Raw genomic sequence first — 48,634 nt, forward strand, 5'->3', positions numbered from 1 at the left:
TGGGCGAATCGCCCGATGCGGCGCGGCCCAAGCGCGCGGCATTTTGGCGCAGCGGGCTGTCTACAAGCCTGTTGGCCGCGAACCTGGATGGCCTGAAGGCGTTCTACCAGGCTGGCGCCTACCCCTTGCCGGCGGGCGAGGAGTGGATGGACGGCTCGGTGCGCGGCGAATTGCAGGCCGCCGCGCAAACCGTGCAAGCCGTGCCGGCGCCGCTGGATGCGGCGCTGCAAGATGAAGAGGGCCGCCGTCTGTTGCTGTTGGCTTCCCTGACCATCAAGAACGCCAAGGACATCGTCGACCAGAATCTGGCGCCCGCCCTGGGCGTCACCATTGGATTCAATGCGCTTGATGGTGATTGACCGCCGCCGCTTCCTGTCTATGGCCGTGGCGCTGGGCTTGTCGCCCACCGCCGCGCGGGCCGCGTTGCCGGCCGACGGCGGCCCGCTTTACCTGAGCGCGCGCAAGCGCGGTGGGCGTGACGAAGCCGTGCTGCTGGACGAGGCCGGGCACGACCGTCTGGTGGTGCCGATGCCCGCGCGTGGCCACAGTTTTGCCATAGATGCCGCGAGCCAGCGCGCCGTGGCGTTCGGCCGCCAGCCGGGGTTTTTTGCCGTGGCGTTTTCGCTGCGCGAGGGCGGTGAACCCCAGGCGCTGCCGGTGCCAGACGAACGCCACTTCTTCGGCCACGGCGCGTTCGTGGAGGGCGGACGGCTGCTCATCTCCACGGAAAACGACTTCGAGGCCGGGCGCGGCGTGCTGGGCATCTACGATGCCTCGCCGGGCGGGGCGTGGCGGCGCGTCGGTGAATTCGATTCCGGCGGCATCGGCCCGCATGAAGTGGTGCTGATGCCCGATGGCAAGACGTTGTGCGTGGCCAACGGCGGCATCCTGACGCATCCCGACTACGGCAAGCTGGAACTCAATCTGGACACGATGCGGCCGTCGCTGGCCTACATCGATGCTGCCAGTGGCCAACTGCTGGAAAAGGTGGAGCTGGCGCCCGCGCTGCATCGCTTGTCGATCCGGCATCTGGCGCTGGCGGGCGACGGTTGTGTGTGGTTCGGCTGTCAATACATGGGGCCGGCCGCCGACCGGCCCGCGCTGGTGGGACGGCATCGCCGAGGCGCCCCGCTGGAACTGTTCGAAGGGCCGGCCGAGACGCTGCGCAACATGCGCAACTACGTGGGCTCGGTGTCGGTGGACGCGGGCGGTGGCATCGTCGCCACGTCCAGCCCGGTGGGCGGGCAGGTGATCTATTGGGACGCCGCCAGCGGCCGCTGCCTGGGCACCACGCAATTGGCCGACGGCTGCGGCGTGGCGCCGGCGCGCCAAGCCGGCTTCCTGGTCAGCAGTGGCTTGGGCGCCATGCTGCGCACCGACGCCGCGGGCCACGAAACGCCCGTGCTGCCGCCGTCGCGCGAGCTGTCCTGGGACAACCATTTCCGCATCGTTCCGGCTTGAAAACTAGCTGACAAACAAGCTGACAAATGGGCTGACAAACCCCCGCCGCATCGCTTACAAAGCTTGACATAGCCAGGCTGCGGCGCGCCCCTTTGCGTCTCCGCCATCTGATACAGTTTTCGGTTGTCATTTTTGCTGGAGATTCCATGGAAGACGCCTTGAACGAATTCAACGCCTGGGCCCCCAGGTTGGTGGAGATGGGCATCAATTTGCTGGTCGCCCTGTTGATCCTGATCATCGGCTGGTGGGTGTCGTCATTGCTGGGCAGTTGGGTTCGACGCGCCGCCACGCGCTCCAGCAAGATCGACCCGACCATCGTGCCGATGTTCTACAGCACGGTCGTCTGGGCGGTGCGTATCTTCACGGTGATCGCGGTGCTGGCGCGCTTTGGCGTGCAGACGGCCAGCCTGATCGCGGTGCTGGGCGCCGCCGGCTTGGCGGTTGGCTTGGCCTTGCAAGGCACGCTGCAAAATATCGCGGCCGGCATCATGCTGCTGATCTTGCGGCCCATCCGCGCGGGCGAATACGTGGCCCTGAGCTCGGGCTCCGATGGCACGGTGGAAGAGGTCGGCCTGTTCCTGACCCGTCTGGTGCAGGCGGATGGCATCCACCTGACGCTGCCCAACAGCACGGTGTGGAACGCCACCATCACCAACTACAGCCGCAATCAAACCCGCCGTCTGGATATCCCGGTGCCGGTGCGCTATGGCGATGATCTGGAAGCGGTGCTGGCCAAGCTGAACGAAATCGTGGCGGCGCGTCCGGACGCGCTGAAAGATCCCGAACCGCAGGTGAAGGTGTTTGAGTACAAGGAAAGCGGCGTCATCGTGAACGTGCGCGTGTGGGCTGAAACCAGCAAGTACTGGGACCTGCGCTGGGGCCTGTACCAGCAGATTCGCACGTCGCTGGAAGCGGCCGGCTTCCAGCCGCCGATTCCGCTGCGCGAAATCCAGAATCCCAAGACGGCGGGCAAGGCCGACGCGGCGGCCTGACCGCCAGCCTGCTCGCCAGCCTGGTCGGCAACGTTGTGTCTTCAATGCCAGCGGGCGCCTCGGTTCATCCGGGCGCCCGTTTTTTTATCTTGCTCGCGGTGGGCCGATCAGGCCTGCATGACCAGCCGCGCTAATTCCGCCTTGATCCAGCCCGCGATTTCACGCTGGCGCTGGGCCGGCATGCGGTCAATGATGGCCGTGACGCTGACGGCCAGCAGCGGCGCGCCGTGTGCGTCCAACAAGGCGCAGCCCACGCCCAGCGCACCGCGCACGGCGTGGTTGCCCACCACCGAATAGCCGCGCGCGCGCGTGTTGTCGATCAGCCGGTACATTTCCTGCGGCGTCATGCCGCCGTACTCGTCCAGCCGGCCCGAGTTGCGATCCACGATGCCGCGCGCAATGTCGTCCGGCAGCGCGGCCAGCAGGGCCATCCCCCCCGAACCCACGCCCAACGGCTGGCGCTTGCCGGCGTAGGTGGCCAGGATCTGCACCGGGTAGCTGCCGATCTCGCGATGCAGGCTGATGGAATCGTCGTCTTCGCGCACCACCAGGAACACGGCGTCGCCGGTGCGGTCGGCCAGGCGGCGCAGCACCGGCAGCAGTTGGCGCACGCGCGGATCGCGCGAGCGCGTGTCCGGGTCCACCGCCAATTGGGCGCGGTATTTCTTGGTGCCCGTTACGGGCAGCACCAGGCCGGCGTCAAGCAGGGCGGCCAGCAAACGATAAATGGTGGGGCGTTGTATGCCCGTCAAGCGGGCGATATCGGTCACGCTAAGGCCGTCGGGTCCCTGGTCGCGCAGGGCGGCCAGCACGGCCAGTCCGCGCCGCAAAGTCCGTGGGCCTGCCGCCGCGGCATCACTGTCTGGCATGCAAATCTCTGAAAAGTTAGGGTTATTCCGGAATAGTCAAGGGAAAACCATTGTCCGTAGCGTGGACTCTACCTTGATGCACCCGTCGTGTATAGATCAAAATGCGTCATCCAATAATTCAAATCGTCCATCTGATGGACAGCACCTGCACGGAGACACTATGACTACAGGTCAAAAGCCTGGCCTGCGGCGTTTCGCCGCCACCGTTCTGGCCACCGCCGCTAGCGCACTCGCCATGGGTACCGCCCATGCTGCATACCCTGACAAACCCGTCCGTATCGTGGTCGGTTTTTCGGCTGGCGGTACTACCGACGTGATCGCCCGCATCATGGCCAAGGAACTCACCGAGTCCCTGGGCCAATCGTTCGTGGTTGAAAACAAGCCGGGCGCCGGCAGCAACATTGCCACCGACTACGTGCAGCGCGCCACGCCTGATGGCTACACGCTGCTGTTCGTGGCCGTGACCAGCGCCATCAACCAGACGCTGTACAAGAACGTCAACTTTGATCTGACCAAGGATTTCGCGCCGGTGGCGCTCGGCGCCAAAGTGCCGAACATCCTGGTCGTGAACCCGCAAGTGCCGGTGAAGTCGGTCAAGGAACTGGTCGACTACGCAAAGAAGAACCCGGGCAAGCTGGCGTTCGCCTCGTCGGGTAGCGGCACGTCCATCCACATGGCGGGCGAGCTCTTCAAGATGAAGGCCGGTATCGACGTGTTGCACGTGCCGTACAAGGGCAGCGCACCGGCCATGACCGACCTGATCGGTGGCCAGGTGCAGTTCATGTTCGACAACATGCCGTCGGCCTGGCCGCACGCCCAGTCGGGCAAGCTGCGCGCCCTGGCCGTGACCACCAGCGAACGCTCCAAGAGCGCGCCGGACCTGCCCACGATGCAGGAATCGGGCTTTGCCGGCTTTGACGTGTCGTCGTGGTTTGGTCTGTTGGCCCCGGCCGGCACGCCGCCGGAAGTGATCACCAAGCTGAACGCCGCCATGCAGAAAGCCTTGGACAACCCCGCCGTGCAGACCAGCTATGACAAGCTGGGCGCCGTGGCCGTGAAGACCACGCCGGCCGAGTTCGGCGCGTTCATCAAGTCGGAAGTCGAAGGCTGGGCCCCGGTGGTCAAGGCCTCGGGCGCCAAGGTGGACTGATGCTTGGGCTGCCCCGGCAGGCTTGCCGCCGGGGCTGACCAGAAATAGGGATGGGCATTGCGCCCATCCCTATTTTTTTGCCTGGCCCTTTCGTGCCGTGGCCAGCATGGCGGTGCAGACGCCGCGCAGCATGTCCACTTCGTCGCGGGTCAGCGCGGGGCGGGAAAACAGGTGCCGCATGCGCGGCATCAGTTTCTTGGGATGGGCGGGGTCCAGGAACTGCACGCCGACCAGCGCTTCTTCCCAGTGCGCCAGAAACGCCTGCACGGCCTCGCCCGATGCCGGTTCGGCGCCGCGCGACGGTTCCTGCGCGGTCGAGGCGGGCAGCAGGGCGGCGCCCTGTTCCACCAGCAGCGCATAGCGCAATTCCCAGGCAGCCAGCTGTAGCGCCTGGGCCACGTTGAGCGAGCTGTATTCGGGATTGGCGGGAATGTGGCAGATGCGATGGCACAGCGCGATCTGCGCGTTGGTCAGCCCGGCACGTTCGGTGCCCAGCACCACGGCAGCTACCCCCTCGGCCGTGCTGGCCAGATGCGCGCGGGCCAGATCGGCCGCCTGGCGGATATCGCAGGGCGGGGGACCCAGGTCGCGCACGCGCGCGGTCAGCGCGAAGGCCATGGTCACCGGGGCCAGCGCTTCTTCCAATGAGGGGTAGATGCGTGCGTTTTCCAGCACGTCCAGCGCGCCGCTGGCCAAGGCCACGGCCTCCGGCTGGGTAGTTACATCTGGAAACTTAGGCTCCACCAAGACCAGTTCGGAGAAGCCCATTGTCTTGATGGCACGGGCCGCCGAACCCACGTTTCCGGGGTGGCTGGGGTTCACCATAATGAAGCGAACACGTGAAAATGCTTGAGTCATTTAAAATGGCGCGTTTGGCTTCACGCCTTCCTGGTTTTTTGGGTCGATTTCCCCGTTGGGGCGACGATGGATCCGGGGGGCGGCAAGTGGCCTATCATCACGCGAACCCACCGCATACGTACGGAATTTTATGCACCCGATGCTCAACATCGCCATCAAGGCGGCCCGGCGTGCCGGCACCATTATCAACCGTGCCAGCATGGATTTGGAACGACTCAGCGTGGCTCGCAAGGGGCCGCGCGATTATGTCACGGAAGTCGATCGCGCCGCCGAGGAGTCCATCGTCGAGACACTGCATGCCGCTTACCCGGACCATGCCGTGCTGGGCGAGGAATTCGGGCTGCAAGGTCCCGACCAGGCTGAATTCCAATGGATCATCGATCCCCTGGACGGCACCACGAACTTCATCCACGGCCTGCCCAACTACGCCGTGTCCATCGCGCTGACCCAGCGCGGCCAAGTGACGCAAGCGGTCATTTATGACCCCTCGCGCAACGAACTGTTCACGGCCAGCCGTGGCAGCGGCACCTTCCTGAACGACCGCCGCGTGCGCGTCTCGGGCCGCACCCGCTACCACGAAGCGCTGCTGGGCGCGCACTGGCCCAACGCTGGCGACCCCGAGCAAGGTTCGCAGCGTTTCCGCCATATGGCGGAAAACGTTACCGGCGTACGCCGCATGGGCTCCACCGTGCTGGACCTGGCCTACGTGGCCAGCGGCCGCCTGGATGGCTTCTGCGGTGTGGGCCTGAAGCCTTGGGACCTGGCTGCCGGCAGCTTGATGGTGCTGGAAGCCGGTGGCCTGATCGCCGACTTCGACGGTGAGCAAGGCTGGATGGACACCGGCAATGTGCTGGCCGCCACGCCCAAGATCTTCACGCAGATGCTGAGCTCGCTGAACCCGCCGTCGGCGGCCTGATCCCGGTGTAAAACCGGCTTCAAAAAGACTGGCCTTCGGGCCGGTTTTTTTTTGGCACGACGTGTGCGTGCAAGCCCTGCGCATGGCGCAAAGCCAATGGCCATCAGGCAAACGGAGGGGGGCGCGTCACCGGCATGTCATGAATTTTCCATGTACGATTACCGGTCGTGTAACTTCTGGAGCTCCTGATGGAGTGGCTGCTGGACCCCGCCGCGTGGGTCGGCTTGCTTACCCTGGTCGTCCTTGAGATCGTCCTGGGCATTGATAACCTGATATTCATCGCCATCCTGGCGGACAAGCTTCCCCCCGAGCAACGCGACCGCGCTCGCGTCCTGGGGTTGAGCCTTGCGCTGATCATGCGCCTGGGTTTGCTGTCCGTCATGTCGTGGCTGGTCACCTTGACCACGCCCTTGTTTTCGGTGGGTCCCTTGTCCCCGTCGGGTCGCGATCTGATCCTGATGGTGGGCGGCCTGTTCCTGCTGTTCAAGGGCACGATGGAACTGCATGAGCGCCTGGAAGGCGGGCATCAAAGTGGCTCGTCCGGGCCGCGCGTGTACGCCAGCTTCTGGGTGATCGTGACGCAGATCGTGGTGCTGGACGCGGTGTTCTCGCTGGACTCCGTCATCACGGCCGTGGGCATGGTGGACCATCTGGCCATCATGATGATCGCCGTCGTCATCGCCATCGGCATCATGCTGATCGCCTCCAAGCCGCTGACGCGCTTCGTCAACGCGCATCCCACCGTGGTGGTGCTGTGCCTGGGCTTCTTGCTGATGATCGGTTTCTCGCTGCTGGCCGAAGCGTTTGGCTTCAAGGTGCCCAAGGGCTATCTGTATGCCGCCATCGGCTTTTCGGTGGCCATTGAAGCGTTGAACCAGGTGGCGCGCCGCAACCTGCTCAAGCTGGATGCCCGCCGTCCGATGCGTGAGCGCACAGCGTCTGCCGTGCTGCGCATGCTGGGCAAGCGCCCGCCCGCCAGCGACGAGGCCGACCTGCCCAATATGGATGGCCCGGCCATGCCGGCCTTCGGTGTTGAGGAACGCAATATGGTCAGCGGGGTGTTGACCCTGGCCGAACGGTCCATCCGGTCCATCATGACGCCGCGCACGGATGTGTCCTGGATCAATATCGATGACGACCCGGAACTGATCCGCCGCCAATTGACCGAGGCGCCCCATAGCTTCTTCCCCGTCTGCCGGGGGTCGCTGGACGAGGTGCTGGGCATCGCGCGCGCCAAGGACCTGGTCGCGGACCTGATCACCGAAGGCCGCGTGCGCCGCAATCGCCTGCGCGACCCCATCATCGTGCATGAGTCCATCGGCATCCTGCGCTTGATGGATACGCTGAAGCGGTCGCGCGGCCAATTGGTGCTGGTGGCCGACGAGTTCGGCGCCATCGAAGGGCTGGTCACGCCGATTGACGTGTTCGAGGCCATCGCTGGCGAATTCCCCGACGAAGACGAACTGCCCGACATCGTGGCCGACGGCGACAACACCTGGAAGATCGATGGCGCAGCCGACCTGCACCATGTTGAACAGGTGCTGGAAACCGAGGGCCTGGTGGACGACGCGCAGGAGTTTTCGACCCTGGCGGGCTACCTGCTGTCGCGCTTCGGCCACCTGCCCAAGCCGGGCGATGTTTGCGAGTATGAAATCCACCATCAGCATTTCCGCTTCGAGGTGCTGGAAATGGACGGCCGCCGCATCGCGCTGGTGCGCGTTGAAAAGCGTCCGCAGGAAATGCTGTCGGACGAAGCCCCGCTGGCTAACGATTAACCGGACCCTTATCCAACGTGACTGATAACGCGCTCTACCTGATCAAGGCTTTCATCCTTGGCATTCTTGAAGGCCTGACCGAGTTCATCCCCGTGTCCAGCACCGGCCACCTTATCCTGGTGGGCGACTGGATCAATTTCCAGTCCAGCGATGGCAAGGTATTCGAGGTGGTGATCCAGTTGGGATCGATCCTGGCGGTGATGTGGGTGTTCCGCGCGCGGCTGCTCCAACTGATTCGCGGCACGCTCACGGGCGTGGCGAGTGAGGTCGCGTTCACCCGCAACCTGATCATCGCGTTTCTGCCGGCGGCGGTCATCGGCGCGATTTTCATCAAGACCATCAAGTCGGTGTTCTATCACCCGGGCGTGGTGGTGGTGACGTTGGTGGTGGGTGGCTTGATCATGCTGTATGTCGAACGCAAGACCCATCACACGCCGGGCGATGCACCGGGCGCGGCGGACGATACGGCATCGGATGAGCGGGCGTCAGCGCACACGCTGGAGCAGATCACCTGGAAACAGGCGCTGGGCGTGGGGGTGGCGCAATGTTTTGCGATGATTCCGGGTACGTCCCGGTCGGGTGCGACGATTATCGGCGGGATGATTGCAGGGATTCAGCGCAAGACGGCGACGGAGTTCTCGTTCTTCCTGGCCATGCCCACGATGCTGGGGGCGGCGGTTTTTGATATGTACAAGAACTTCGGCGTGTTGACCCAGCATGATCTGTCGGGCATCGCCGTGGGCTTCATCGCGGCATTCCTGAGCGCGATGGTGGTGGTGCGCGCAGTGCTGCGGTTTGTGGCGAACCATACGTATAGAGTGTTCGCGTGGTACCGAATTGTGTTCGGCGGGATTGTGGCGGCGTGGATATTTACGCGCTGAGGTGGTGTTGGCGCGGTAAGTAAACGTGCCTTTGCCAGGTTGCACCTGTTCTACGGTGGGGGCTGGTTGATGGGTTTGCGCGGTGGGTGTTGGGGTTCTTGTCCATGGCTTGCCGCGCGGCACCCATCCTACGGAGGGACGTTGCTTGATGGGTTTGCGCGGTGGGGGCTGGGGTTTTTATCCATGCCTTGCCGCGCTGCACCCATCCTACGGCTGCTGCGGGATGGGGGGGTTATCCGTGCCTTGCCGCGCCATACCCATCGTAGGATGGGTGTGGCGCGAGACGCTGCAGGCTAGGGCGAAGGCGGTACAACGCGCGAACCCATCAATCGGCATTCGCTACGGAAATCGTACGCTGCCTGATGGGTTTGCGCGGTGGGCATGCCTTGCCGCGCTACACCCATCCTACGTTTCCAGGTCGTAGAACTGTAAGCCGTCGCGGTCGATGGTGAGCCAGCCGCCTCGGGGGGGCGACACGTGGTCGCAGTCCCAGTCGGGCAGGACCCAGCGTTCGCATTTCTTGCCGTCGATGTCCAGCACGTGGCGCGCCGGGCGGTGCGTGTGCCCGTGTACCAGTACGCGCACGCCGGTGTCGCGGAAGATCGCGTCGATGGCCGCGCCATTGACGTCCATGATTTCCATGGACTTCGTCTGGTTGGCCGCCTGGCTTTCGCCACGGGCCTGCTGCGCCATCGCCAGGCGTTCAGGAATGCTCTTGGCCAGAAACTCGGCCTGCCATTGCGGATTGCGGACCATCTTGCGGAACTGCTGATACGCGGCGTCGTCCGTACAGAACTCGTCGCCGTGCGTCAGCAGCACCTGGCCAAAATCCGTTTCCAGCAGCGCCGGTTCGGGCAACAGCTTGGCACCCACGGCATTGGCCAGTTCTTCCCCAATGAGGAAGTCGCGGTTGCCGCGGCCCAGCCATACCGGAATGCGCGTGGCCGTCTCGCGCAGCGCCGTCAGCACCGTGGCAAGCCACGGTGGCGCGGCGCGGATCACGTCATCGCCGATCCAGGCGTCAAAGATGTCGCCCGGCAGCAGCAAGGCAGCGGCGTCTTCTTGCGCGGCTTCCAGAAATGCCAGGAATGCCTCTGAGGTGGCCGGCGTGGCCGGCCCCAGGTGCAGGTCGGACGCCAGCCAGATCGGGCCGGGCAGGGCAATCTTATTCAAGAATTTCGGCCTTCTCGATGATCACGTCTTCGTTGGGCACGTTCTGGTGGAAGCCCTTGTTGCCGGTCTTCACGCCCTTGATCTTTTCGACCACGTCGGTGCCTTCGGTGATGGTGCCGAACACGGCATAGCCCCAGCCGTTCGGCGTGGGAGACGTGAAGTTCAGGAAGTCGTTGTTGGACACGTTGATGAAGAACTGTGCCGTGGCCGAATGCGGGTCGCTGGTGCGAGCCATTGCCAGGGTGTACTTGTCGTTCTTCAAGCCGTTGTTGGCTTCGTTTTCGATGGGGGCATGCGTCTGCTTTTGCTTCATGCCGGGTTCAAAGCCGCCACCCTGGATCATGAAACCGTCGATCACGCGGTGGAACACCGTGCCGTTGTAGAAGCCTTCCTTGACGTAGGTCAGGAAATTCTCGACGGTCTTGGGGGCCTTGGCGGCATCCAGGGTGATGACCATATCGCCTTGGTTCGTGACGAGCTTGACGCGCGGATTGGTGCTCATGGCTTTTGTGCCTTCAGTAGTAGTGGTGGTGGAGGAGGCCGCTGGGGCGGCGCTGACAAGCGCTGGGGCAAATGCGGCCAGCGCGAACGAGCACGCCGTCAGGCGCAGCAGGTGAAAGGGGGAGTATCGGGACATCATTTGCCTTGTTTATCCTTCAGCATGGTTTCGACTTCACGGACCTTTTCCTGCATGCCCGGCACGCCATCGCTGGCGGCCTTCTTGTAAGTGCGCAAGGCCTGTAGAAGTTGCAGATCGCCCAGATTGGCTCGGGCGGCGGCATAGCCGGGGTCAGCGCGCAGCGCCATTTTCAAGGCGTCTTGCGCTCTTTCAAGTTCTCCCCGACTGGCATATAGAGCGGCCAGATTATTCCAAGGTTCCGGAAGCTCCGGGAAACGCGTGGTCATTTCGGTATAGATGTCGATGGCTTCGCCCGGACGGTTCAGGGCAGCCAAGGCGCGCGCGTGCTGGAACATCAGTTGCACATCGGTGCCGCGCTGGTCCTTGATTTCAGCCTGACGCTTTTCAATCATCGCCAGCGCTTCTTCGTTGTCGCCGCGGTTCAGCAGCGTTTCGATGCGGGTGGTGATCTGCGATGCAGAAGGCTGCAGCCGCGTATCGACACCGGGTTTCGCCGCTTCCAGCAATTTGGCCAGGCCGTCCCAGCCGCCTTCGGGCGGGATGGGGTCCAGCGTGGTGCGCGTGGCGTTGGGGTTGGCCCCGCTGCCGCCAGCCATCGACTGGGCAAGGGCGATTCCGGCCGGCGCGCCGGCGAGGGCCAGGGCGAGCAGGGCGACAAAAAAACGCGGCTTGATCGTCACGTGGGTATCCGTTAAAAGTCGTGGCCGGGCAGCACTTAGGCGTGCGACCGGGCCGCTTGCTATACTTGACGACCGCCATTTTAGCCCCGGTTGAGATTTTGGTTCGGCACGGGTCCGAGCTTGAGCTATATAGGGCCGGCACGCTGCGCGGGTATCGTCCCGCCCAAGCCACTTTTTCCGATTCCGCCGCGGAAATCAATCAATCAGACACGACACAAGCGCCATGCTGCAGATCTACAACACGTTATCGCGTACCAAAGAACCGTTCAAACCGGCCCAGGCTGGTCAGGTGCGCATGTACGTGTGTGGCATGACCGTGTACGACTTCTGCCATCTGGGCCATGCCCGCATGCTGGTCTCGTTCGACGTGGTGCAGCGTTGGCTGCGCGCCAGCGGCCTGGCTGTCGACTACGTGCGCAACATCACGGACATCGACGACAAGATCATCCGCCGCGCCGTTGAAACCGGCCGCCGCATCGGCGACGTCACCGAGTTCTACATTGCCGCCATGCATGCCGACGAGCAGGCGCTGGGCGTTGAACGGCCCGACCGCGAGCCGCGCGCCACGCAGTACGTGGGCGAGATGCTCGACATCATCGGCAAGCTGGAACAGAACGGCCTGGCCTACCAGGCTGATGACGGTGACGTGAACTACGCCGTGCGGGGGTTCCCCGGCTACGGCAAGCTGTCCGGCAAGACGCTGGACGACCTGCGCGCCGGCGAGCGCGTGGCGGTGGGCTCGGCCAAGCGCGACCCGCTGGACTTCGTGCTGTGGAAGTCGGCCAAGGCCGAAGAACCCGACGACACCAAGTGGGAATCGCCCTACGGCATGGGCCGCCCGGGCTGGCACATCGAATGCTCGGCCATGAGCAAATCGCTGTTGGGCTTGCCGCTGGATATCCACGGCGGTGGTCCCGACCTGAAATTCCCGCACCACGAAAACGAAATCGCGCAGACCGAAGGCGCGTTCGGCGGCACGCTGGCCAACGTCTGGATGCATTGCGGCCCGCTCATGGTTGATTCGGACAAGATGTCCAAGTCGCTGGGCAATTTCCGCACCATCCGCCAGACCATCGCCCAGGGCGACCCGGCCACCGACGCCGCCACTTACAGCGTGAACCCGCGCGAAGCCGAAATGGTGCGCTTCTTCATCGTGCGCAATCACTACCGCAGCTCGCAGAACTACACGCCCGACAACCTGATCGACGCGCAGAACGCACTGGACCGCCTGTACCAGGCCTTGCAGAACGTGCCCGCCGACGACCAAGGCATTGACTGGAACGAGCCGCAAGCCCAGGCCTTCAAGGCGGCCATGGACGACGACTTCAACAGCTCGGGCGCCGTCGCGGCGCTGTTCGAACTGGCTTCCGAAGCCAACCGTGGCAAAAGCGCTCGCAGCGCTGGCCAGTTGAAGGCGCTGGCATCGCTGCTGGGCCTGTTGCAGCAAGACCCGGCTACGTATTTCCAATCGCCCACCCGCTATTCGGCGGCCGCTATCGAGCAAGGCCAGCGCGCCACGCTGGACGCCACGGCCATCCAGGCCCTGATCGACGCCCGCGCCGCCGCCAAGGCCGCTCGCGACTTCGCCCAAGCGGATCGTATCCGCGCCGAATTGCGCGAGGCCGGCATCGAACTTGATGACAAGCCCGGTGGCTTGACGCAATGGCGACGGGCGTGAGCCCAGTGGATACGCCCGACATGTCCACCCCTGATCTCGACATTCCCAAGCCTGACTATTGGGAAGCCGCCGTTGCCCATCTGATGCGGCGCGATCGCATCTTGAAAAAGGTCATCCCCCAGCACCCCGAGGTCTGGCTGACCTCGCGCGGCACGCCGTTCGTGACCTTGGCGCGCGCCATCATCGGCCAGCAGGTCTCGGTCAAGGCGGCAGACGGCGTCTGGACCAAATTCATCGAAGCCGTGGGCAAGCGGCCTACGCCCGTCGCCGTGCTGCGCGTGGGCGTGGACGGCTTGCGCCGCGCCGGGCTGTCCCAGCGCAAGGCCGAATACGTGCTGGACCTGGCCGTGCACTTTGGCGAACGCCGCGTTCACCCTGAAAAATGGGCGGCGATGGACGACGAAGCCGTTATTTCCGAACTGGTCGCCATCCGGGGCATTGGGCGCTGGACGGCGGAGATGTTTTTGATTTTCAATCTACAGCGGCCTGACGTTCTGCCGCTGGATGATCCAGGGTTGCTCAAGGCAATCTCGCTACACTATTTCAGTGGCGAGCCTGTCTCGCGCTTCGAGGCTCGCGAAGTCTCGCTGGCGTGGCAACCCTGGCGTACCGTGGCAACCTGGTACCTATGGCGCAGTCTGGAACCGACACCGGTTCAATACTGATGCACACCAGGCAGCCCATCTACGGAACCACACTACATGCGCAATACATTTCTGGAATTTGAACAGCCGCTGGCCGAACTTGAAAACAAGATCGAACAGCTGCGCTATGTGCAGGCCGATTCGGCGGTAGACATCTCCGACGAAATCGGACGTCTGCAGCAAAAGAGCCAGACCTTGGCCAAGGAAATCTACGCCAAGCTCACGCCTTGGCAGACGGCCCTTGTCGCCCGCCATCCCCAGCGTCCCTACACGCTGGATTACGTGCGCGAAATGTTCACCGACTTCCACGAACTGCACGGCGACCGCATGTACGCCGACGACCAATCCATCATTGGTGGGTTGGCGCGGTTCAACGGCACGCCCTGCATGGTCATCGGCCATCAAAAAGGCCGCGACACCAAGGAACGTGCCGCCCGCAATTTCGGCATGCCGCGTCCCGAAGGCTATCGCAAGGCTCTGCGTCTGATGCGCCTGGCCGAGAAATTCGGCGTTCCCGTGTTCACCTTCGTGGACACCCCGGGCGCCTACCCCGGCATCGGCGCTGAAGAGCGCGGCCAGTCCGAAGCCATCGGCCACAATCTGTACGCCATGGCCGAACTCAAAGTCCCCATCATCTGCACGATCATCGGCGAAGGCGGCTCCGGCGGCGCGCTGGCGATTGCCGTGGGCAACGCCGTGTTGATGCTGCAATACGCCACCTATGCCGTGATTTCCCCCGAAGGCTGCGCGTCCATCTTGTGGCGCAGCGCCGACAAGGCGCCGGACGCCGCCGAAGCGCTTGCCATCATCGCGCCGCGCTTGAAGGATCTGGGCCTGGTTGACCGCGTGGTCAACGAACCGGTGGGCGGCGCCCATCGCGACCCCCGCGTCATGGCCCGCCTGTTGCGCCGCGCGCTGGGCGACGCCCTGCGCCAGTTGCAAGGCATGACGCCCGAGCAGCTTGTGGAACAGCGCGTGCAACGCCTGCTGTCCTACGGCGCCTATCAGGAAGTGCGCGCATAACGCAGGCAAAGGCGCTGGCCGCTGGGCCGGCGTCACGGCCGCGCCGCCCGCGCCTCGCATCATGAATACGCAACCCACGCCCGACACGCCCCTTGCGGCCGAGTCGGGCGTGTTGCATTGCGCGGCCGCCGTGCTGCCCTTGACGCCCGCGCTGCTGACGGCGTTGCGACTGGCCTTGCGCGCCTTGCCAGCGCAACCGGCACGCATCGGCGTGGCGCTTAGCGGCGGCGCCGACTCGGCCATGCTGGCCGTGCACGCGGCGGCGGTGGCGCGCGAACTGGGCATTGGTCTGGTGCTCTTGCATGTGCATCATGGCTTGCAGGCCGCCGCTGATGAATGGGGGCGGCAGGCCCATGCCTTGGGCGCCGTGCTGGGGTTACCCGTCCAGGAAGCCCGCGTGCAGGTGGAGCAGGGCGCAGGCAAAGGCATCGAGGCCGCCGCGCGTGACGCCCGCTATGCGGCGCTGGCGCAGCTTGCGCGGGCGCAGGGCATCACCCACGTGCTGCTGGCGCATCACCGCAATGATCAGGCCGAAACGGTATTGCTGCGTCTGTTGCGCGGCACGGGGGTGACGGGTATGGCGGCCATGTCCGAGGCATCCGTTCGTGATGGCATCACCTATTTGCGTCCTTGGCTGGGGCAGGACCGCGCCACGATCTTGCAGGCCGCGGCTGCCGTCGAAGGCGCGTGCGGCTGGCGTCCGGTAGAAGACCCCACCAATGCCGACCCGCGCTATACACGCGCCGCCGTGCGCGAATTGCTGGCGCCGGTGCTGGACAGCCGCTGGCCCGGCTGGCGCGCCATCGTGGCGCGGCACGCCGCCCACATGGCCGAAGCCGCCCAGATCCTGGACGAAGTGGCGCGCGAGGACTTCGCGCGGCTGGAACCGAATGAAGACGGCGCCAGCTTTTCATTGAAGGCCTGGCGCGAATTGTCGCCGGCGCGCCAGGCGCAGGTGCTGCGCTTCTGGCTGCAACAAAACGGCGCGCGCATGCCCACGGATGCACGCCTGCGCGACCTGCTGCGCCAATTGCGCGAGCTGCACAGCCTGGGCCACGACAGGCAGTTGCGGGTGGAGCAGGCCGGCCATGTCGTGCGCTGCCATCGGGGGCGGGTCTGGGTCGAACCGCGCGGATAGCGGCGAAAGTCGATCACGGTCTGACAAGAAATCCGAGCAAAAATAACCGCCCAATGAACGAAAATCCCGACAAATTGAGCAAATTTTTACCGCCGCGCTAGAATATATGGTTTTGCCCGTCACCACTTTGCGGCGGGTTTCCAGCCAGAGTACGAGATGTCCCTGATCGTTCACAAATATGGCGGTACTTCGATGGGCTCGGTCGAGCGCATCCGAAACGTGGCGCGTCGCGTCGCGAAGTGGCATGCCGCCGGCCACCAAGTTGTTGTTGTGCCGTCGGCAATGGCGGGCGAAACCAATCGCCTGCTGGGTCTGGCGCGCGAAATTTCGCCCCAGCCCGACGGCCGCGAACTCGATATGATCGCCGCCACCGGCGAGCAGGCCAGCAGCGGTTTGCTGGCCATTGCGTTGCAGGCCGAAGGCGTGCCCGCGCGCAGCTATGCCGGTTGGCAAGTGCCCGTGCGCACCGATTCGTCGTTCACCAAAGCCCGTATCAGCTCCATCGACGACGCGCGCGTGCGCGCTGATCTCGACGCGGGCCGCGTGGTGATCGTGACCGGCTTCCAGGGCATAGACCCCGAAGGCCACATCACGACGCTGGGCCGTGGTGGTTCGGACACCTCGGCCGTGGCCGTGGCAGCCGCCATCAAGGCCGACGAATGCCTGATCTACACCGACGTGGACGGCGTCTACACGACCGATCCGCGCGTGGTGCCCGAAGCGCGCCGCATGGCCGTCGTTTCCTTTGAGGAAATGCTGGAAATGGCGTCGCTGGGTTCCAAGGTGCTGCAGATCCGCTCGGTGGAATTCGCCGGCAAATACCGTGTACCGGTCCGGGTGCTGTCCTCGCTGACCGACCCGCTCATTCCGCTCGACGAAGAAATGGTCTCGGGCACGCTGATTACTTTTGAGGAAGACGAAAAAATGGAAGCCGCCGTAGTCTCCGGCATCGCCTTCAGCCGCGACGAAGCCAAAATCACCTTGCTGGCGGTGCCCGACAAACCGGGTATCGCTTTCTCCATCCTGGGTCCGGTCGCCGCCGCCAACATCGACGTCGACATGATCGTGCAGAACCAGTCCGTGGCTGGCACTACCGACTTCTCGTTCACCGTGAATCGCAACGAATTCGCGCGTGCCGTCGAACTGCTCAAGCGCGAAGTCATCCCCGCCGTGGGCGCGCGTGAACTGTCCACCGACGAGAAGGTCGCCAAGGTCTCGATCGTGGGCATCGGCATGCGTTCGCACGTGGGCGTGGCCAGCCTGATGTTCCAGACGCTTTCGCAAGAAGGCATCAACATCCAGATGATCAGCACCAGCGAAATCAAGACCTCGGTCATCATCGACGACAAGTACATGGAATTGGGCGTGCGCGCGCTGCACAAGGCGTTCGGCCTGGACCAGGCGCCGGGCGCCAAGGAATAAAGGCAGCGAGTCCGGCACGTTTTTTTTGAATGATGACCCCGTTTGCGGGCAACGGCCAAAAATTTCGTGCTAGAATCTCGTTCTCTTTTCGGAGACGTGCCCGAGAGGCTGAAGGGGCTCCCCTGCTAAGGGAGTATGTGGCTAAAAACTGCATCGTGGGTTCGAATCCCACCGTCTCCGCCAGATAAGCTTCGGCGCTGGCTTAGTACAGCGTTGAAGATAAAAACCCCGCAATCGCGTAAGTGATTGCGGGGTTTTTTCATGTCGTTCTTATCTGCATCGCCTGCGTCTGCATCGCCGCCAACAGCGCGCGCGCCTGTTCCACCACATCCGCATCGTTCGGCCTGAACCTCATCTGCATGGCTTGCGGCAACTGCGTGTAGTGCGCGTGGCCGCTGCGGGCATACGCGGGGTCGTAGTGGCGCTTGATCAGGTCGCTTGCCAGATCCAGGCGGCGGCCTTCGTCCACCATCTGTAGCCAGCCGTTGATGACGTCGCGGCTGTGCAGGCCAAGCAGGCGTTGCAACTGTTCCTTGAGCCAATCGGCGTTGTCGAATAGTTGCGCGTAGTCTTGCTGCAGAAACGCCGCGCGGTCTTCGGGGGTGCAGACCACTTCGATGCACTCGCCCTGATGCATGGCTTGCAGCAGGGCAGGCGGTAAAGCCACGGCGCCGATCTTGCGGCTTTCCGCTTCAACGAACACGGGTCGCGTGGTGTCCAGGGCACGCAGCCGCGCGGCGAGCAGCGTGTCGAAACGTTTTTGCGAAGGTTGCGCAATGCCAGGCACGGCGCCCAGCAGCGAGCCGCGATGTGATGCCAGGTGCTCAAGGTCCAGCGTCTGCGCGCCGGCCGATTCAAGTGCGTGCAGCAGGCGCGTCTTGCCGCTGCCCGTGGGGCCGACGAGCACCACGCAGCGCAGCGTGGTGGGCAGGGTGTCCAGGGCAAGCAGCGTGGCCCCTCGGTAGCGTTTGTAGCCGCCGTTCAATTGCCTGGCGCGCCACCCGATCATGTTGAACATCACCGTCATCGAACCCGAACGCTTGCCGCCGCGCCAGCAATACACCAGCGGCCGCCAGCCTTGTGGCCGGTCGACGAAGGTGGTTTCCAGGTGCCGCGCAATATTGCGCGCGACGATGGCGGCGCCAATGCGTGAGGCTTCGAAAGGTGAGACCTGGGTGTACAACGTGCCGATTTGCACGCGCTCTTCGTCGTTCAGTACCGGTGCGTTGAGGGCGCCGGGGATGTGGTCGATGGCGTACTCCAGCGGCGAGCGCACGTCGATGATTTCGTCGAAGTGGTCAAGCTGTTCCAGATCAGCGAGCAGGTGTTTCACGTTCAAGGCCGTTGTGTTGAGCGGCCATTAGAGTAGTGCTTTTCTGACCGCACCCAAACTTGCACGCCGTAAAAAATCACGCTATTATTCAAGGCTTGCTTGAACACGCGCCCGTAGCTCAGCTGGATAGAGTACCTGGCTACGAACCAGGGGGTCGTAGGTTCGAATCCTGCCGGGCGCACCAAGTTTTGTAGTGGTTTGATTGTGCTGATGTTGAGCCGAATGAATCGCTAAAAAACTTGAGCAGATCAAGCAAGGTAAGTGTCAAAAAGCAGTACGAAAAAAAGTACTGAAAGCAGTAAATTGGTGAAATTGTTCTGATATAATTTTGCCTCTTTGTCGGAGCGCCCGTAGCTCAGCTGGATAGAGTACCTGGCTACGAACCAGGGGGTCGTAGGTTCGAATCCTGCCGGGCGCACCAGATTTCAGGTCACACTGAAGTCACCGTCAAAGAAAATGGAAGGGCCTTTGATCATTGATCGAAGGCCTTTTTGTTTTGTGTGGCGTGGCGTCATGCGCATCGATATTTTTCCCTCGATTTGCACGACCCTATTTTTTCATGTTATAAACACGCCTCTTTCGGGGCGCCCGTAGCTCAGCTGGATAGAGTACCTGGCTACGAACCAGGGGGTCGTAGGTTCGAATCCTGCCGGGCGCACCACCTTATTTTTGAACACGCGATAGTCGATAACACGTTTATCGCGATGCCGCCGAAGCGCAACAGCGAACTGCTGAAAGCGCACGGCAAAAGAAAGTCCAAAGCGGCTTGATGGTCATTCATCAAGCCGCTTTTGTTTTGGTGTCTGGTATCCGAATCGGATCAGACGCCCCGTCTTCGGTCCACCGCGGTCAACGAGATGCCGTTCTTCATCATCTGGTAGGCCTGGCCGCCCAGCCAAGTGACTTTTTCGCCAGAGCTGGTCCGGCAGATGCAATGCGTCTTGGGGTCGAAACGGGAAGTGCCCAACGCGGAATAAGCATCCAGGTCCGCAACGAAGCGTTCGATGCGATACAAGGTGCCGTCGGGCGATGTGACAAGCACATCGGTCAATCTTCTTGCGGTGCCGAGCATACTCAGTACCTCCACGGGCCGGCAGTGTTGCGGCGCAAAAGTGGTGTGGACGTTTCAGGGTGCTGCGCGTGCGCGATGCCGTGCGGCACTACAGAAAGCGGCCTCCAAACAATGAATCATCGAGTTGGTCGGGTGACACGCCCAAGGCCTCGGAAACTCGGTCCAGCACAATCTGTCGAGGGCGCGGGCGTGGCCGTTCCAATTCAATGTAAATGGAATGATCCACGCCAAGCCGGGCAGCCATATCAGCAGTAGTGATATTGAGGTGCTCGCGCCACGCGCGTATCAAACTCCAATCGTTGCCGGTTTTAAGATTGACGACAGCCAGTGGTAAGGGGTTATGCCCGTCGGCCCGTCTTGTTTGCGGGCCAGCCGAGGCGGGGCCGTGTTCGCTACGCTTGGCGGCGTCGCTGGCATGGCGTTCGCGGATGGGAGTGGAGACATCGGGTTCGGCGGTATAGATGGCGCCGCCGTTGATTTGTCGATATCGATTGCTTCCCGCCCACACGAGCGCCTCGCCGTTATCAAGCATGCATTCGCAATCCAAGTGGTAATTGCTGGGGATGCTCTCAAGTTTGGCGATAGCCTCCGTGGTCGTGGCGTGGCGCACAACACGGTGCAGCGTACCATCCGACGCACGTACGAATACGTCGGGAAGTCTCCAGGAAAAAGGGATGATGATCTCCACGGTCGAAGCCACGTTCGCCACTTTAGCCCGATGGCGACGCGGCGAGATTTGGGGTTTCCCCTCGACTGCTGCGCTAGCTCGTTTCTACTCGATGTGGGTCGTAAAGATCTTCACAAATGTTCACCCGATATTCCTGACGGCGCCGTCTATGCAAAGGCCGCCGCCAGCACGCGCGGCATCACGTCGGCGGCCGCGCCATGCAGATTGCAATGCGCCTGAGCATCCAGGGGCGTGAGGTTCGGGTTCACCTGAACCACCGTCGCGCCTGTGGCCAGCGCGCGCTGCGGTAGTTCCGCTGCGGGGTAGACCAGGGCCGACGTGCCAATGCTGAAGAGCAGGTCGCATTGTTCCGCCGCGCGCAGCGCGATGCTCCATGCTTCGCCCGGCAGGCTCTCGCCAAACCACACCACACCGGGCCGCACGGGTTGACCGCAGCGCGCGCAGGCGGGCGGAGGAATGCGGCGGCCACCGTCGGGTTCGTCGGGTACAGCGATCGGAAAGGCTTGCGGCGCGGCGCAAGCCGAACAGCGCGGCGCGTGCAGGCTGCCATGCAGGTGCACCACCTGCGCGCTGCCCGCGCGTTCGTGCAGGTCGTCCACGTTCTGCGTGATGACGGTTAATTCAGGCACGTGGCGCGCCAGTGCCGCGATGGCATGGTGCGCGGCGTTCGGCGCGGCGCGCAACACTTGCGCGCGCCGCCATTCATACCAGCCCCAGACGATGTCGGGATGCGCGCGAAAGGCTTCGGGGGTGGCCAGCGCTTGAGCATCGAAGCGCGACCACAGCCCCGTCAAGGCGTCGCGGAACGTCGCGATGCCGCTTTCCGCCGACACGCCGGCGCCGGTAAAAACAACGACACGCTGCGCGCCGCGCAACGCATCCAACAATGCATGAGGAATATCGTGCTGCGTATTTTCCATTTCAACCCTTGAAGACAACGCATACGCTGCGCGCCGTGGCCCGGGCCTGTCAAGCGGGGTTTTCGGGGTGGGGCGCCACGGCTCCGAAGTCAGTGTGCGCAAGCGTCCCGAATGGTGGATACTGCTTTTCTCATCTGGGATTGCCCCAACGATTGTCCCAACAACAGGAGACACGCGATGCCCGACTCTTTCGCCGGCCTGGACCGGCTTCGCCGCTTTATTGCCACCGCCACACGCCTGGCCACGCCCGACGCGCTGGCGCAAACGCCCGCCCTGCGCGATGCCTTCGCCGACCTGGTGCGCCACGACGACTGGCTGCCCGAAGACTGTACCGTGCCGCATCCGCAGTACTACCAGCAATATCTGTTGCACTGCGACCCCTTGGAGCGATTCTCCCTGGTCAGCTTTGTGTGGGGGCCGGGCCAATTCACACCCGTGCATGACCACGAAGTCTGGGGCTACGTGGGCATGCTGCGCGGGGCCGAGATCAACCAGCGCTACGTGCGCCATGCCGATGGCCGCGTGCTGGCCGCGGGCGAACCCACCACCTTGCAAGCTGGCGATGTGGAACGGCTGTCGCCTGTCGAGGGCGACATCCATCGCGTGTCCAATGCCTACGTAGACCGCGTGTCGATCAGCGTGCATCTGTACGGCGGCAATATCGGCGCGGTGTCGCGCCATGTCTACGACCCGGATACGGGGCAGCCCAAACCCTTTGTGTCCGGCTATTCGTCACCCCGCCTGCCCAATCTGTGGGACCGGTCGGCGGCGGTACGCGCCACGATTGCGGCCAGCGGCCCTTAAGTGCGCCGCGCGTTGTTCGGCGGCGCGGTCCCGTGCTATGTTCACGTCCTAAATATTAGGAAATAAGCAAGATGGACAAGACGCTGCTCAAGGGGCTGATGGTGTTGGAGGCGGTGACCGATGTGGACAATCCGCCGCGCACCATCGACGCTCTGGCCGCCCGGGTCGGCCTGACCCGAAGTAATACGCATCGCACGCTGCAAACCTTGATCCACGCGGGCTATGTGATCAAGGACGATGACGGCGGTGGTTACCGGGGCGCGGTGCGTCTGTTCGAATTGGCCGCGCGCCAGTTGGCGCAATTGGACGTGCGCAAGCTGGCCGCGCCGTTCATGCGCACGCTGGCGGACCAGACCGGCGAAACCGTGCACCTGTCGGTGCTGGACGGCTTTGACGTCGTGTATGTGGACAAGATCGACAGCCCGCAACCCATTCGTGCGTATTCGATGGTGGGCGGCCGCGCACCCGCGTATGCCGTGGCCACCGGCAAGGCGTTGCTGGCCTATCAACCCGAAGGCTATGTCGAGCGCTATGCCGATCAGCTTGTGCGCCACACGCCGTCCACCATCGTGTCCTTGCCCTTGCTGAAAGATGAACTGCGCAAGATCGCGCGCGCGGGCTATGCCGTGAACCGCGGCGAATGGCGCGAAGGCGTGGGCGGCCTGGCCGTGACCTTGTTCAACAGCCTGGACCAAGCCGTGGCGGCGGTGGGCATCTCCGGCCCGCTGGACCGCCTGAGCGCCGCTAGGATGAAGCAGTTGGCGCCGGATGTGTCGGCCTGTGCGCAGTCCATTTCGCAAGGGATGGGGTATCGGCGCGGCTATCTGGATCAGTGATACCGGTGGGCCGCGCAAGCGCCGTTGCTATACGCACTGCCTGGTCGCGCGCCAAGCGGGCATTGACGTCCATGGACGTGGTCCAGAAGTACGTGCCGCCCGCCAGGCTGCCCAGCACCGACACCTGGCCCAGTACGGCGTCCTGCGCGGTCTTCAGGCAGCCCGTATCGAAGTCCAGCGCCACGCCGCCGAAGGGGTCGGCGCGCGCATGGCCGTCGCGCAGCAGAGTTGAGATCAGCGGGTCGTCGGTGTGTGCGACGTCGACTGAAAAGCTGGTGGCGTTGATGAGGTAGTGGCTGCGATGCGTGACTTCGCCATCGGCGTCGCGCAGGCGAGTATGGAACGCGCCTGCGGCCAGGTCATGGCGGCCTTCGACATGGCGTGTATCCACATACCCCGCGCGCACTTGCAATTGGCCCGTCTTGAACAGCGCTTGCAGCTTCAGCGCATTGCGCATCGGGAAGGTGGCGCGCCGCGCCATCCACAGCGCACGCCAACGCGATTGAAATCGCTGGCGTTCGGCATGCGGCATCAGATGCCACACCTGCTCGACCACCGCATTGGTCGCGGCCGCCACCGCCTGCCAGGGCCGGGCCGCTAGCGCTGAGCGGCGTATCTCTTCATCCAGCGCCTGTTGTGCATCAACAGCCAGGCCAAAGACCTCGTCCGCGTCCACCGCGCCATGCATCGCCAGCACCTCGTCTTGCAAGGCGCCGGCAATCGCTTCCAGCGTCAACATACCGCCTTGGCGTGCCGCCAGGCGCATGAGCCCTTCGTGATTGAAATGGCGTAGCGCGGCCGGCGCCTGGTTGTGCGGGCTGCGCACCGAGGGCAGGCGCCCGTTGCGCGACACGCAAAGAATCGGGCCGCGGTGGCCCGATTGCTGCAAGGCCGCCACCGCGTCCACGGCGCTTAGGCTGGTGCCGATGATGCAGACGGAGGCGTCCGACGATATGCCTCGCGCCAGGTCGGCAACGGGATAGGGGCTGTTGAAGTAGCCCGGTGCACCTTGCAAGGCAGGGAAGGCCTGTGAGGGCAGATTGCCGTTGCACAGCACGGCGTAGCGGGCCAGGCAGGGCGCATTGCCCTCGGACTCGATTCGCACATTGCCGTCCTGCAAGGGCGAAACGCGGTGCACGGGGCTTTGCACATGGGCAAGCGCAACGCCTTGCGCCAGCGCCAGTTCGCGGCAGCGCGCATACACGGCCCGCATATAGGCGCCGAACAAGGGGCGTGGAAGAAAGTCCGACGGCTCAATCGCGTCCACGCCATAACCGCGCAACCAGCCCGGGTCCTGCGTGCGCAACCAGTCGACAAAATCCATGCGCTGGTCCGCGCGTGCCGACATATTGCCGGCGGGAATGTTGAGCAGGTTGCTGGGCAGGTCTTCCTGATACGCGCCGCCCGGGCCGGGCGCGGCTTGCGGTTCGAACACGGTGATGGTCAGCGGGCGCGCCGCGCTGCCCGCCTGCCAAGACAGCAGCAACTGGTACAGGAAGCTGATGGCGACCGAGCCGCCGCCCACAATCGCCACGTCGGTGGCGATGGGGCCAGGGCAAGCATCAAGAGGCTTCATTTTGCGGACGACATGCGCACGACATCGGCCCAGCGCGCCACTTCCCGCTTCAGCACACGGCTGGTGTCAGCCGGGGAGGTCGCCACCGCATCGGCGCCCAGCTTCAATGCCGCTTGCTGCACCGATTCCATGGCCGCGGCCTTCTGCATGCCGGCCGACAGCTTGTCCACCACGGCGGGCGGTGTGCCGGCGGGGGCCAGCAGCGCGTAGGCGGTCGCGACGGAATAGTCCTTTACGCCTTGTTCCATCAAGGTGGGCAGATCAGGCAGGGCCGTGGCGCGCTTGGCGGTGGTCACGCCCAGCAAGCGGATTTTGCCGCTGGCCACTTGCGGCAACAGCGCCGGCAGGGTTTCGATGACCATGTCGATCTGGCCGCCCAGCAAATCGGTGATGGCCGGACCGCTACCGCGATACGGCACATGCATGAGCCGGGTACCGGTCACCACCTGGAACAGTTCGCCTGCCATGTGCTGTGAGGTGCCCGGCCCGGCCGAACCGAAGGTGATGGTGCCGGGCTTGCTCTTGGCCAGCGCAATCAATTCCTGCACGTTTTTGGCCGGCACCTTGCTGTTGACGGCCACCGCCATGGGCATGCTGGTGGCCATCGACACGCCGACGAAGGCGGTGGCGAAATCGTAGCCGGGCTTGTCGGGCATGGCCGCATGGATGGCATGGCTGCCCACGGCGCCCATCAGCAGGGTGTAGCCATCGGGGGCGGACTTGGCCACGTATTCCGCGCCGATCTCGCCGCCCGCGCCCGCCTTGTTTTCAACCACAACCCCTTGCCCCAGGAAGTCGCCCAGGTGCTGCGCATAGATGCGGGCCGCGGCATCGGTGGCGCCGCCGGGGGGGAAGGGCACGACCATGCGGATGGGCTTGGTCGGCCAGGTCTGGGCCAGGGCGGGGCCGGTGGCAAGCGCCAGGACCGCGCCCGCCAGGGCAATGCGCCATGTTTGCTTCATGTCTGTCTCCTTGGTGTGCCGGGCCGTCTTGCGCAGGGTGCGCCGCAGCCCGTTTTTATAAATCCTAAAATATAGGATTCGTATTTCAATAAATGGTTTACGTAGAATTCCACAGGGTGATATGCTGGTCAACAATTAAGCGCAAGACCTAGGGATTGCACTAGGAGCCACACGGAAGGCGGCACGGATTGCCTGGCATGATGCCATCCTGAAAGCGGCGCACTTATACTGATTTGCTTATCCCAAATATTGAATTTTCATAATGAGAGGTCAGACATGACACCCAGTTCGGCACTGGCCGGCATCACCGTGCTGGAAATTTGCAACGTCGCGGCGGGACCGTTTTGCGGCATGTTGTTGGCGGATATGGGCGCCGACGTCATCAAGGTCGAAAACCCCGAGGGCGGCGATACGCTGCGTAGCTGGCCGCCCATCACCGATGGCTACAGCGAGAATTTCGCGTCCTTGAACCGCAACAAGAAGTCGGTGACGCTGAACCTGAAAAACCCCGAAGACCTGGCCCTGGCGCGCGAATTGGCGCAGTCCGTCGACGTGTTGATTGAAAACAACCGGCCGGGCGTGATGGATCGGCTGGGGCTGGGTTATGCGCAACTGCGCGAAGCCAATCCCAAGCTTGTCTATTGCTCGATTTCGGCCTACGGGCAGTCGGGGCCGCGTTCGCAGGAAGGCGGTTTCGACCTGACCATCCAGGCCATGAGCGGCATCATGAGCGTCACCGGCGAGGCCGGTGGCGAACCCGTGAAATGCGGCGTGCCCGTGGCGGACTTTTCGGCCGGCCTGTATGGCGCTTTCGCCATCGCATCGGCCTTGCGCGCGGCGCAGGCCAGCGGGCAGGGCACGCACATTGACGTGCCGATGCTGGGCGCCACGTTGGGCATTGCCGCCTTGCAGACGTCGGAATTCTTCGGCAGCGGCAAAGACCCCGTGAAGCTGGGCTCGGCCCATCCGCGCAACGCGCCGTATCAGGCGTTCCGTTGCCAGGGCGGCTACTTCGGCATGGCCGCCGGCAACCAGGCGTTGTGGAAAAGTGTATGCGCCACCGTCGGCCGCGACGACCTGCTGGCCGACCCGCGCTTTACCGACACCAGCGCCCGCGCGCGCAACCAGACGGCATTGCGCGAGATCCTGGAAGCCATCTTTGCCAACGATGATGCGCAGACCTGGCTGTCGCGCTTCCGTGCCGCGGGCGTGCCCTGCGCGCCGATCAACACCTATTCCGAAGTGCTGGCCGACCCGCAGGTGGAACACATGGGCTGGGTGCAGCCGGTTGAACTGCCCAACGGCGTGCAAACGCGCACCTTCGGTTTGCCGGTGCGCTTTGACGGCCAGACCACCGCGTTGCGCTTGCGTCCGCCCGCGCTGGGCGAGCACAACGACGAAGTGCTGGGCGCCTTGCGCGCCGCCAAGAAGGGAGTGGTGGCATGAGCGTGCTGCGGATCGACAAACAGGGCGCGCGGCATGTGCTGACGCTGACGCGCCCCGACAAGATGAACGCGCTGTCCGCCGAATTGGTGGACGCGCTGATCGCCGCCCTGGACGAAGCCGAGGCGCAAGGCGCCAAGCTGATCGTGCTGAAGGGCGAGGGCAAGAACTTCAGCGCGGGCTTTGACTTCGGCGATTGGCAGTCGCAAAGCGAGGGCGACCTGTTGCTGCGCTTTGTGCGTATCGAGACCTTGCTGCAACGCCTGGCCGCGTCACCCTGCCTGACCGTAGCGCTGGCGCATGGCCGCAATTTCGGCGCGGGCGTTGACGTGTTCGGCGCCTGCAAATGGCGCGTCAGTGCGCCGGACGCCACGTTCCGCATGCCGGGCCTGAAGTTCGGGCTGGTGCTGGGCACGCGCCGCTTTGCCGCGCTGGTGGGCGCCGAACGCGCCCGCGTGGTGCTGGAGCAGGCCGCCACGTTCAGCGCGGAAGAAGCGCTGCGTGACGGCTTTGCGACCCGGCTTGCCGTGGCGCAGGAATGGCCCGACATCGAACAGCAGGCGTCGGACACGGCGCTGGCATTGACGGACGCCAGCCGCATTCAGCTCTACGCCGCGCTGTCGCAGGAAACGCCCGACGCCGATCTGGCGCGCCTGGTGCGTTCGGCCGCGGCGCCCGGCTTGAAGGACCGCATAGCCGCCTATCTGCAAGCGCGCTAACGGCACAAGAATCAGGAGGAAGACTATGGCTTCGGGCTTCAATCAACCCAACAAGCAATGCACGGTGGCCGAACTGGCTGCGCTGGTGCCCAATGGCGCGTCCATCGCGCTGGGTGGCAGCTTTTTGCACCGTGGGCCGTTCGCGTTCGTGCGCGAACTGATCCGGCAAGGCAAGCGCGACCTGGAACTGGTCAAGCAGTCGCCGGGATACGACGTCGACATACTTTGCCGCGCCGGCGTGCTGCGCCGCGTGCGCGCGGGCATCGTCGCCATGGAAGGCAACTTCGGCCTGGCGCCGTGGTATCGCCGCGCGGTGGAACGCCGCGAGATCGAACTGGAAGAACACGCCTGCGCCAGCCTTACCGCTGGCTTGCGCGCGGCGGCGTTCGGCGTGCCGTTTCAGCCTTGCGGCGGACTGCATGGCAGCGGCCTGCCGGAACTGAACGGCTGGGCCTGCCTGGACGACCCTTACGGCAGCGGCCAGAAAACCTATGTGGTGCCCGCCATTCGTCCGGACTTCGCGGTGATTCAGGCGTCGGAAGTGGATGCGTTGGGCAATGTGCGCGTGCATGGCACGGCGCATTGGGACCGCATCATGTCGCGCGCCGCCGGCAGCGTGCTGGTGGTGGCCGAGAAGGTCGTCGACAGCGCGGTGTTCGAAGCGCAGCCGGAATCCACGCTGGTGCCGTACTTCATGGTGCAGGCCTATGCGGTGGCGCCAGGCAGCGCCTGGCCCGGTTCATGCTGGCCCGACTACGCCATCGACTACCCGGCCGTTGAGGCCTATATGGACAAGAACAGCGATCTACAAGCGCACCTGGCCGCCGCGCCCGAAGTGCAAGGGGGCAATCATGGCTGAACAATGGTCGGGCTTTTCCTACATCGTGACGAACCTGGCGCGCTTCATCCGCCCCGATGAAATCACCTTCAGCGGCGTCAATTCCACCATGCCGATGCTGGCCTGCCTGCTGGCCAAGCGCGCCTACGACTGGGACTTCGTCTACATCAACGTGGCGGGCGGCGTGAACCCGCGCCCGTCGCAAATTCCCATTTCCAGTTCCGATCCGGTGCTGGCCGAACACACCGCGTCGATCTTCTCGAACGAAGATTTCTACGACCTGTGCACGCGCGGCCGCATGGACCTGACCTTCCTGGGCGCGGCGCAGATCGATGGCGCGGGCTGCGCCAACAATTCGTGCATTGGCGACTGGCACGAGCCCAAGGTGCGCTTGCCGGGCGGGGGCGGCGGCGCGGTAATGCTGCCCACGGCCAAGCGCGCCTGCACTTGGCGCACCGAGCATTCACGCCGCACCTTCGTGCCCAAGCTGGACTTCATGACGTCGTGGGGCGGTTTTCACGGGGTGGTGACGCCCATTGCCGTATTCATCAAGCGCGACGGGCGGCTGGCCCTGCAATCGTGGCATCCGGAATCCAGCTTGTCGGAAGTGCGCGAGCGCACCGGCTTTGAGTTCGATGCGACGGGCGCAGAACCCACCGCGCCGCCGACCGAGCGCGAAGTACGCGCCTTGCAAGAACTTGATGCAGACGGGCAGTTTGAACGCGACGCCGCTGTCGCGCTGCGCTAGGGAGGCCGCCATGATGCTTTCCGAACCCACGTTGGTAGCGGCGTTTGCGCGCGCCTGGAGCCAGCCCGACCGGGCCGCGCGCCCCGCCTTCGTCACCGCCGACACCACGTTGACGTATGCCGACCTGCATCGCCGGGTTGGGCGCATTGCGGACGGCGTGCGCGCGGCGGGGGTTGCGCCGGGCAGCTATGTGGCGGTTGCCATGGAGCGGTCGCTGGATCAGGTGTTGACGATACTGGGCGTGATGGCGGCGGGGGCGTGCCCCTGCCCGTTGGAACCCCGGTTGTCGGCCGAGGAAACAGCACGGCGCGTGGCGGCGGTGGGCCTGACGTGGCTGGTGCATGACGAGCCCAATATCGCCACGGCGGCGGCCAGTGGTCTGGCGTCGTCGCGGGTGCTGGAGGCGGCAGGCGTGGCAAGCGCGGCGGACGTGGCTCGTCCGGCACATTCCGCGCGTCCGGACAACGCGTCGGCGCTCGGTTGCGCCGACGAGATCTCGCCGGATGCACCCGGCTTGCTGCTGTTCACCTCCGGCAGCACTGGCAACCCCAAGGGCGTGTTGCTCAGTCACCGGGGCTTGATCAACAACGCGCGCGGCGTGTTGGCGCACACGGGTCTGACGCCCGACGACCGGCTGCTGCACGTGATGCCGCTGCATCACACCAACGCGCTGAACAACCAGATCTTCGCGCCGCTGCTGGCCGGCGCCAGCGTGGCGCTGGCGGGCCGTTTTCGCGCGGACGACATGCCGGGGCTGTTGCGCACCTTCCGTCCCACCATCATCACCGGCGTGCCCACCATGTATGCCCGCATGCTGGAACTGGAATTCGACCCGGCCAGCCTGGCGGGCCTGCGCTTTGCCCGCTGCGGATCGGCGCCCATCACCGAAGCGCTGCATCGGCGCATCGAAGCGTTTCTGGGCTGCCCGCTGGTGGTGTCCTACGGTCTGTCCGAAGCCACCTGCACGTCCACAATGAACCCGCCCAATGCGCGTCGCGTCGGCTCGGTCGGCACGGTGCTGGCCGGGCAACGCGTTACGCTGCGGCTGCCGGATGGGGCCGAGGCCGCGCCCGGTGGCGAAGGTGAAATCTGCATCGCGGGCGACAGCCTGATGCTGGGCTACCTGGGCGTGGACAATGGCGACGATGGCGCGCCAAGCTTGCTGCGCACCGGAGACCTGGGGCGCTTTGACGAAGCGGGCTACCTCAGCATCACGGGCCGCATCAAGGACGTGATCATCCGCGGCGGCGAGAACATTTCGCCCGCCCTGATCGAAGGCGTGGTGACGGGGCTGCCTTTCGTGGCCGCGTGCTGTGTGGTGGGCGCGCCGGATGACGACCTGGGCGAAGTGCCGGTGATCTTCGTGCAGCCCAAGGCCGATGCGACACCCGGCGCGGAAGAAGCCGCAACCCTGCAAGCGGACGTGCTGTCCCGGCTAGGTCGGATCTACGTGCCGCGCGACGTGTTCTGGGTCGAGCGGCTGCCGGAAAACGCGGTGGGCAAAGTAGACCGCAAGGCGCTGGCCGGCATGGCTGCACGCAAGGCCGAGCACGCATGATCCCTCTGTTGACAGCACGTTGACATGGAAAATGGCTTGTGTGGCCTCTCGCTAACCTTGCAGCGGAAGCAGGGGCCTCACGCCATCTGGCTCAGGGTCTTGCGAAAGCGCTTCAACGAGAAGGCGAACAACACACTGCCGATCAGCGCCAGCGCCAGGAAAGGCTGCCAGACGACGCTGAGCCCCGCGCCGCGATATAGGATCGCCTGGCCCAGCTCCACGAAGTGCGTGGTGGGCGCGGCCAGCATGATGTCCTGAACGAACTGCGGCATGCTTTCGCGCGGCGTCGTGCCGCCCGACAGCATCTGCAACGGCAATAGCACCAGCACCAGCAGCATCCCGAACTGCGGCATGCTGCGTGCCAGCGTCGCCATGAAGATTCCCATGGATGTGGTGGCAAACAGGTGCAGGGCCACGCCCGCCAGGAACAGCGTCACGGACCCTTCGATGGGCACGTGCAGCAGCCCCCGCACCACGAACGTCAGCGACAGGCCGGCGGCCACCAGCACCACCAGCCCCATGGACCAGACCTTGGCCACCATGATTTCCGTCGGCGTCACCGGCATGACCAGCAGGTGTTCGATGGTGCCGTGTTCGCGCTCGCGGATCAGGGCCGCGCCGGTCAGGATGATGGACAGCATTGTGACGTTATTGATGATCTCCATCAGGCTGCCGAACCACGCCTGCGTCAGGTTGGGGTTGAAGCGCATGCGCACGGCCAGCTCTACGGGCAGTTCGGTGGGCTTGCGGTAGCGCCTGACAAATTCGTTGATCTCGTCGCCGACGATCTGCTGGATGTAGTTGCTGCCCGTGAACGCCTGGCTCATCCGCGTGGCATCCACGTTCAGCTGAATCTGCGCGGGCTTGCCGGCCAGTACGTCGCGCTGGAAATTTGGCGGGATGTTCACCGAAAACGTGTAGCGCCCGGCGTCCATGCCGGCGTCGGCTTCGGCCGCCGTGGCCATCTGGGGCGGCGTGAAATGCGGGGGATAGAACGCCGACGTGATGCGCGACGACAGCGGCGAGACGTCTTCGTCCACCACGGCGATGGCCGCGTTGTGCAGCGATTCGGGCACCGCGGTGGCCGCCGTGTAGATCATCAGGGTGAACGAGATGACGATCAGCACCAGCATCATGGGATCGCGCGCCAGGCTCCAAAGCTCTTTCACGCCCAGCCGGTAGATATTGGCGACATGTCGCGGCATGGTCATCAGGCCTCCTGCTTTTTCAGTAGCAGCACCGACGCGCCCAGGATCACGGGTATCGCCACCAGCAGGGGCCAGAACGAGCCTTGCAGGCTGGCAAAGTCCAGCCCCTTGCTGAACACGCCCCGGCTGATGGTCAGCATGTGCGTGGCCGGATAGACCTGTCCGATCAGACGGCCCATGCCTTCCAGCGAGGACACCGGATTGAGCAGCCCGGCAAACTGCACCGCCGGCACCAGCGTGCCGATCATGGTGAAGAACAGCGCCGCGATCTGGCTGCGCGTGAAGGTCGACGCCAGCAAGCCGATGGCGGTCGCCACCACGTTGTAGATCAGCGCGGCGGCCAGCAGGGTAGCGAAGCTGCCGGTGATGGGCACGCCGAATACGGTCACCGCCAGCAGCGTCATCAACAGAAAGTTAAGCATCGCCAGCGCCACGTAAGGCAACTGCTTGCCCAACAGGAATTCCAAGCGCGTGACCGGCGTGACGTACAGGTTGATGATCGACCCCAGTTCTTTTTCGCGCACGACCGCAAGCGCTGTCAGCATGGCCGGCATCATCAGCAGCAAAAGCGGGATCACGGCCGGCACCATGGCCGGAAGGCTGCGCACGTCGGGGTTGTAGCGAAAACGCGTTTCGATGCTGATCTGCTGCGTGGCGGCGTTGCCCAGCCGTTCGCGCGCCTGCTGTTGCAGCCAGCCCTGGTGCATGCCCTGCACGTATCCCCGGATGGTCTCGGCGCGTTGCGGCATGGCGCCATCGATCCAGACGCCGATCTGCGCATTGCGTCCGCGTTCGACATCGCGGGCGAATCCCTGCGGGATCTCGATGGCCAGGGAGAGTTCACCGCTGCGCATGCGGGCATCCATGTCCTGGTAGCCGGAAATGGGCGGCTGCTCGATGAAATAACGCGAGCCCGACAGGTTCAAGGTGTAGTTCTGGCTCAAGCTGGTCTGGTCACGGTCCATGACGGCGTAGCGCAGGTCTTCCACGTCCAGGCTGATGCCAAAGCCGATGACGAACATCAGCAGCAGCGAGCCGGCCAGCGCTAGCGTGGCGCGCACTGGGTCACGGCGCAGTTCCAGCGTCTCGCGCCACAGGTAGCTGATCATCCGTTGCAGGTTGAAGCCGCGATGCCTGGCGGTTCTCGCTTGTGCTTGCGTGGTGATGTTTTCCGGCGTTGCTCTCGTGTCTTGCGCCTGACGGGCGGGCGCGGGTGTGTCGGCAGATGGCGTGGCAGATGGCACGCCGGACGGTGTGCCAGCACCGGCGTCGATCAGGTAGGCGATGAAGGCCTCTTCCAGCGACTGGGCGCCGCGTATCCGGATGATTTCGGCGGGTGACGCACTGACCAGCACCTTGCCCGCATGCATCAACGACATCCGGTCGCAACGCTGCGCCTCGTTCATGAAGTGGGTGGAAATGAAGATCGTTACCTGGTCCTCGCGCGCCAGCGAAATCAGCAGGCGCCAGAAATTGTCGCGGGCCACGGGGTCCACGCCCGAGGTCGGTTCGTCCAGAATCAGCAGCTCGGGTTGATGCACCATGGCCACCGCCAGCGACAGGCGCTGGCGCACACCCATCGGCAGCTTCTCGGGCAGTTCATCCAGCGCGTCGGCCAGGTCAAAGCGCGCCACCATTTTGTCCACGCGGGCGGGAATATCGGCCTCGGGCACATGGAACAGGCGGGCGTGCAGCACCAGGTTCTGGCGCACGGTCAGTTCCCCGTATAGCGAGAACGCTTGCGACATGTAGCCCACCCGGCGCCGCGTATCGATGTTGCGAGGGTCGACCTCGGCGCCGAACAGCCAGGCCTGGCCTTCGCTGGCCGGCAACAGGCCGGTCAGCATCTTCATGGTGGTGGATTTGCCGCAGCCGTTCGATCCCAAAAACCCGAATATCTCGCCTTGGCGGATGCGAAAGTTCACGTGGTCAACGGCCACGAAGTCGCCGAACCGCATGGTCAGGTCGCGCGCTTCGATGGCGATGGGGGCGTTGTCGTCCAGCGCCAATGGCGTGATATGCACAGGCTGGTGGCCGCGCCGCTTGGCCTCCGGCAACAGGGCGATGAAAGCGGCCTCAAGCGTGTCGGCGGCGGTGCGCTGTTGCAGCTCGGCGGGTGTGCCCGTTGCCAGCACGCGGCCCTCGTCCATGGCGATAAGCCAGTCAAAGCGCTGCGCCTCGTCCATGTAGGCGGTAGCCACGATGACGCTCATGCCGGGGCGTTCGCGCCGGATGTCGTTGATCAGATCCCAGAACTGCGCGCGCGCCAGCGGATCGACGCCGGTGGTCGGTTCGTCCAGGATCAGCAGGTCGGGGTCGTGGATCAGCGCGCAGCACAGGCCCAGCTTTTGCTTCATGCCGCCAGACAGCTTGCCGGCCGGCCGCGACAGAAACGGAGCCAGGCCGGTGCGGCGCGTCAGGCTGTCGATACGGCGACGGCGCTCGGCCTCGCCATGGCCGAACAAGCGTGCGAAAAATTGCAGGTTCTCTTCTACCGACAGGGTCGGGTAAAGGTTCTTGCCCAGGCCCTGCGGCATGTAGGCGATGCGGGGGCAGACGGCGTCGCGATGACGCTTGGAGGCCATGTCGCCACCCAACACATCCACCGTGCCGGTCTGGACGGCGCGCGAGCCGGCGATCAACGCCAGCAGGCTGGACTTGCCCACGCCGTCCGGGCCGATGATGCCCACCATGCGGCCGGCGGGAATGTCCTGCGTGATGGCGTCCAGCGCCCGGGTCTTGCCGTAGCGCAGTGTCACGTCCGACAGCTTGACCGCCGCGGGCGCGGGCGCTGACCAGGCCGTCGCGGTCGTGTCCATCAGGGCACCCTGACTTCCAGGTCGACGGGCCAGGCGGCGGCAGCGTCCAGCTTTAGCCAGGCCACGCCGGGCACGCCGGTCTTGACCTGCCGCAGATGCTGTTGCAGCAGCTTGCGATCGATCTGCGCCTTGACGCGGAACATCAGTTTTTGCCGCTCGGAGGCCGTCTCGACCGTTTTCGGCGTGAACTGCGCGGTGCTGGCCACGAACGACACCTTGGCCGGTATGACGTATTGCGGCGCGGCATCCAGAATGATGCGCACGTCCTGGCCCAAGGCCACGCGGCCGGCCGCCTGCTCGGGTAGGAAGAACGTCATGTAGACGTCGGCCAGATCGACCATGTTCAGCACCTTGCCGCCCGCGCCAAGCACTTCGCCCGGCTGGGCGACCAGGTACTGTACGCGGCCGGCGCGTGGCGCGCGCAGTTCGCTGTCGGTGATGTCGGCGTCGATACGCGCGATGGTGGCCAGCGCCGCATTCACCGCGGATTGCGCGCCCACCTGCGCGGCGCGCGCCGCCTGGATGGCGGCTTGCGCGGCATTCACTTGCGCGCGCGCGGCATTCACCGCCGCCTGGGCGCTGCGGACGCGGGCCCGGTCGTCGTCCAGTTCCTGGATGGACGAGGCGCCTTCCTTGGACAAGGTCTCGGATCGGGCCAAGCGCCTGCGGGCCGCGTCCAGTTCGCTCTCGCGCTGCACCACCACGGCATCGGCGGCCAGCTTGTCGCTTTCGCGCTGGGCAATCTGGGCGCTGGCGCTGGCGGCGTTGTTGATGGCTTGCTGATGCTGGGCACGCGCTTCTTCGCGTTGGGCGTTCAGCGTATCGATCTGCATGCGCGCCAGCGCCTGGCCGGCGGTGACGAAGTCTCCTTCGGCCACCAGCACCTCCTGGACGCGGCCGGCCAGCTTGGTGGCGACATCGATCTCCGTGGCTTCGATGCGCCCGTTGCCGCTGATGAAGCCAGCTCCCGGGCCGTTGTCGGCCAGCATGCGCCAGCCGGCGTAAGCGGCAGCGGCCACGGCCAGTACGAGCAGCACGGGTATCAGTTTTCGGGTGGGCAGCTTCATGGGTCTTGTCCTGTTGTTATTGCGGGGCGGGCGCTTGGGTTGCCACGCCGTCAGGGCCGGGCGCCGACTCGCCCGCCTGTGTGCCGCCTCCCAGTGCTGCGTAGAGGCCGACGCGCGCCGATAGCAACGCGCGGCGCGTTTGCACCAACGCCTGCTGCGCGGCCAACAGGTCTCGCTGCGCGTCCAGCACTTCCAGGTAGGGCGATGCGCCATGGTCATAGCGCAGCTTGGCGAGCCTGGCGCGTTCGCTTTGCGCGGCCACGGTGGCGCGCAATACCTGCACCTGTTCGGCCAGCCAGTGGCGGGCGGCCAGCGCGTCGGACACGTCCTTGAATGCGCTCTGGATGGTTTGTTCGTAGCCCGCGACGGCCTGGTCGCGGCGTATCTCGGCCAGGTCCAGGTTGGCGCTGCGGCGGCCGGCGTCAAAGATCGGCAGGTCGACGCTGGGCGTGAAGGTCCACGCGCCGCTGCCGCTTCCGAACAGGTCATTGAGTTCGGCGCTGGCGCTGCCAAAGGCGCCGGTCAAGGTGATGCGGGGAAAGAACGCGGCGCGCGCCGCGCCGATATTGGCGTTGGCCGCCTGCAGCTGATGTTCGGCCGCGACGATGTCGGGGCGCTGGGTCAAAAGGTCGGACGGCAGACCGGCGGGCAGGTCGCGCATCACGGCCGCATCATCCAGGCCGGCGTTAGGCATCGGCAGGTTCAGCGGCTTTCCCACCAGCAGCTCCAGCGCGTGCGCCTGCGTGGCGCGCGCCTGTTCCAGTTCGGCGCCCAGCGCGCGGGCCTGCTGCCACAGCGTTTCCACTTGGGTCAGGTCCAGCTTGGCGATCGCACCGACCTCGTAGCGGCGGCGGAAGATGCGCAGGGATTCCTCGCGCGAGGCGATCGTCCGGCGGGTCAGCGCCAGGCGCTCGTCCAGTTCGCGTAGTGTCAGGTAGCTGTCCGCCACCTGCGCAATCAAGGACAAGGTGACGGCGCGCGCGGCGGCATCGGACGCCAAATAGTTTTCCAGCGCGGCGTCTTTCAGGCTGCGCACGCGACCCCAGAAGTCCAACTCCCAGGTCGCCATGCCGACACCGGCCTGGTATTGGTTGGCCACCACGGGCCGACCCGTCAGATTCAGGTCCGCCGGCGTGCGCGAACGGGTGCCCGTGGCCTGGACGCCCAGCGTCGGAAACTGGTCGGCCCGCTGGATGCCGTACAGCGCGCGCGCTTCTTCCACGCGCAACAAGGCTTGGCGCAGGTCGCGGTTGTTGGCCAGCGCTTCGTCGATCAGGCCTTGCAGGACGGGGTCCGAAAAATAGCTGCGCCAGCCCACGTGGGCGGCGTTCAGCCCGGCATTCTCGCTGGAGTGCGGGGCCGACCAGGTGGCGGCCACCGGCAGGGCGGGGCGTTGGTAGGGCGGGGCCATCGACACGCAACCCTGCGCCAGCAACACGGCCAGAACGGCCGGCGCCAGGCGGGCAGCGTTCCATGCCGAAACCGGGCGGCGAGTCATGTGTCGTTCTCCATCGTGTCAATGGAAGTCTTACGTCCAACGGCGGTAACCGTGGCGTCTTCGCAGCATCAATTTTGCCCGCGGGGTGCCGGCAATTCCTTGATCGACATCAAGTTAGCGACTGACCGGTCGGTTTTTAATGAGGCCGTAGAAGGGCGTGCGACGTCGACGCCGCGCGTCATTTCGCAAGGAGCCATGAATGAGTACGCAACGCCAGCGTCTGCCACCTACGGTGCGGACGGGGCAGATTCTGGATGCCGCGCTACAGGAATTCTCGGCGGCGGGTTACGAGGGGGCGCGGATGGAAGACATCGCGCTGCGGGCAGGCCTGTCCAAGGGCGGCCTGTACGCCCATTTTTCCAGCAAGGAAGAGGTCTTTCGGGCGCTACTGGAACGGCACCTGTCGCCAGCCCGCCTGGACGCGCGCGCCATCGTCGATGGCTGCGAGTCGGTTCGGCATCTGGCGGAACGCCTGGTGGACCATCTTTACGCCAGCCTGGCCAATCCGGCCATGATCGTCACCATGCGGCTGCTGCTGGCCGAAAGCGCGCGCGTGCCGCACCTGGCGCGGCGCTGGCGGCAAGAGACGGCCGAGGCCCATCAAGCCGATATCGCCAGCTTGCTGGCCTTGGCGCGTGAACGGGGTCTGTGCGAAGGGGGCGTGGCGGCGCGACATCCCGAGCTGCTGCTCTCGCCGGTGGTGCACGCCGTCGTCATGGCCATCCTGACAGGCGCGGACGAACCCTTCGACCTGTCGGCGCGACGCGACGCGCACATCGCGCTGATTTGCGGATTGTTGTAGCGCGGAGGCTCAGGCCTGGCCGCGCAGCCGGGCTAGCTCGGCCGATAGCTCGGCCACCAGCGCCTGGGCGCGCGCCAGGGGATCCTGCGGATCCGGGGGCGGGGATGGCAACGCGCTGGCCGGTTCAGCCGGCGCATCCTGCAAGCGCGGATGCACGCTTTCGTGGCCGTTGCTGACGTCCACGTCGAACACCAATTGCTCGGCGCGGTGCCAGGTGGTGAACCACTCCAGCGGCCGGCCGTGCTGGTCCATGCCCTGGCCCTGCAGCATCAGCAAGGGTGTACCGGTCGTGGTGTCGAGCAGGTCGGCCAGCTTGGCGTCGGCGGCCACCGCGCGGATCTGGTTGCGGCCGGCGCCGGGGCGCAGGCCAAAGCGGCGCGTCAACACGCCGTGCAAGGAAGCGTCGGTCAGGTCCTCGGCGCGCAGGCCAGGCACCACATCGACGGGCAACCAGGTGCGTACATAGGCCAGCGGCGCGTCGGCCACGTGGCGCAGGCGTTCCAACATCAGCAATTTGGTGGTGCCGAAAAACGCCGCCACATCGGCGGGCGGTTCTGCGCGCGCAAAGGCCAGCACGCGCGTCTGCAAGGCCACGCCAGACTGCGCGAACTGCTCGTACAGGCCGGTGGACCGCTGCACCAGCCGGCGATGTTCCTGCGGCGCGGCCACCGTGGCCGGGCGTCCGCTTTCGCGTTGGATCAGCCCTTCGGTAGCCAGCGCGGCCAGCGCCTGACGCACCACGCTGCGCGCCACGCCAAAGCGTACACACAGCGCGGCTTCGCTGGGCAGCACGGCGCCCGTCGCCAGCTTGTTCGACCGGATGAACCCCCGCAGCAGCGTCGCCACCTGGGCGTGCAGCGGGACGTCGCCAGAGCGATCAAGAACGGGCAATGCGTCGTGCGTGGCGGGCGCCATGGAAATCAACCTCCGGTTTGTGCCCGCGCAGTTTCCCATACATGCGTCCAGCCCGGGGCCAGATGCGCGGCGCGCTCGGCGGCCAGGATCAGGCTGTCTTCGCGCGCGATGCCCTTGCCGGCGATGTCGAACGCGGTGCCGTGGTCCACGGATACGCGCACCACAGGCAGGCCCACCGTGATGTTGACGCCGTCATCGCCATACACGGCCTTGAAGGGCGCGTGACCCTGGTCGTGGTAGCAGGCGATCACGAATTGCCACTTGCCGCGCACGGCTTGCGGGAACAGGGCGTCGGCCGGGATGGGGCCGGCGGCCAGGATGCCGGCCGCATTGGCTTCGGCCACGGCGGGCGCCAGGATGTCGGCGTCTTCGCTGCCGAAGATGCCGTTTTCACCCGCGTGCGGGTTCAGGCCCGACACAGCCACCGGCTGGTCGCCCCGGCCCAGCGCCTTGGCGAACGAACCCGCCAGGCGCAGCACGGCGCGCATGCGCGTGGGCGTCAGGTCTTCAATGGCCTGGCGCAGCGATACGTGGGTGGTGGCGTGGAAGATGTAGAGGTCGCCGGCCGACAGCACCAGCGAGAAGGTCTTCACGCCGAATTCATGCGCCAGCAATTCGGTGTGGCCGGGCCACTTGTGGCCGGCGGCGTGCATGGCGGCCTTGTTCAGCGGCGCGGTCACGATGCCGTCGACTTCACCGGCGCGCGCCAGGGCGCAGGCGGTGGTGACGAAGCGCACGGAGCCATCGCCCGCGTCGGCGCTGATTTCACCCAGCTTGACGTGAGCCAGCGACGGGCCGGCTTGCAACACTTCAATCGTGCCAGGAGCGTTGGTACAGTCGGCCGCGCGGTCCAGCTTCTTCACGATGGCGGGGTCGCCACCCAGGCCGCGCACGGCGTTGACCATGACGTCTACATCGCCGACCACCAGCAGGCGGGCCTTTTGGCGCAGTTCGTCGTGGCCCATCAGCATCTTGGCCGTGATTTCCGGCCCGATGCCGGCCACGTCGCCCAGGGTGACGGCCAGCAAAGGCAGCTTGTTCGGTTGGGGTTGTGTCATCGCTTGAATCTCCTGTCGCGGATCGCGCGCACGGCGCGAACCAATACGTCTTCGGTGCCAAAGCCTCCGGCCTTGGTCACCACGGGCAGGCCCGCGGCCGTACCCCCGGTCAGCGTGCCTAGCGGCACGCCACCCATCACTTCATCCACCAGCGCGATACCGCTGGCGTTCAGCGCCACCAGCACGCTGCGCGCCCCGTCGCCGCCCGTGGCGACCACGCCGGCCGCGCGCGAGGTGGCGATCAATTGCGCCGCCAGGCTGCCCAGGCGGTCGGCAACTTTTTCCGAATCCAATCCGTCCAGTTGGCCTTCGGGCGCCAGCAGCAACACCGTGCCCGCCTCGGCGGGCGCTTTGGCGTGGGCCTGCAGCAGCGGCTGGCTCCAGGCCTGCCATGCGGTGTCATCGGCCAGTTGAGCGAGCGACGGCGTCCAGGTGTCGGCGCCCGAGGCTTGCAGGGCGGCGGCTTGAGCGCGCGCCGCGCTGTGCTGCGACGTCACCACGACCACGACGGGCGCGGTCTGGTCGGCGCCGGCCCAAACGCGGGCCAGCGGCACGGCCAGGCCGCCCGCGCCCACGGGCAGGGCGTGTACGCCCAGCAGGCCGATGGCGCGCGCCAGGCGTTCCAGGTCGGCATCGGTGCTGGCGTCAACCACCACCGTGTTGCCGGCCTGCCGGATGCGCGCGGCAAGCGTGTCGGGCGTGTCGCCGTCTTGCGCCGCCACATGGGCGCAGCCCAGCAGGGTGGGAATATGGCTTTCGGTCACCGGGGTCACCGGGTCGGTGGCGGCGGACGTCTCGGTGACCGGCTTGCCGTTGACCAACAGCACGCCGTGTTCCACGGTACGGCCGGTGGCGGGGAACGCGGGGCAGATCACCGCCACCGTGTCCGGGCCCCAGGCATCGCGCGCCGCGTCGATCTCGGCCTTAAAGGCGCCGCGCAAGGTGGAGTCCACCTTCTTGTACAGGCGCGATACGCCGGCCGCGCGCAGTTGGCGCACGTTCTGTTCAATGACGCGGGCGGCGTCGGCGGCGGGCAGCGCGCGGCTGTGGGTCGTGACCGCCAGCACTTCGACGCCGGCGGTAGCCGGGCCGGCCAGCGCCTCGTCGGCGCCGCCGATGGACAGGTGCGTGCTCCAGCCGGCGCGTACAAATTGCACCGCGGTGTCGCCGGAACCGGTCAGGTCATCGGCGACGATGGCGATGGTGGGCGTCAAAGCGCCTCTCCGCGCGCGCTGGCCAACGTGGGCGTGGCGCTGCCGTCCGCATCGGCGTCTTCGGACTTGAGTTCACCGGCGCGCTTGAGGAAGTACGAGGCCAGCATCGGCGCCAGGATCGAACTGATCAGCACGCAGGCCGCAACCTGGGCGGTGGCGGTCGACACGTATTGCTGGAAGTTGGGGTCGGCGGCGGCCACCACGGCGGGCGTGGCGATGGCGTTGCCGGCGGTCGTGCCGGCCGCGAAGCCCAGGCCGCTCTTGCCGCCACGGCGCAGAATCAGGCGATAGCCCAGGTAGACCAGGCCGCCGGTGATGGGGCTGATGATCAGGCCCAGGATCAGGCCGCTCATGCCGCCGCTGACGACCGCGCCCAGGTTGATGCCGGTGCCCAGCGCAAAAGCGAAGAACGGGATCACGATGTTGGGCACGGGCTTGAGCACGTCGCGCCACTTCGGGTCCAGGTTGCCAACCACCACGCCCAGCAGGAACGGCACCAGCGCGGCTACCAGGGCAATCATCGGAATATCGGCCAGGCCCGAGGCGCCCAGGAACAACAGGCTGAAGAAGGGGCCGTCGTTGACGGCGCTGGCGACGTAGGCGCCGCGGTCACGGGCGTCACCATACTGGCCGGTGTAGGCCAGCCACAGGCCGCCGTTGCTGTTATCGAACGCGGCCAGCAAGGCCAGGATCGACACGCCCATCACACCGTCCAGGCCCACATAGCTGCCCAGGATGATGATCAGCGTGGCGGGCACCAGCGTCTTCATCAGCAGCAGGGTGCCGGCGGTGGCCAGGATGGGGCCGCCGGTGCGGGCGTTGACTTGCGTGCCGGTCGCGAAGATCAGCAGGGCGATCAGCGGCAGGGCGCTGTTCTTGAAGAGGGCGGTGGTAAAGCCGCCGATGGCGAGCGCATCAGGGGCGAAGGTGCCGATCAGGGAACCCAGGATCAGCGGTACGAGCATCAATCCACCAGGGATTTTCTGCATGGTGCCAAAAAAAGGCGAACGGGAAGAGGCGGTGGTCGACACTTGCGTAAGTCTCCAGGACGATTCTGGTGGATTGCAGACGTTCGTTGACGCGTCTGTCAGTGGGGGTTGAAAAACCGCTAGTGTACACCTGTACGTACTGCCTGTACGTACAGGTTTTTCGTCCTGGAGGGAGGCGGCCTGCGCCGCGTCGGCTTAGAAGCGGTACGCCCCGCTGAGCATGACGGTGCGGCGCGCGCCGTAAAAGCAGTCGCCACGGTCCAGGCAGACCGTTTCATAAGTGCGGTCGGCGATGTTGTTGACGTTCAGGGCATAGCGCCACGGGCCATTGTCGTAGCTGACCATGGCGTCGAACAAGGTGACGGCGGGCGTTTCCGGCGCGCCGCCATCGCGGAACGCTGTCAGGTAGCGCACCCCCGCGCCCACCGCAAAGCCGGGCTGGCCGGCCAGCGCAAAGCGGTACTTGCTCCACAACGACGCCATGTGCTTGGGCAGGCCTTCCAGTTGCGGGTCGACATCGGTGTAGATGTAGTTGGCGATCACGTCCACGTTCTTGGTGACGCGGCCACGCAATTCCAATTCAACGCCGCGCGTGCGGGTCTTGCCGGCCTGGAGCTGGTTGTTGGGATTGTCGGGGTCGTTGGTCTGGCGGTTCTTTTCGCGCAGGTCGTAGGCGGCGGCCGTGAATTCCATGTCGGCGTCGCGGGGCATGTACTTGATGCCGGCCTCGACCTGTTTGCCGCGCATGGGCTTGTAGCGTTCGTTGTAGAAGTTCGATCCGGCAATCGGTGTGAACGATTCGCTGTAGCTCAGGTAGGGCGACCAGCCGTTGTCGGCCGCGTACATCAGGCCGAAGCGCTTGGTGGTGGCGTAGTCGGTTTCCTTGTCCTGGCCGTCGATGCGGTTGTCGGCGCGGTCGCGGCGGATGCCCGCCAGGAAGATCCAGTTCCGGTCGAACTTGATCTGGTCTTGCGCGTAAAAGCCCAGTTGCTGCTGCTTTTGCTTGGGCGTGTCCGACAGCTCGTATTCCGGCACGTTGCCGTACACGGGGTGGTACAGGTTCAGCGGCGCGCCCAGGCCGGAGGCCGTCTGGCTGGTTTCGCGGTAATGCGAATAGTCCATGCCCAGGATGACGGTGTGCTCGGTGCGGCCCCAGTTGAGCTTGCCTTCGATGTTCTGGTCGGCCAGCAGCGTGCGCATGCGCGGCTTGTTGACGTAGAAGTAGCGGTCGGTGGTGGTCTGGGCGGCGTCGATGTAGGAATCGCCACGGCGCGCGCCGTACACGTTCGGGTAGAGCGATTGATAGTCGACCCGGCTGACCGTGTTGCGGAAGTTCTGGCGGAATTTCCAGGTGTCGTTGAATTGGTGCTCAAACAGCCAGCCCACGCTGAATTGCTCGGTGTCGTAGGCGTCCCAGCCCGGCTCGCTGACGAAGCGGCGGGTGGGGATGCGGCCGTTCGGGTTCTCTTGCACCGAGCCGCTCCAGGGCAGGAATGACTGTGTGGTGCCGGCCCTGTCCTTTTGCCACAGCGCCTGCAAGGTCAGCGAGGTGGCGGCGCTGGGCTGCCACGTGAGCGACGGCGCCAGCATCAGGCGGTCGTCCTGCGCGTACTGCACCTGGGTGTCGCTGTCGCGGCCCACGGCCACCACGCGGTACAGCCATTGCCCGTCTTCGGTCACGGGGCCAGTCAGGTCCGTATGGATTTCGCGGCGGTTGTCGCTGCCCAGCACCACGCCGATTTCGCGTTGCGCTTCAGCCTGCGGGCGCTTGCTGACCAGGTTGACGATGCCGCCGGTGCTGCCCTGTCCGTACAGCATGGACGAGGGGCCGCGCAGCACTTCCACGCGCTCCATGCCATAGACCTCGGTGCGTGGGTTGTTTGAATTGAAGAACTGGCGCAGGCCGTCCAGGTACTGCGCCGGCTCCGTGCCACGGATGCGGACGTAGTCGCCGCGGTTGTCCACGCCATACGCATTGGGCCGCACGCCGGCGGCGTAGTTCATGGTGTCCTGCACGTTCTGGGCGCCCTGGTCCACAATCTGATCGCGCGGAATCACCGTGATGGCTTGCGGCGTTTCAGACAGGGGGGTGTCGGTCTTGGTGCCGGTTGCGCTGCGCGTGGCCACGTAGCCCGCGACCGGGCTGGTGGCGGTTTCGGCCGTGCCGGTCACCTGCACGGCGGGCAGCACGGTGGTGGGGCCGGCGGCGGTGGCGGGGGCGGTTTGGGCGTGGGCGGTGGTGCCCAGGCAAGCGGCCAGCGCGGCGGCGGGCAACAGGCTCTGCGGGCGCGCGCGGCGGGCGGCCCGGGTTGGATGGCGTTTCAAGTGAGTCCCCTGCGACACGGTGGTCGCTGATTACATATAGGAATTGCAACGATAATTATTATTAATTGCGCTGCGCCCACACGGCTAGGCATCCGAGCAGTCCCAGATGTAAAAAAGGCCTGCAAACCAGGCAGGCCACGGCGTTCGGGCGGGCAAAAGCCTTTTTATTCAGCGGTTTGCCCAAGGGTTGTCAGGCGGCGCTTGCCCTGCTGAAATGTTGGCCCGGCGCGACACCCTTGGCTTACGCGTACTGCGCGCGCCGCGTCCCGCCTTCGCGGCGGCTGGCCTTGTCCGCCACGATGTTGTCTTCGGCCATGCGCCGCCCGCGCTGCTCGATGCGGCCCAGAAAGTCGCGCAGCAGGGCGACTTCGCTGTCGCTCAAGTCCTGCACCAGCAGCGCGTTCAGCCGCAAGACCTCGGGCAGCAGCGCCTGATAACGCGCCTGGCCCTCGGCGGTGGCTTCGACCCGCACCACGCGACGGTCGCTACTGTCGTGCAAGCGTCGCAGCCAGCCCTTTGCACACAGCGCGCCCAGCGTGCGCGACGTGCGGGCCAGGTCCAGCTTGGCGGCGGCCGCCAGTTCTGCCGAGTTCATGATGCCGCCTTCGATGGCGCAGGCCAGAATGCGCCATTCGCGCCGCGTGATGCCGAAACGGCCTTCGCACAGCCGCACGAACACCGGGTTGGATTGCGACCACGCCTGGTACAGCCGGTACATCAGCATGTCGGACAGATGAGGAGGCGGGTCGGAAGCAGGCAGCCCTGATGCGGTCTGCTGTGCGGCGGGCTGCGCTGTCGGGGGCCGATCGGGTATCGGGTGGGTTGGCATGGCGTCTCCTCCTTGCCGCAGTGCGGGCCGCGTCCCGCGCGGTGCGTGCTGCATATCGTTATCGAAAGTCCTGGATTAGATCAAGCAACGGCCGCGTTGCTAAATTGTTTCTGCTTATTTGGATTTGGCCAGGCAGACAGAACCATAACCGACAGCGGGCCACTGTCCCCAGGAGAAGACGATGCATCAATGGACGAAGGGATGGATGGCAAAGGCCATTGTGGCCACGGCCGTGGCCACGGGGGCGTCGCTGGCCTGTGCGCAGCAAGCGCCGCTGGACGGCACCTTGACGATCGTGGTGGGCTACCCGCCGGGCGGCAGTTCCGACCGCATTGCGCGGCTGGTGGCCGACCGCCTGAAGGACCGCGTGGGCGTGCCCGTGGTGGTTGAAAACAAGACCGGCGCGGGCGGGCGCATCGCGGCCCAGACGCTGCATGCGGCGCCGGCCGAGCAAAACGTGCTGATGCTGGCCAACCCCGCGGTCATGGTCGTGGCGCCGCTGGTCTACGCCCAACCCGGGTATGACGCCAAGCGCGACTTTACGCCGGTGTCGCTGGTCAGCCGCTACAAGTTTGCGCTGGCCGTGCCGGCCAGTTCGCCCATCAAGAACGTGCCCGCTCTGCGCGAGTGGTTGCGCGCCAACCCCAAGCAATTCACGGTGGGCGTGCCGGCCACCGGCAGCCTGCCGCACTTTTTCGCGCTGATGCTGGGCCGCGAGATCAAGCAGGATCCGGAAGTGATCGGCTATCGCGGGTCCGCGCCCTTGATATCGGAACTGATCGGCGGCATCCTGCCGCAAGGCATCGACACGCTGGACACCCTGTTGCCGCAGCACCGCGCCGGCAAGATCCGCATCCTGGCAACCTCTGGCGACACGCGCGATGCGGATCTGCAAGACGTGCCCACCTTCAAGGAAAGCGGCGTGGACCTGGCTGCCGATGGCTGGAACGCCTTCTTCGCGCCCGCGGCTATGCCCAAGGCCAAGGCTGACCGCCTGGGCGCCGACATTGCGGCCATCATGCGCGACCCCGGCATGGAAAAAGCCGTGCGCAGCGTGTACCTGGAACCGGTGTCGCAGGACGCGGCCGGCACCGCCAAGGCGCTGGACGCCTATCGCAAGCAATGGGAACCGGTGGTGCGTGACTCCGGCTTCACGGCCACGCAATAGGGGCGGCAATGAGCACGGTGCAGAATGTGTTGTTCATCATGGCCGACCAGTTGCGGGCGGATCACCTTAGCTGCTATGGCCATCCTTATTTGCAAACCCCCAGCCTGGATGCGCTGGCGGCGAGCGGCGTGCGCTTTGACCGCGCCTTCGTGAATTCGGGCGTGTGTGGTCCATCGCGCATGAGTTACTACACGGGCCGCTACCCCTCGCGCCACGGTGCCACCTGGAACCGCGTGCCGCTGTCGGTCAACGAGATCACGCTGGGCGAGTATCTGGCGGGGCAGGGGCGCGAGCTGGCCCTGGCCGGCAAAACCCACATCATTCCCGACAAGGCCGGCATGGAACGCTTGGCCATCGACGGCGCATCCGAGCTGGGCGTGCTGCTCAGCCGGGGCGGCTTCACGGAACTGGACCGCTACGACGGCCACCACACGCCCGGTCAGGAAAGCGGCTATCCCGCTTTCCTGCGCCGCCACGGCTACGACAGCGCCGACCCCTGGACCGACTACGTGATTGCCGGCGTGGACGCCAACGGCCAGATCGCCAGCGGCTGGAACATGCGCAACGTGCATCTGCCGTCGCGCGTGGCCGAAGCGCATTCCGAAACCGCCTACATGACGGATCAGGCGCTGGACTTCATGCAACGCCGTGGCAGCCAGCCCTGGGTGCTGCACCTGAGCTACGTCAAACCGCACTGGCCTTACATGGCGCCGGCCCCGTACCACCAGCGCTATACCGCTGACCAATGCCTGCCCGTGCGGCGCAACCAGGAAGAGCTGGCGAACGCGCATCCCGTGGTTGCCGCCTATCGCCAGCAGGAAGAGAGCGTCAGCTTTTCCAGCGATGAATGCGTGCGCGTGGTGCGGCCGGCGTACCAGGGGCTGATCCGGCAACTGGACGATCACCTGGGCAGATTGTTCGACTACATGGAAGGCGCGGGCCTGATGAAGAACACGCTGATCGTGTTCACGGCCGACCATGGCGATTTCCTGGGCGACCACTGGCTGGGCGAAAAAGAACTGTTCTACGACACCGTGCAGCGCGTGCCGTTCATCGTGATGGACCCGTCGGCGGCTGCCGACGCCACGCGCGGGCAGGCCTTGAACGACATGGTGGAAAGCGTGGACGTGGTGCCCACGGTGCTGCGCGCATTGGGCACGCCCGGACCGTCGCATCGGCTGGAAGGCAGGGAACTGCAAACGCTGCTGCATGGTCGGGGGGACGGCGCTGAATCCGGTGCTGCATCCGGCGTTGCATCCGGCACGGCATCCGGTATCGCATCCAGCGCTGCATCCAGCACGGAATGGCGCGATTGTGTGTTCTCGGAACTGGACTACAGCTTCCGCCAGGCCCGCATCCTGCGCGGCAAGACGCCGCAGAATGCGCGCGCCTGGTCGGTGCGCACCGACCGCTGGCGCTATGTGTACTGGCTGGACGAGCCCGAGCAGCTGTTTGACCTGCACGCCGACCCGGATGAGTTCCAGGACCTGGGCACCAGTGCCACGCACGCGGCCACACGGCTGGAACTGCGGCAGCGCCTCTTGGACTGGATGCTGCGCGGCAAGCGGCGCACCACCATCAGCGACGAAGCCGTGGAAAAAGCCACCAACGCGCACAAGCGGGCGGGGGTGTTCTTCGGGCAGTGGTAGTGAGGGAAGGGCAAGGAAGGGAGGTCCATATGCCACGGCTGGCGCAACTCGTAGGATGGGTGCAGCGCGGCACGGTCATGCCCAGAACCCACAACGCCGATCGCGCGGAACCCATCTTGCAATGGTTGCTGTGTGGGAAGGCTGCGGAAGAATTGGGGCGCGGCTTGATGGGTTTCGCGCGATTGACGGCTTCGTTCTTTTTGCTGCCTTGCCGCGCTGCACCCATCCTTGTATGTTTTCATAGCACTTACCGATCTTGCTTCGGGGGTGCTGGGGATCGGGACGCACCCATCCAT

Annotated in this window: 43 protein-coding genes and 4 tRNA genes (1 of these 47 only partly in view); 26 read left to right on the forward strand and 21 right to left on the reverse strand. The window is 65.2% G+C overall.

Annotated elements, in window-relative coordinates:
- The 3 genes from WBR68_RS26230 to WBR68_RS26240 all read left to right on the forward strand — a co-directional run.
- On the forward strand, nucleotides 1-359 hold the 3' portion of the coding sequence (locus WBR68_RS26230; protein WP_370641285.1) for an imelysin family protein. The gene continues 655 nt to the left of window position 1, outside the view; only the last 359 of its 1,014 coding nucleotides appear in the window; its start codon lies beyond the left edge, outside the window; its stop codon occupies nucleotides 357-359.
- Nucleotides 349-1,461, forward strand: coding sequence for a DUF1513 domain-containing protein (locus WBR68_RS26235; protein ID WP_050448698.1), 1,113 nt, complete (start codon nucleotides 349-351; stop codon nucleotides 1,459-1,461). Before WBR68_RS26230 ends, WBR68_RS26235 begins: the two co-directional genes overlap by 11 nt.
- 146 nt (nucleotides 1,462-1,607) lie before the next feature.
- Complete coding sequence (locus WBR68_RS26240; RefSeq protein WP_050448646.1) at nucleotides 1,608-2,453, forward strand: mechanosensitive ion channel family protein; 846 nt, start codon at nucleotides 1,608-1,610, stop codon at nucleotides 2,451-2,453.
- Nucleotides 2,454-2,560: 107 nt separating this feature from the next.
- Here WBR68_RS26240 and WBR68_RS26245 read toward each other — a convergent pair whose 3' ends face one another.
- Nucleotides 2,561-3,322, reverse strand: coding sequence for an IclR family transcriptional regulator (locus WBR68_RS26245; RefSeq protein WP_050448647.1), 762 nt, complete (start codon nucleotides 3,320-3,322; stop codon nucleotides 2,561-2,563).
- A gap of 160 nt (nucleotides 3,323-3,482) precedes the next feature.
- Between WBR68_RS26245 and WBR68_RS26250 the strand changes: the two genes are divergently transcribed.
- The gene (locus WBR68_RS26250) at nucleotides 3,483-4,472 is read left to right on the forward strand and encodes a Bug family tripartite tricarboxylate transporter substrate binding protein (RefSeq protein ID WP_050448648.1); all 990 of its coding nucleotides are present in this window, start codon (nucleotides 3,483-3,485) and stop codon (nucleotides 4,470-4,472) included.
- Nucleotides 4,473-4,541: 69 nt separating this feature from the next.
- On the opposite strand, the gene WBR68_RS26255 is transcribed toward WBR68_RS26250, so the two are convergent.
- On the reverse strand, nucleotides 4,542-5,330 hold the full coding sequence (locus WBR68_RS26255) for an RNA methyltransferase (protein WP_127185194.1): 789 nt from the start codon (nucleotides 5,328-5,330) through the stop codon (nucleotides 4,542-4,544).
- 130 nt (nucleotides 5,331-5,460) lie between these two features.
- Here WBR68_RS26255 and WBR68_RS26260 point away from each other — a divergent pair, with 130 nt between their 5' ends.
- From WBR68_RS26260 to WBR68_RS26270, 3 genes are all read left to right on the forward strand, one after another.
- Nucleotides 5,461-6,246, forward strand: a complete 786-nt coding sequence (locus WBR68_RS26260; protein ID WP_050448650.1) for an inositol monophosphatase family protein — start codon at nucleotides 5,461-5,463, stop codon at nucleotides 6,244-6,246.
- A gap of 188 nt (nucleotides 6,247-6,434) precedes the next feature.
- Nucleotides 6,435-8,021 (forward strand): TerC family protein, encoded by a 1,587-nt coding sequence (locus WBR68_RS26265; RefSeq protein WP_050448651.1) that lies wholly within the window; start codon nucleotides 6,435-6,437, stop codon nucleotides 8,019-8,021.
- Between the two features lie 17 nt (nucleotides 8,022-8,038).
- Complete coding sequence (locus tag WBR68_RS26270) at nucleotides 8,039-8,902, forward strand: undecaprenyl-diphosphate phosphatase (protein WP_050448652.1); 864 nt, start codon at nucleotides 8,039-8,041, stop codon at nucleotides 8,900-8,902.
- Between the two features lie 405 nt (nucleotides 8,903-9,307).
- Here the strand turns inward: WBR68_RS26270 and WBR68_RS26275 are convergent, their stop codons facing one another.
- From WBR68_RS26275 to WBR68_RS26285, 3 genes are all read right to left on the reverse strand, one after another.
- A complete protein-coding gene (locus tag WBR68_RS26275; protein WP_230695676.1) occupies nucleotides 9,308-10,075 on the reverse strand; it encodes a UDP-2,3-diacylglucosamine diphosphatase in 768 nt (255 codons plus the stop codon).
- A complete protein-coding gene (locus WBR68_RS26280; protein ID WP_006225507.1) occupies nucleotides 10,068-10,577 on the reverse strand; it encodes a peptidylprolyl isomerase in 510 nt (169 codons plus the stop codon). Before WBR68_RS26280 ends, WBR68_RS26275 begins: the two co-directional genes overlap by 8 nt.
- A 134-nt stretch (nucleotides 10,578-10,711) precedes the next feature.
- Nucleotides 10,712-11,395, reverse strand: a complete 684-nt coding sequence (locus WBR68_RS26285; RefSeq protein ID WP_050448654.1) for a tetratricopeptide repeat protein — start codon at nucleotides 11,393-11,395, stop codon at nucleotides 10,712-10,714.
- Nucleotides 11,396-11,618: 223 nt separating this feature from the next.
- On the opposite strand from WBR68_RS26285, the gene cysS reads away from it, so the two are divergent.
- The 6 genes from cysS to WBR68_RS26315 all read left to right on the forward strand — a co-directional run bounded on the left by cysS (nucleotide 11,619) and on the right by WBR68_RS26315 (nucleotide 17,483).
- Nucleotides 11,619-13,073 carry a cysteine--tRNA ligase gene (gene cysS, locus WBR68_RS26290; protein ID WP_230695678.1) on the forward strand — a complete coding sequence of 485 codons (1,455 nt, stop codon included), beginning with the start codon at nucleotides 11,619-11,621 and terminating at the stop codon, nucleotides 13,071-13,073.
- Nucleotides 13,074-13,093: 20 nt separating this feature from the next.
- Complete coding sequence (locus tag WBR68_RS26295; protein ID WP_127185192.1) at nucleotides 13,094-13,738, forward strand: DNA-3-methyladenine glycosylase family protein; 645 nt, start codon at nucleotides 13,094-13,096, stop codon at nucleotides 13,736-13,738.
- Between the two features lie 36 nt (nucleotides 13,739-13,774).
- The gene (locus WBR68_RS26300) at nucleotides 13,775-14,740 is read left to right on the forward strand and encodes an acetyl-CoA carboxylase carboxyltransferase subunit alpha (RefSeq protein ID WP_050448656.1); all 966 of its coding nucleotides are present in this window, start codon (nucleotides 13,775-13,777) and stop codon (nucleotides 14,738-14,740) included.
- A gap of 163 nt (nucleotides 14,741-14,903) precedes the next feature.
- Nucleotides 14,904-15,878: a tRNA lysidine(34) synthetase TilS gene (gene tilS / locus WBR68_RS26305; RefSeq protein ID WP_342490520.1), complete on the forward strand. Its 975-nt coding sequence runs from the start codon at nucleotides 14,904-14,906 to the stop codon at nucleotides 15,876-15,878.
- Between the two features lie 156 nt (nucleotides 15,879-16,034).
- Nucleotides 16,035-17,300, forward strand: coding sequence for an aspartate kinase (locus tag WBR68_RS26310; protein WP_050448658.1), 1,266 nt, complete (start codon nucleotides 16,035-16,037; stop codon nucleotides 17,298-17,300).
- Nucleotides 17,301-17,390: 90 nt separating this feature from the next.
- Nucleotides 17,391-17,483, forward strand: a tRNA-Ser gene (locus WBR68_RS26315).
- 76 nt (nucleotides 17,484-17,559) lie between these two features.
- On the opposite strand, the gene mnmH is transcribed toward WBR68_RS26315, so the two are convergent.
- Complete coding sequence (gene mnmH / locus WBR68_RS26320; RefSeq protein WP_230695680.1) at nucleotides 17,560-18,633, reverse strand: tRNA 2-selenouridine(34) synthase MnmH; 1,074 nt, start codon at nucleotides 18,631-18,633, stop codon at nucleotides 17,560-17,562.
- 107 nt (nucleotides 18,634-18,740) lie between these two features.
- Between mnmH and WBR68_RS26325 the strand changes: the two genes are divergently transcribed.
- From WBR68_RS26325 to WBR68_RS26335, 3 genes are all read left to right on the forward strand, one after another.
- Nucleotides 18,741-18,817 (forward strand) — tRNA-Arg (locus tag WBR68_RS26325).
- A 160-nt stretch (nucleotides 18,818-18,977) separates the two neighbouring features.
- Nucleotides 18,978-19,054, forward strand: a tRNA-Arg gene (locus WBR68_RS26330).
- Between the two features lie 163 nt (nucleotides 19,055-19,217).
- Nucleotides 19,218-19,294, forward strand: a tRNA-Arg gene (locus WBR68_RS26335).
- Between the two features lie 159 nt (nucleotides 19,295-19,453).
- Here WBR68_RS26335 and WBR68_RS26340 read toward each other — a convergent pair.
- The 3 genes from WBR68_RS26340 to WBR68_RS26350 form a co-directional block, all read right to left on the reverse strand.
- Nucleotides 19,454-19,705 (reverse strand): hypothetical protein, encoded by a 252-nt coding sequence (locus tag WBR68_RS26340; protein WP_198158201.1) that lies wholly within the window; start codon nucleotides 19,703-19,705, stop codon nucleotides 19,454-19,456.
- Between the two features lie 88 nt (nucleotides 19,706-19,793).
- Entirely contained in the window at nucleotides 19,794-20,393 is a 600-nt protein-coding gene (locus tag WBR68_RS26345; RefSeq protein ID WP_050448701.1) for a helix-turn-helix domain-containing protein, read from the reverse strand.
- Nucleotides 20,394-20,539: 146 nt separating this feature from the next.
- On the reverse strand, nucleotides 20,540-21,313 hold the full coding sequence (locus tag WBR68_RS26350) for an SIR2 family NAD-dependent protein deacylase (RefSeq protein ID WP_050448660.1): 774 nt from the start codon (nucleotides 21,311-21,313) through the stop codon (nucleotides 20,540-20,542).
- A gap of 177 nt (nucleotides 21,314-21,490) precedes the next feature.
- On the opposite strand from WBR68_RS26350, the gene WBR68_RS26355 reads away from it, so the two are divergent.
- Complete coding sequence (locus WBR68_RS26355) at nucleotides 21,491-22,117, forward strand: cysteine dioxygenase family protein (RefSeq protein ID WP_050448661.1); 627 nt, start codon at nucleotides 21,491-21,493, stop codon at nucleotides 22,115-22,117.
- Nucleotides 22,118-22,188: 71 nt separating this feature from the next.
- Nucleotides 22,189-22,953: an IclR family transcriptional regulator gene (locus WBR68_RS26360; RefSeq protein WP_050448662.1), complete on the forward strand. Its 765-nt coding sequence runs from the start codon at nucleotides 22,189-22,191 to the stop codon at nucleotides 22,951-22,953.
- Here the strand turns inward: WBR68_RS26360 and WBR68_RS26365 are convergent.
- Together WBR68_RS26365 and WBR68_RS26370 are read right to left on the reverse strand one after the other, a co-directional pair.
- On the reverse strand, nucleotides 22,862-24,529 hold the full coding sequence (locus WBR68_RS26365) for an FAD/NAD(P)-binding protein (RefSeq protein ID WP_230695681.1): 1,668 nt from the start codon (nucleotides 24,527-24,529) through the stop codon (nucleotides 22,862-22,864). The two genes, WBR68_RS26360 and WBR68_RS26365, sit on opposite strands and share 92 nt — an antisense overlap.
- Nucleotides 24,526-25,491, reverse strand: a complete 966-nt coding sequence (locus tag WBR68_RS26370) for a Bug family tripartite tricarboxylate transporter substrate binding protein (RefSeq protein ID WP_050448664.1) — start codon at nucleotides 25,489-25,491, stop codon at nucleotides 24,526-24,528. Before WBR68_RS26370 ends, WBR68_RS26365 begins: the two co-directional genes overlap by 4 nt.
- 276 nt (nucleotides 25,492-25,767) lie before the next feature.
- Between WBR68_RS26370 and WBR68_RS26375 the strand changes: the two genes are divergently transcribed.
- Genes WBR68_RS26375 through WBR68_RS26395 form a run of 5 tightly spaced genes read left to right on the forward strand, consistent with a single transcriptional unit; the run spans nucleotide 25,768 to nucleotide 30,797 of the window.
- On the forward strand, nucleotides 25,768-26,937 hold the full coding sequence (locus WBR68_RS26375) for a CaiB/BaiF CoA transferase family protein (RefSeq protein ID WP_230695682.1): 1,170 nt from the start codon (nucleotides 25,768-25,770) through the stop codon (nucleotides 26,935-26,937).
- Nucleotides 26,934-27,653 carry an enoyl-CoA hydratase/isomerase family protein gene (locus WBR68_RS26380; protein ID WP_230695683.1) on the forward strand — a complete coding sequence of 240 codons (720 nt, stop codon included), beginning with the start codon at nucleotides 26,934-26,936 and terminating at the stop codon, nucleotides 27,651-27,653. The genes WBR68_RS26375 and WBR68_RS26380 overlap by 4 nt, the downstream gene beginning before the upstream one ends.
- 25 nt (nucleotides 27,654-27,678) lie before the next feature.
- Nucleotides 27,679-28,512 (forward strand): CoA transferase subunit A, encoded by an 834-nt coding sequence (locus WBR68_RS26385; protein ID WP_050448667.1) that lies wholly within the window; start codon nucleotides 27,679-27,681, stop codon nucleotides 28,510-28,512.
- Entirely contained in the window at nucleotides 28,505-29,239 is a 735-nt protein-coding gene (locus WBR68_RS26390) for a CoA-transferase subunit beta (RefSeq protein ID WP_127185185.1), read from the forward strand. Before WBR68_RS26385 ends, WBR68_RS26390 begins: the two co-directional genes overlap by 8 nt.
- Nucleotides 29,240-29,249: 10 nt before the next feature.
- On the forward strand, nucleotides 29,250-30,797 hold the full coding sequence (locus WBR68_RS26395; protein ID WP_230695684.1) for a class I adenylate-forming enzyme family protein: 1,548 nt from the start codon (nucleotides 29,250-29,252) through the stop codon (nucleotides 30,795-30,797).
- Nucleotides 30,798-30,874: 77 nt separating this feature from the next.
- Here WBR68_RS26395 and WBR68_RS26400 read toward each other — a convergent pair whose 3' ends face one another.
- From WBR68_RS26400 to adeC, 4 genes are read right to left on the reverse strand one after another with little or no spacing between them, the layout of a single operon-like run.
- Entirely contained in the window at nucleotides 30,875-32,002 is a 1,128-nt protein-coding gene (locus WBR68_RS26400; RefSeq protein ID WP_230695691.1) for an ABC transporter permease, read from the reverse strand.
- Between the two features lie 5 nt (nucleotides 32,003-32,007).
- Nucleotides 32,008-34,824, reverse strand: coding sequence for a ribosome-associated ATPase/putative transporter RbbA (gene rbbA / locus WBR68_RS26405; protein WP_230695685.1), 2,817 nt, complete (start codon nucleotides 34,822-34,824; stop codon nucleotides 32,008-32,010).
- The gene (locus tag WBR68_RS26410) at nucleotides 34,824-35,891 is read right to left on the reverse strand and encodes an HlyD family secretion protein (protein WP_050448670.1); all 1,068 of its coding nucleotides are present in this window, start codon (nucleotides 35,889-35,891) and stop codon (nucleotides 34,824-34,826) included. Before WBR68_RS26410 ends, rbbA begins: the two co-directional genes overlap by 1 nt.
- 16 nt (nucleotides 35,892-35,907) lie before the next feature.
- Complete coding sequence (gene adeC, locus WBR68_RS26415) at nucleotides 35,908-37,389, reverse strand: AdeC/AdeK/OprM family multidrug efflux complex outer membrane factor (protein WP_050448671.1); 1,482 nt, start codon at nucleotides 37,387-37,389, stop codon at nucleotides 35,908-35,910.
- A 199-nt stretch (nucleotides 37,390-37,588) separates the two neighbouring features.
- Between adeC and WBR68_RS26420 the strand changes: the two genes are divergently transcribed.
- The gene (locus WBR68_RS26420; RefSeq protein WP_050448672.1) at nucleotides 37,589-38,191 is read left to right on the forward strand and encodes a TetR/AcrR family transcriptional regulator; all 603 of its coding nucleotides are present in this window, start codon (nucleotides 37,589-37,591) and stop codon (nucleotides 38,189-38,191) included.
- Between the two features lie 9 nt (nucleotides 38,192-38,200).
- Here WBR68_RS26420 and WBR68_RS26425 read toward each other — a convergent pair whose 3' ends face one another.
- The 6 genes from WBR68_RS26425 to WBR68_RS26450 form a co-directional block, all read right to left on the reverse strand.
- Nucleotides 38,201-39,106, reverse strand: a complete 906-nt coding sequence (locus WBR68_RS26425; RefSeq protein ID WP_050448673.1) for a GntR family transcriptional regulator — start codon at nucleotides 39,104-39,106, stop codon at nucleotides 38,201-38,203.
- A gap of 5 nt (nucleotides 39,107-39,111) precedes the next feature.
- Nucleotides 39,112-40,164 carry a 4-hydroxythreonine-4-phosphate dehydrogenase PdxA gene (gene pdxA / locus WBR68_RS26430; RefSeq protein WP_230695686.1) on the reverse strand — a complete coding sequence of 351 codons (1,053 nt, stop codon included), beginning with the start codon at nucleotides 40,162-40,164 and terminating at the stop codon, nucleotides 39,112-39,114.
- On the reverse strand, nucleotides 40,161-41,378 hold the full coding sequence (dtnK, locus tag WBR68_RS26435) for a D-threonate kinase (RefSeq protein ID WP_230695687.1): 1,218 nt from the start codon (nucleotides 41,376-41,378) through the stop codon (nucleotides 40,161-40,163). The genes pdxA and dtnK overlap by 4 nt, the downstream gene beginning before the upstream one ends.
- Nucleotides 41,375-42,343, reverse strand: a complete 969-nt coding sequence (locus tag WBR68_RS26440; RefSeq protein ID WP_230695688.1) for a 2-keto-3-deoxygluconate permease — start codon at nucleotides 42,341-42,343, stop codon at nucleotides 41,375-41,377. Before WBR68_RS26440 ends, dtnK begins: the two co-directional genes overlap by 4 nt.
- A 219-nt stretch (nucleotides 42,344-42,562) precedes the next feature.
- The gene (locus WBR68_RS26445; RefSeq protein WP_230695689.1) at nucleotides 42,563-44,692 is read right to left on the reverse strand and encodes a TonB-dependent siderophore receptor; all 2,130 of its coding nucleotides are present in this window, start codon (nucleotides 44,690-44,692) and stop codon (nucleotides 42,563-42,565) included.
- 241 nt (nucleotides 44,693-44,933) lie between these two features.
- Entirely contained in the window at nucleotides 44,934-45,416 is a 483-nt protein-coding gene (locus tag WBR68_RS26450; protein ID WP_050448678.1) for a MarR family winged helix-turn-helix transcriptional regulator, read from the reverse strand.
- A 310-nt stretch (nucleotides 45,417-45,726) separates the two neighbouring features.
- Between WBR68_RS26450 and WBR68_RS26455 the strand changes: the two genes are divergently transcribed.
- Both WBR68_RS26455 and WBR68_RS26460 read left to right on the forward strand, forming a co-directional pair.
- A complete protein-coding gene (locus WBR68_RS26455) occupies nucleotides 45,727-46,689 on the forward strand; it encodes a Bug family tripartite tricarboxylate transporter substrate binding protein (RefSeq protein ID WP_050448679.1) in 963 nt (320 codons plus the stop codon).
- 8 nt (nucleotides 46,690-46,697) lie between these two features.
- Nucleotides 46,698-48,338, forward strand: coding sequence for a sulfatase-like hydrolase/transferase (locus tag WBR68_RS26460; RefSeq protein WP_230695690.1), 1,641 nt, complete (start codon nucleotides 46,698-46,700; stop codon nucleotides 48,336-48,338).
- Nucleotides 48,339-48,634: the final 296 nt, after the last annotated feature.

The sequence above is a fragment of the Achromobacter sp. JD-1 genome (assembly GCF_038594925.1).
In the GTDB taxonomy this organism is placed as follows: Bacteria; Pseudomonadota; Gammaproteobacteria; order Burkholderiales; family Burkholderiaceae_B; genus Achromobacter; species Achromobacter spanius_C.

Coding starts and splice junctions, on each gene's coding strand:
- WBR68_RS26235 (WP_050448698.1), top strand. CDS start 349: ATGGTGATTGACCGCCGCCGCTTCCTGTCTATGGCCGTGGCGCTGGGC.
- WBR68_RS26240 (WP_050448646.1), top strand. CDS start 1,608: ATGGAAGACGCCTTGAACGAATTCAACGCCTGGGCCCCCAGGTTGGTG.
- WBR68_RS26245 (WP_050448647.1), bottom strand. CDS start 3,322: ATGCCAGACAGTGATGCCGCGGCGGCAGGCCCACGGACTTTGCGGCGC.
- WBR68_RS26250 (WP_050448648.1), top strand. CDS start 3,483: ATGACTACAGGTCAAAAGCCTGGCCTGCGGCGTTTCGCCGCCACCGTT.
- WBR68_RS26255 (WP_127185194.1), bottom strand. CDS start 5,330: ATGACTCAAGCATTTTCACGTGTTCGCTTCATTATGGTGAACCCCAGC.
- WBR68_RS26260 (WP_050448650.1), top strand. CDS start 5,461: ATGCACCCGATGCTCAACATCGCCATCAAGGCGGCCCGGCGTGCCGGC.
- WBR68_RS26265 (WP_050448651.1), top strand. CDS start 6,435: ATGGAGTGGCTGCTGGACCCCGCCGCGTGGGTCGGCTTGCTTACCCTG.
- WBR68_RS26280 (WP_006225507.1), bottom strand. CDS start 10,577: ATGAGCACCAATCCGCGCGTCAAGCTCGTCACGAACCAAGGCGATATG.
- cysS (WP_230695678.1), top strand. CDS start 11,619: ATGCTGCAGATCTACAACACGTTATCGCGTACCAAAGAACCGTTCAAA.
- WBR68_RS26295 (WP_127185192.1), top strand. CDS start 13,094: ATGTCCACCCCTGATCTCGACATTCCCAAGCCTGACTATTGGGAAGCC.
- WBR68_RS26300 (WP_050448656.1), top strand. CDS start 13,775: ATGCGCAATACATTTCTGGAATTTGAACAGCCGCTGGCCGAACTTGAA.
- WBR68_RS26310 (WP_050448658.1), top strand. CDS start 16,035: ATGTCCCTGATCGTTCACAAATATGGCGGTACTTCGATGGGCTCGGTC.
- WBR68_RS26340 (WP_198158201.1), bottom strand. CDS start 19,705: ATGCTCGGCACCGCAAGAAGATTGACCGATGTGCTTGTCACATCGCCC.
- WBR68_RS26350 (WP_050448660.1), bottom strand. CDS start 21,313: ATGGAAAATACGCAGCACGATATTCCTCATGCATTGTTGGATGCGTTG.
- WBR68_RS26355 (WP_050448661.1), top strand. CDS start 21,491: ATGCCCGACTCTTTCGCCGGCCTGGACCGGCTTCGCCGCTTTATTGCC.
- WBR68_RS26360 (WP_050448662.1), top strand. CDS start 22,189: ATGGACAAGACGCTGCTCAAGGGGCTGATGGTGTTGGAGGCGGTGACC.
- WBR68_RS26365 (WP_230695681.1), bottom strand. CDS start 24,529: ATGAAGCCTCTTGATGCTTGCCCTGGCCCCATCGCCACCGACGTGGCG.
- WBR68_RS26370 (WP_050448664.1), bottom strand. CDS start 25,491: ATGAAGCAAACATGGCGCATTGCCCTGGCGGGCGCGGTCCTGGCGCTT.
- WBR68_RS26375 (WP_230695682.1), top strand. CDS start 25,768: ATGACACCCAGTTCGGCACTGGCCGGCATCACCGTGCTGGAAATTTGC.
- WBR68_RS26380 (WP_230695683.1), top strand. CDS start 26,934: ATGAGCGTGCTGCGGATCGACAAACAGGGCGCGCGGCATGTGCTGACG.
- WBR68_RS26385 (WP_050448667.1), top strand. CDS start 27,679: ATGGCTTCGGGCTTCAATCAACCCAACAAGCAATGCACGGTGGCCGAA.
- WBR68_RS26390 (WP_127185185.1), top strand. CDS start 28,505: ATGGCTGAACAATGGTCGGGCTTTTCCTACATCGTGACGAACCTGGCG.
- WBR68_RS26395 (WP_230695684.1), top strand. CDS start 29,250: ATGATGCTTTCCGAACCCACGTTGGTAGCGGCGTTTGCGCGCGCCTGG.
- WBR68_RS26400 (WP_230695691.1), bottom strand. CDS start 32,002: ATGCCGCGACATGTCGCCAATATCTACCGGCTGGGCGTGAAAGAGCTT.
- rbbA (WP_230695685.1), bottom strand. CDS start 34,824: ATGGACACGACCGCGACGGCCTGGTCAGCGCCCGCGCCCGCGGCGGTC.
- WBR68_RS26410 (WP_050448670.1), bottom strand. CDS start 35,891: ATGAAGCTGCCCACCCGAAAACTGATACCCGTGCTGCTCGTACTGGCC.
- adeC (WP_050448671.1), bottom strand. CDS start 37,389: ATGACTCGCCGCCCGGTTTCGGCATGGAACGCTGCCCGCCTGGCGCCG.
- WBR68_RS26420 (WP_050448672.1), top strand. CDS start 37,589: ATGAGTACGCAACGCCAGCGTCTGCCACCTACGGTGCGGACGGGGCAG.
- WBR68_RS26425 (WP_050448673.1), bottom strand. CDS start 39,106: ATGGCGCCCGCCACGCACGACGCATTGCCCGTTCTTGATCGCTCTGGC.
- pdxA (WP_230695686.1), bottom strand. CDS start 40,164: ATGACACAACCCCAACCGAACAAGCTGCCTTTGCTGGCCGTCACCCTG.
- WBR68_RS26440 (WP_230695688.1), bottom strand. CDS start 42,343: ATGCTCGTACCGCTGATCCTGGGTTCCCTGATCGGCACCTTCGCCCCT.
- WBR68_RS26450 (WP_050448678.1), bottom strand. CDS start 45,416: ATGCTGATGTACCGGCTGTACCAGGCGTGGTCGCAATCCAACCCGGTG.
- WBR68_RS26455 (WP_050448679.1), top strand. CDS start 45,727: ATGGCAAAGGCCATTGTGGCCACGGCCGTGGCCACGGGGGCGTCGCTG.
- WBR68_RS26460 (WP_230695690.1), top strand. CDS start 46,698: ATGAGCACGGTGCAGAATGTGTTGTTCATCATGGCCGACCAGTTGCGG.